This window comes from Bacillus timonensis, assembly GCF_000285535.1.
Classification (GTDB): Bacteria; Bacillota; Bacilli; order Bacillales; family Bacillaceae_L; genus Ferdinandcohnia; species Ferdinandcohnia timonensis.
Map to the genome: position 1 here is coordinate 1,108,677 of NZ_HE610985.1, position 57,671 is coordinate 1,166,347.

The following is a 57,671-nucleotide window of genomic DNA, read 5'->3' on the forward strand; positions in this document are numbered from 1 at the left end:
GTTCCTGGTGCTGGACCTATGATGGGCGGGTTTAACCCTCAAGTTCCTGGTGCTGGACCTATGATGGGTGGGTTTAACCCTCAAGGACCTGGTGCTGGACCTATGATGGGTGGGTTTAACCCTCAAGGATTTGGTGCTGGACCTATGATGGGTGGGTTTAACCCTCAAGGACCTGGTGCTGGACCTATGATGGGTGGCTTCAACCCTCAAGGACCTAGTAATCCTGGAATGATGGCACCTCCAATGATGGGCCCACATGGACCTGGTTGCACATGTGGACAATATCAAGGCCCAATGGGTGGATTTGGAAGATAAACTAAAATGAAGGTGTCTCCCTGGGGCACCTTTTTTGCTGATTACACTGATAACCACTTTTGAAATTTATCAAACTGCGTACTTGCATCCTTTAGCCCAAGTTCATATAGTTTGGTTAGTTTTACAGGATCCCGTTCAACTCTACCAACCTCAAGTGGTTCGGTTGGGCTAAACACAAAAATCCTTCCCTCTTTTTCTTCCTGTTCTATATAAGCAATTGTTTCATTATAACGCTTATATCTTGTTTCCATCGCTTTTACGAGATTAGGATATTGTTTATAAGAACGTCTGACAACCCATGTCATATTTGACTTCTTTTTAAATAACCTCTATTGCGAGTCAAAATCACAACATTTTTTGATTGCCATCCTGCTGTGCTTTTACTAATGGAATCGGATCAGTGATGCCTCCGTCCAATAACTTTTTCCTTTAAATTCAATGATTGGTGCAACAAATGGCAATGAACTTGATGCACGGATAATCTTAAGCATGTCATTTCCATAATCGTCTTTTTTAAAATATACCGGTTGTCCTGATTCACAATCAGTTGTTCCCACCACGAATTCCTCTTTTGATTGATAAAAAGATTCATAATCATATGGCACATGTTTATTCGGAATCTCATCAAAAATAAAATCCATCCCAAATAACTGCTTATTTCTCAAAAAATTCCGGAATGACAAATAGTTTGGGTGATTGACAAAGTCAATATTCACCGTTCGGTTTCTTCCCATCTGTCTTGATAGATATGACGCTGCCATACAAGCTCCAGCAGATACGCCAATGACATATGGAAAATATATATTTTGTTCCATAAAATATTCAAGAATGCCTGCAGTATAAACCCCACGCATTCCTCCACCTTCTAAAACTAAACCTACGTCTTTCATTTTTCTAACTCTCCTTTATCAAATGCGCCTTGGCGTATTACGCCCGATTTCATTAGAGTTATTCGTAAAATTTCGGTTGAAAATCGTGGCTTTCGCCGAAGGCATTACTTTAATTCAGCCGGGTATTTAACAACTGTAAAATCTACATACATTCATAATACTACTGATAGATGTGGGTCTACTGAATAAGAGTAATAAGCTTATTTATTAAATATAAAAAAATTTTAAGAGATTGTCACATTTTTTTCCATATTTTTAATAAAATATCTATGAAAACGCTTTACTTAATTACAAAAGTAAGGCAAAATATAAAAAAAAAGTTTTTTTTGTAAATCAAAGCACTTTATGAAGGGTATCGACGATTCATAGAATGCTAGGGAGGGTAACATTATGAAAATTGCAGAAATTGGCGACATTATTGAGTTCAAAGAAGGACTTAAAGGGATCGTGGAAAAAGTAAATGAAAACTCAGTTATAGTTGATTTAACATATATGGACAATTATAGAGATCTAGATTTAGAGAGTCGTACTGTCGTAAATCATAAAAATTATAAGATTGTCACAACAATCTAATGGAAAGGGAGCAGATCATCAAACGATCGCTCCCTTTCGCCTTTTACGCACCTAATGATTTATCTTTTGTGAATTTCGGTTGAATTGATGTTAAAAATTTTGATTTTGAGAAGGAGTAGATGAGCAAGGATGTCCAAATACATAAAAATGTAATGAAGTGAACCTTTGTGAAATGCTCATGATACAGAAATACTCCTAATAGTAGGCTTATTGTTGGTGCAATGTATTGTAAAATCCCAACTACTGATAATGGAATTCTGTTTGCTCCAGCAGCAAACCAAAGTAAAGGTAATGCTGTGGCAATTCCAGCCCCCATCAATAATAATTTCACATCAAAAGTTGCACCAGTAAAGGAATCGACTCCACCTTTATAAAGAAATGCCAAATAAATGAGTGCAATTGGTGTAACCACCATTGTTTCCATCGCTAGACCAATTAAGGAATCAAGCTTTGCAAGCTTCTTCGTTAATCCATAAAAACCAAAGCTTAATGCGAGTGTAAAAGCAACCCATGGGAAGCTTCCGTATTGAATGGTCAAAATAAGAACACCGATACCAGCTAACACAAATGAGATTCCTTGCCAAAACAAAAGTCGTTCCTTAAGAACGATGATTCCTAAAAGAACACTCACTAATGGGTTGATGTAGTACCCAAGACTCGTATCAATAATATGATTTGAATTGACCGCCCAAATAAACGTCACCCAGTTGATGGTAATGAGAATAGATGAAGCAATAATGCCGATTAGCTTGGTCTTGCTTTTAACGATTTCCTTAAGTGTCGTCGCTAGTTGTTTCCCTTTCCTAGAAATAAGAATAATACCTAGCACAAAAACGAGCGACCAAACAATCCGATGAGCTAGAATCTCCATTGCTGGGATAGTGTCAATCAATTTCCAATAAAGAGGCAATATTCCCCATGCAATATAAGCCATTACCGTAAACAGAACCCCAATTTTATATTCTTTCATGTCTTCTTGCCCCATAATGTTCCTTCTTTCCAAATTCAATTTACATGATTTGTTAGGTAGTCATTTGTTAATTATATTTCGGTTCCCGATATTTCTCAATGAAAATGAATTGGAATTTTGAGGTTTTATAGAAGTTTGAATGCCCCGCATTTTCGAGAATTTTGTATCATCCACTGAAAACACTGGATGGACAATACTATGTCCCTTTGCACAAGATTAAAAAAGCATCAAATTTTACCAAAACAGTCTTCAGAAAAAACTATACTGTTATCCCACGTTTATGACGTGGCTTTTGTAAATAACTAGAAACTGTATATAAATTATTATTATGGTATGACATTTGGATAACTGTGGAAAATGTATACCAATAAACTTCCTTTATACCAACATTATTGAAAAAAATTAGAAGGACCTCGCCATTAAACCGTGTTTACGCCTCCGCTTTTGTAAGAATATGGAAACCACTACCCTTTACTAGAAAAACCCACCTTTAAACCACTCATATGTCTGATTAATTATAGAAAATTCTAAAAACCAACACCACAAAAAAACGCCCACACCCAAAAACTGAGTGTGCGCGCCGCTTTCTCTTTATTCTTTTGTATCCTTCCCTGCTTCTTCAGCCAGTTGTTCAAAGGATTTTACTTTACCATGTGGGTTTTGTGATTGTTTTCTAACTGTCCATTGGCGTTCTTGTTGACGTTTTGATTGTGTCATGTAGAATCTCTCCTTACCTTATCAATTACGCCTCGACGTAATTATATCCAGATTTTGAATTACGCTTGCGCAATTTACTCCCTTCAAAATCTGTGATTTCCGCCGGAGGCTTTAACTTTATTCAGCCAAGGTGTGACCCAACGCAATTGAAATCTCAGTAGCATGTGTCCACCACTAAAAAAGTTAAGGGGCTTTTACTGAATAAAGTTAAATCATCATCATTAGGATAAATCACCGACGGTTATTTATTCTAAAAAAATTTCGTTCATGTTAAAATAACTACGACATATTTTAAGTAAAGAGGAACAACAACATGCATAAACCTTTTTATCTTTTATTGCTATTGGTACATATTTTATTAGCGACGAGTTTCCTTTCCAGCATTCCTTTTTGGGTTATTTTTTCAATATCCTTTTTCCTTTTATCTTTAGCCGCAATCCGTTTCGGTACCTTTGATTATAAAAAAATCTCAGTATCAAAACTGTTCATCGCTATCTTTTTCGGTATCTTAATGTATGGCCTCTTCTTTATTGGAAAACTGGGCTCCTCATTACTTTTTCCAAACATGCTAGATGAAGTGGCTGATTTATATATGAAAATTCAACCACAGCTAGTTTGGCATTTTGTTGCACTATTTCTCATCATCATTCCGGGTGAAGAACTATTTTGGAGAGGCTATATTCAGAAGAATATTGAGGCAAAATTCGAAAACAAGCTAGTCGTAATTGTCATATCCTCTCTTTTCTATACGTCTGCCAACTTTTATACCTTCAACCCGCTTTTCTTGCTTGCGACATTTGCAGGTGGAGTCGTTTGGGGAACATTATATATGTGGAAACGAAATATTTATTTAACAATCCTTTCCCATCTTGTCTTCAATTTATTTATGCTGGTGCTTTTCCCATTATTTTAAAAAAGGGTGCTTAGCACATAAAGAAACGTAAAAAAAGGAGAGCGATGGATGGTAAATATACCTTCTTCGACCTCCTAGCTGATATCTTATTCACTTTGCCTGAAATTATTATTTTTCCTTTCCATTTCGAGTTCTTATCTATTTCAGTAGAGGACTCTTCAGACACCTCTTTGATTTCCTGAATTAGCGTTTCATCGGTCTTGCCAATAGAACTAATAAAATCAAACTCATGTATCCAAACAATGGATATAAAAATGAAATCAATGAACCATAACCTAATTGACTAATTACATATGCGATTGAAAGAATTCCAATCACAATTATGATTGAAGGTAGTTTAATGATTGTTTTTAATTGACGTTCTATTCCAAATAAGTTTCCAATCACTGATGTAAAAATTTCTCCATAAATCACGAGGATATATAACCAATAAAAGGAAGCCATGAAATTTTTCATCACTTCAGCCATCGGGATTTCAAATACTTCTACATTTGGTAAAGCCGACAACGAAATATTACTAGTTACTAAGATGAGACATAGTGCACCGCCGCCGAGCAATCCACCCCACCTTAATGTTCTTTCATGATTTATTTCCTTTGCTAGTGGTACTAAAACTGGCATTGCCATTGTTAAATTAAATGCTGCATATAAAAACGGTGAAATCATCCATTTTAGACTTGGTGACTCGGATTGAGGCATACCAACAAGAATTGATGCATCTGTAAAAAGGACTTCTACTGCTAACACAACACTAAAGAAAATCATAATCGGTACAACAAACATATTTACACCAAACAAACCTTTGATTCCATATGTCAGTACAACAATCGAAAGTATACAAGTTAAGAAGATTCCAAGCTGATAGGATAATCCCAATTGTTCATGAAAAACGGCACCTGCACCTGAAAGCATAACGGATGTTACCCCAACCAACACAAGAAGCATTAGTGCATTCACAAAAAGTGCGATTTTTCTTCCAAATAAGTATTCGTTAAATTCTTTATATGAATTTGCTTGAATCCGGTTTGCAATAATCATGATTCTTGTACCCAACCATATAAAAAGAAAACCGCTGATCCCGATTCCGAACAAGCCAAATACTCCATATTGGGTAAAAAACTCAACTATTTCACGACCTGTTGCAAAGCCCGCTCCAACGATTGTTCCAACGTATACAGCACCAATTTGGAATGCTGCCCCCCAATTTTCTCGCACAAATAGCCACCTCATTATGTCTCTGTTACTTGATATATATGTACAAGTTTTAAAAATAAGACGAGCTATTCACTTGGAATCCCCGGAAAAAATTTCTAGGACTTTTCACTTGAAAGTCAAAGATAGTCAAAGTATAATGTAGACATAAGGTCAAAGATGGTCAAACATCACATCGACCTATTTTAATGATTCATTGGTCAAAGATAGTCAAAATTCAAGGAGGTAGTTGTTTTATGATTTGTCAAGCATGTAAGAAAAATGAAGCAACTGTTCAGTTGCACGTACAAGTGAACAATGATAAGCGACAAATTCAGCTTTGCAGTGAGTGTTATGCAAAGGAGAAGAACAACATGAAGATACCTTCAGGAATGTACGGTTTCCCTAATTTTACATTTGATGATTTATTTAAAGGTGGTGCCTTTGGTCAACAAATGGGAATAAATCAACAACAAACACAACCAAAACACGGTGGAAATGGCGGAGGTCTTCTTGATCATTTCGGTCGAAACCTTACTCAATTGGCAAAGGCTGGACTTATCGACCCAGTAGTCGGCCGTGACGAAGAAATCCAACGTGTCACTGAAATTCTAAACCGCCGTAATAAAAATAACCCTGTTCTAATTGGGGAGCCGGGTGTAGGTAAAACTGCAATTGCAGAAGGGTTAGCCCTACAAATTGCTGAAGGAAAAGCACCAAGTAAACTTGCAAATAAACAAGTTTATCTTCTTGATGTCGCTTCACTCGTTGCAAACACTGGTATTCGTGGTCAATTTGAAGAAAGAATGAAGCAATTGATTGCGGAGCTTCAAAAACATAAAAATATTATTCTTTTTATCGATGAAATTCACCTTATAGTTGGTGCTGGCTCAGCAGAAGGTTCAATGGATGCAGGTAATATATTAAAACCAGCTCTTGCTCGTGGTGAACTTCAAGTTGTCGGTGCAACCACACTTAAGGAATATCGTCAAATTGAAAAAGACGCTGCATTAGAGCGTCGTTTCCAACCTGTCATTGTGGATGAACCAACGGTTGATGAGGCCATTCAGATTCTTGAGGGAATTAAAGGAAAATATGAAGATTTCCATGGTGTAAAATATACAGATGAAGCGATTCAAGCTTGTGTAACATTATCACATCGTTATATTCAAGACCGATTTTTACCAGACAAAGCAATTGACTTGCTTGATGAAGCTGGTTCAAAAATGAACCTACTATCTGGTGGAAATAATCCAAAGGATATTGAAGAAGAGCTTGCAAAAATTGCCGCTGAAAAAGAAAAAGCTGCTGGAGAAGAAAACTACGAATTAGCAGCGAAATTAAGACATCAAGAAATTCTTCTTGAAAAGCAATTAAATAACCCAGAAACCAAAGAAGAACACGTTATTGATGTTGCGAATATCCAACAAATTATCGAAAAGAAAACAGGTATTCCTGTTGGTAAGCTACAAGAAAATGAACAACAAAAAATGAAGCATCTTGCTGAGAACCTTGCGAAAAAGGTAATTGGTCAAGAAGAAGCCGTTACGAAAGTTGCAAAAGCAGTTCGTCGTAGTCGTGCAGGTTTAAAAGCCAAAACTCGACCAATCGGTTCCTTCCTCTTTGTTGGGCCAACTGGTGTCGGAAAAACAGAATTAACGAAGACACTTGCTGAAGAATTATTCGGTTCGAAGGATGCCATGATTCGACTCGACATGAGTGAGTACATGGAGAAACACTCTGTCTCTAAAATTATCGGTTCACCTCCGGGATATGTTGGTCATGAGGAAGCTGGTCAACTTACTGAAAAAGTTCGTCGGAACCCTTATAGCATCATCCTTTTGGATGAAATTGAAAAGGCACATCCTGACGTTCAGCATATGTTCCTGCAAATTTTAGAGGATGGTCGTTTAACAGACAGCCAAGGTCGTACAGTAAGCTTCAAGGATACAGTGATTATCATGACAAGTAATGCCGGTGTCGGCGGACCTAAGAAAATCACAGTTGGTTTCGAAAAGGCAGAAACCGATGCCTACAAAGAATCATCTATCCTTGATTCACTAGGTTCCTTCTTCAAACCAGAATTCTTAAACAGATTTGATGCCATTATTGAATTTAAACAACTTGAAAAAGAACATCTACTACAAATTGTCGATCTAATGTTACATGATCTTGAAACAACTCTTAAAGAACAAGAAGTAACCATCAAAGTTGATGATGAAGCGAAACAAAAACTAGCTGAACTTGGCTACCACCCAGCATTTGGTGCACGTCCATTACGTCGTGTCATCCAAGAACAGCTTGAGGATCAGATTACAGATGTTCTTTTAGAAAGTGAAAATCAAACAAGCTTACATGTAACAGTTGTAGATAATAAAATTGTTGTAAAATAATTACAAAAATGCAGAGCCATTTTGCTCTGCATTTTTTCATATCGATTTTGTATCCAATTCCTTTACCTTGATTGGTGTCTTTCGATTTGAGAACATACTGTGCAGGATCATTCCTCCTGCTATCATCAAAAGTCCAATGATGGAATGCATCGATGGTAAAGGCGCACTTAACAGAAGGACCTCACCAATAATTACAAAGATAATCTCGGTTGCTTGGGTGGCTTCTACGGCTGCGAGCTTATTTTGATCATGCTTTACAAGCTCAGTCGCAAAAAAGAAAAGCACGGTTGCAACAATCCCAGAAGAAATCCCGACAAGAAAGGATTGAAATACCTGTTCCTTACTTGGCATCCCCGTAGTCACACCTCCGATTCCAGCAATAATCAACCAAAACGGTGTCGATGCAAGTGTCATTCCAAGAACACGCTGAAACGTATCAAAATTATTTTTGCAATGCTCCATCATTTTTCTATTCCCTAATGGATACGCAAAAGCGGCAACTATTACTGGAAGTATCCCGACAAGCAGCATCTCCATTCCAATGCCTCCATCCGCTTCCTGTAGCTGGATCAAGATAATTCCAATAAAAATAAAACTAGAAAAAAGGAGCCCTTTTACAGGGATTTTTTCACGTACCTTTTGTACACTATTTTCCGTTTCCACTGCTTTATAAAAAAAGGAACTACCAATAGACCAGCGATTATAACAAATTGCCATGTTCCGGCAACTAACCAGCCTGGGCCTGATGAGGCTGCAAAAGTAAGCGGCGCATAAAATAATCCAAACCCAATCGTACTCCACAGCATCCATTTTGTCGTATTTATTTTTAGCTCATGAAGAAGTTGCCTCATATTTCTTCTTATGAGAACAATCCCTATTAAAAATGGCAGCATAAAAAAATACCGCAATGAAGAACTCCAAAGCCAGCTACCACCAGAAAGCTCCATCGATCGGTTTAGAATAAACGTAACAGCAAAAAAAAGGGATGAGATAATTCCAATAAAAATTGCTTTCATTTACTTACTCCCTTCTAGACCTTGAAACAATAAACATCTTCATCGACAAATCCTTTAATAATTTCACCTGTTTTCGTAAATCCTGCTTTTGTATATACATGTATAGCAGCCTTGTTTGTTGGGATAACCGACAAGTAAATCTCATCACAATAGGGCAATGTCCGTACCATTTCAACAATAATTTCCTTCACAGCAGCGGTTCCATACCCTTTTCCTTGATATTTATAATCAATCATGATTCGACATAATTCAAAACGATTTCGCTCATTTTCAAGTCCGTACATCGTAAAACCAATTAACTGCATACCATCATAAATTGCCTTTGTTACCCAATCTGGTTGAACTTTAGCCTGGGCAAGCGAAAAAACATTTGAAGCAATCCATTTCTCGAACAAAGCAAACTCTTTATCCTCTGATTTCAAGCGAATGACATCATGTAAATTTTCCATCGTGACATCACGTAAAATGATTCTCTTCATTTACCCTCCCCCAGAATAAAGGTTAAAACGATTAATCGAAAAATTCTAATAACTCATTTCACCATAAAGACTTGCTTTGCTTTCACTTTAAATCCTTCTTTTTCTAGTAAATCCCGGACAATTTTATTCGACATTGACAAATTTGCTGCAGTTCTTACGACATGAAAATCCGTTGGGACATATACCATACGTAACAGATTCCTTACAATGTCTTCTTTCCTATTATTCGATGGCTCGGACTCGCATTGCAGTAGAATAATAGATTGAAGGTTACCTTCCTCATTGAACAGCCTTTTAAAGATTGCATATCCAACAATAGCTTTGTTATCATCCAATGCCAAGATTGATTCACCGTCACGAGCATTGTTCCATTGAGTTTGCCAGGGTACTAACGCTTTATAGAACGGGACCTTTGACGCGTCGATTGGTAGTCCTTTTTTAAAGGCATACTGACCGTTTTCTAATAAAAATGCATCCTTCGATAATCCGTCCATATTCTGTAAATGCACCAACTCATCTACCGTTTTATAGCCGAATTTTTCATATAAGGCAATCGCCCTCACATTTTCTTTAACAGCTTCAAGTGTTGCAACTTCTACATTTTCTTCTTCATAGATTGCTAGCACAGCTTCAATTAGCTTCTTACTAACACCTTTGCCGCGGTATTCAGGGTCAACCCCTGTACCTCCATTCCAAGAAATCTTTTTTCCGTTAATTAGACGAATACCGTTTAAAATAATCCCGATTGGTCGTTCCTTATCATAGGCAATGACTGAAAGACTTGGAGAAAGCCCTTCCAAAATCATTCTCCTTGTAAAAAGATCGACCGTCATCGTCATATCAAAATAGTAACCCTCAAATCCTTTATTCCATGCAACTACCGCATCTTCAAGATTACATTGGGACAACCGTTTTATTGTAATCATTTTCTCCTCTACTCCTCTTCCTAATGATGTAATATAGTTGATTTATTTAATCATATTTTTAGAATGCCCACAAGTAATTTTTGGAAAAATTTATATAGTTGATATCTTTCCAGAGCATTAACCAAGATTTTGCCTCATATACATTAATGAGGTGGAAAACATGTCCGTTATTCCAAGGATTTTCTTACTTATGTCCTTTTTCTTATTCATTTTGAACGCTTCATCTGCAGGGTTTATTTTGTTCAACGTGAGGTTTGGTCCTTTATTTGGGTATGGTTTCTTTATTTTTGTTAGTTTGGTGGGAGCAGTTTTTGCTTCAATTGCAGAGGAGCCTAGTTCGACGAAGAAGTTTTATTGTAGATACTGTTTATACGGAAATTTACTTGTCGTATTTTTTCCACTCTATTTTCATTGGGTTGCCAATTCCTTTATTCCAACATTACTTGAAACATTTCTTTAACAAAAAAAGTGCCACATTAGTCTATGTGACACTTTTTTGTTATTACGCGTCTTGATCAGTTAAAATAAGTGGTCCATCTTGTGTGATGGCTAATGTATGCTCATATTGTGCAGACAGGCTGCCATCAATTGTACGTGCTGTCCAACCATTTTTGTCCATGGTTGACTGCCATTTTCCGACATTAACCATTGGTTCAATTGTGAAAACCATACCTTCTTTTAAACGCAATCCCTTATTTGGGAGACCGTAGTGTAAAACCTGTGGTTCTTCGTGCATTGTTGGTCCAATCCCATGTCCGATAAAATCACGCACAACTGAAAAACCTTCTCCTTCTGTGTAGGACTGGATTGCGTGACCAATGTCTCCCAGACGATTCCCGATTACAGCTTGCTCAATCCCCTTATACATTGCTGTTTTTGTAACATCAAGAAGCTTCGCCGCTTTTGGAGAGATTTCCCCCACACCATATGACCATGCAGAGTCAGCAAGTGCGCCACCGAGGTTTACAACCATATCAATCGTTACGATATCACCATTTTTTAATGGTTCTTTTCTAGGGAAGCCGTGGCAGATTTCATCGTTAATTGATGCACATGTTGCATATTTATAGCCCTTGTAACCTTTTTGTTCAGGCGTAGCACCATTCTTCTTAATAAAATCTTCCGCAAAGTTGTCAATTTCTAGGCTTGTAATTCCTGGCTGAATCATTTTGCGAATTTCCTTATGGCAGGCTGCCAAAATTTGTCCCGCTTCGCGCATTAATTCAATTTCTCTTTTTGTCTTTAAATGAATCATGAAAACACCCTCAATTTCAATTTGATGTTTTTATTATATCCTTTATCAACGTTTTTTGCATAAACTAACATTTAATTTGAAAATTTAAAAAAGACTGTGGTTTCCCACAGCCTTTTTTTACAGTTGCTTGTCGTCGATACTATTAAGCCATGCCTCAATTTCACCAACTACAGACTCGACTGTTCCTTCTTCAAATGGAGAAAGTAGGTTTGCGACCTTCACAAGCTCGATGAATGGCTTGCTTCCACCTTGTTTACAAAGATGAACATAGTCTGCCCAAGCTTGGTCATGGTTTTCTCTTGATTTTTTCCAGAATTGGAACGCACAAATTTGAGCAAGTGTATAGTCAATATAATAGAAAGCAGTTGTGTAAATATGGCTTTGACGCTGCCAGAATCCACCTTGCTCTAAAAATTCATTGCCATCATAATCACGAAGTGGCATATATTTTTTCTCGATTTCTCTCCATGCTTTGTTGCGCTCAGCAGGAGTACATTGTGGATTTTCATAGACAAAATGTTGGAATTCATCGACTGCAACACCATATGGCAAGAATAATAGTGCTTCACTTAAATGAGAAAACTTATATTTGTCTGTATCTTCTTTGAAGAATAATTCCATCCAAGGCCATGTAAAGAATTCCATACTCATTGAATGAATTTCAGCAGCTTCATACGTTGGCCAGTTGTATTCAGGAACCTCATAATGTCTACTTGAATACACTTGGAATGCGTGCCCTGCCTCATGTGTTAACACATCTATATCCCCAGAAGTTCCATTGAAATTCGAGAAAATAAATGGTGCTTGGTAATCACTAATATACGTACAATAACCACCACCAGCTTTCCCTTTTTTTGCAACAAGGTCCATTAAATTCGTATCAATCATATATTGGAAGAATTCTTTTGTTTCTTCAGACAGCTCTTCATACATCTTCTTTCCATTTTCGATGATCCACTCTGGCCCACCCTTTGGTACTGGATTTCCAGATTTAAAGCTGAATGACTCATCATAATATTTTAAGCTATCTAGTCCTATACGTTCTGCTTGGCGCTCACGAAGCTTCACTGCTAGTGGAACAATATGTTCCTTAACTTGCTTTCTAAAGTTTGCAACCATTTCTGCATTATAATCCGTTCTTGATAATCTTACATAGGCAAGCTCAACGAAGTTTTTATAGCCTAACTTATGGGCTATACGTGTCCGTACTTTTACAAGTTGATCATAAATTTCATCAAATTTTTCTTGATGCTCCTTGAAAAATGCGAAACGAACTTCATTTGCCTTTTTCCGCATTTCACGATCCTTTGATTCAGTAAATGGTTGTATCTGCGCTAAAGTCCGTTCTTCCCCTTCAAACATAATCTTGGCTGAGGCAACAAGCTTCGTATATTCTGATGAAAGTTTGTTTTCCAATTGTAGGTCCTCAACAACCTCAGGCGTAAACGTTTTAATTTGTGTTTCTGCAAAATCAAACAGTTGTTTTCCCCATTTATTTTCTAATTCAGTGCGAAATTTAGAAGCAACAAGTGCTTCATAGTACTTTGTAATTAAGCCTTGTACAAGTGGCTGTATTTCATCAAGATAATCCTGTTCCTGTTTGTAGAATTCATCATTCGTATCCACTGTATGTCTGATATAGCAAATGTTAAAAGCTGTTTCAACGGTTCGTTGTATTGAAATGATTTCTTTCATTGCTTCATCTTGTTCAACGGGATTTGTTGCGTTTTTAAATTTTTCAAGCGCTACATCAAATGTTTTCTCTACCTGGTCCATGTTAGGACGTTCATACTGGAAATCGTTAAAATTCATAGAAGTTCCCCCTTTTCCATCTTAGGATAGAATATGTATACCTTTTCATTGTAAACTACTACTACATAATTTTTCCACTACAAAATATTAATTAGAAATTAATAAGTTTCCCTTAAAAACTTGTCCACTTTTGTCGATATAAAGCATAGTAGAAAGATAAATTTTATCAAACCCTGAACACTACTCTCGTAACAACGTATGAAAGCATAGGTGATACAAATTGGATAAATCGTCATTAATAGGAGTCATTCTAGGTTTAATCGCGGTATTTGTAGGTATGTTATTAAAAGGAGTTCCATTTACAGCATTATTAAACCCTGCTGCCTTTTTAATTATTATTATTGGAACAATTGCGGCCGTTACTATTGCATTTCCATCAAGTGAATTAAAAAGGGTACCACAGCTTTTTGGGGTGCTTTTTAAGGAAAAAAAGATGTTAAGTGTTGAAGAACTAATTCCTATGTTCTCAAACTGGGCAACCATTGCCCGTAAGGAAGGGCTTTTAGCACTTGAGGTCAAAGTTGCTGAAGTGGATGATCCATTCTTAAAAAACGGTTTAAGCATGGCGGTCGATGGACAAAGTGCTGAATTTATCCGCGATGTAATGACGGAAGAAATAGAAGCCATGGAAGAACGTCATTTATCGGGTGCTTCGATTTTCTCTCAAGCTGGTACATATGCACCAACATTGGGTGTATTGGGTGCTGTTGTGGGTCTGATTGCTGCCCTCGGTCACATGGACGATACAGATGCACTTGGTGAAGCGATAGCAGCCGCATTCGTTGCGACAATGCTCGGGATTTTCTCAGGATATGTGCTATGGCACCCATTTGCAAATAAGTTAAAACAAAAATCAAAACAAGAAATTAAAATGAAGGAAGTTATGATTGAAGGCGTGTTATCTGTACTTGAAGGTCAATCTCCACGAGCAATCGAGCAAAAACTTTCAATGTATCTATCAAATAAAGATCGCGGGAAGGTTATGATTGAGGGTGAAATGATAGATGGCTAGGAGAAAACGTAAATCAAAGCACGATGAGCATATGGATGAATCATGGTTGGTACCATATGCGGACATTCTAACCTTACTACTCGCACTGTTCATCGTTCTATTTGCTGCGAGTAATGTGGATGCTCAGAAATTCCAAAAACTCGCAAGCTCCTTTAATAATGTCTTTAAGGGTGGAACTTCCTTTTTAGATTATGAAAGTCCAGAACCTGTAGAAATTGATAATGCGGCAATCGAAAAAGATAAAGAAAAAGAAAGAGAAAAACAAGAGCAAGAAGAATTAAAGGAATTACAGAAAAAAATCAATGGATATATCACAGAGAATGGTTTAGATTTAAGTCTTAAAACCCGTTTAGCAGATGAAGGGTTACTCGTTACGATTCAGGATGGGGCTTTCTTTAATCCAGGGAAAGCAGACGTTAGACCAGAGGACGTTAAACTAGCTCGTGAAATTTCGGAACTTTTGGTAATGAACCCACCACGCAATATTATCGTTAGTGGACATACCGATACTGTTCCGATGAATAATCGTGAATTTAAAAGCAACTGGCATTTAAGTGTCATGCGTGCAGTTAATTTTATGAGTATTTTATTAGAAAATGAAAAGCTTGACCCAAGACGCTTTAGTGCTCGTGGCCTTGGTGAATATGAGCCAGTTGCGACAAATGATACACCTGAAGGGCGAAAACTTAACAGACGTGTTGAAGTTCTAATCCAACCGAATATCGAACAGCCTAAATAATAAGAAGCCTATGGATCACTCCATGGGCTTCTTATTTATTACCAAATAACTTTCCAATTATTATTAACAGTAGCTTCAATTGTACCTCTTTCAAGGATATAATTTGCAATTAACTCTGACATATCAAGAGGGATATCCTTAATAATCGGCTTATCCTTAAACATGACATATTCCCCGCCACCACCTGCACGGTAGTTATTCATAACTACATCATACTCGCCGTCTGGTCGAACTGGGTTTCCCTTAAAGGATAATCGGACGACACGCTCACCTATTGGTTTAGTCAAATCGAAAATATAGTCAATACCTTCCCACATATCATAATTGTAATGCTGTGGCTTTGGCGTTGTGAAGGATGGATTTACCGTTACCTCCCCATTTTCAAGGATAAAATAGCTTGCACTTCTTTCTAGTGCTTCCTTCAAGTCTTTTCCACTTATTCGGATAACAGTTAACGTGTTTGGATAAATATAATTTGAGACAACGTCTCTCATTGTAATGTTTGATGGAAATCCTTTTGTAACATTATTAAAAAGAGCTGTATTTGAAATAGACACTTTGGCCACTTCCATTTGCACCTTATTAATAAATTCAACAAGGGCATTATCCTTTAGGCGTGCTTTTAATGGATCATCAATTGTCATATTTCCGATAACTTGACCAATTGGTTTGTCCAACCATTCCTGTGTCTCATACTCATATTCTTTTACTAACTGAAGTGAGGCTTCATCCGCTTCGATTTCGTTAACGAAAATGAGTTCAGGTTTTGATTCAGTAATCGTCCACATGTCTTCATTTCTCATAAGTGTGATTGTAGCTTTTCCAATAGCTTGACCATTAAAACTTGGCTGCACAATTGGAACACCATTTACTTTTCCTGATAGGGACCGGTGTTGATGACCAGTTAATAAAAGGTCAATCCCCTCAATTTCTGTACAAATTCGGTATCCTTGGTTTTCCCCTGTAAGTTTTTCAGTGGGTTCACCCGTTTCTAAATCCGCTTCAAATCCACCATGGTAGGAAACAATCATGATGTCTGGATTTTCTTCAGTCCGGATTTTCTCTACCCATTTTTTCGTTGACTCCAACGCATCATCAAAGGTTAGCCCTTTAATATGTTCAGGATTCTCCCAATTCGGAATATAGTGTGTGGTGACACCAAGTATCGCAGCCTTAACCCCATCCTCGAGTTCAATCAATAAATAAGGTTTTCCAATAAATGGTTCCCCTTTTTCATTTAATATATTTGCAGACAGCCACGGGAAATTTGATTCGTTTATGGCCTTTTGTAATACGTCCATTCCATAATTAAACTCATGATTTCCAACAACAGCTGCATCATAATGTAAATCATTTAATAGTGCAATCATTGGATTTGGTTTATGACTATTTGATCGAACATAATGATAGGTTAAAGGTGTCCCTTGTATTAAGTCTCCATTATCTATAACGATTGTGTTCCTATTCCGCCTTCTTTCTTGTTTGATGACAGTTGCAATTTTACCAAGTCCGAGCTCTGCCTTATCATTACTTCCATAATTAATCGGAAAAATATTGCCGTGAATATCACTAGTTTCAAGAATTGTAATTGTAATAGATTTCATCTTAGTTACCTCTTTTATCTAGGGTCAATTTTAAGTATACACAAATTTACCAATTTGGAGTGTGAGAATTTCTATTCTTTTACAAAAATAGCACTTCCATATCGGAAGTGCTCTGTTTTTAAACAAGTTTGCTACGAATCTTTCCGCTTATAAAATCAAGGATTGTAACGACCACAATAATGATGATTAGCATCATTCCAACTTGTTCCCAGTTCCGTTGCATAGAAGCAATAATTAATGGCGCACCAATACCGCCCGCTCCGACGATTCCTAGGATGGTTGAAGCTCTAACATCGACTTCAAAGCGATACAATGCATAATTTGAAAATTGGGGAATGATTTGTGGAATAACACCAAACCATATCACTTGAATACGGTTTGCACCATTTGCCTTTAACGCTTCTAATACCTTCATATCAATCGATTCAACAACTTCTGAATATAACTTTCCAAGCATACCGATTGAGTGGATTCCAACAGCTAAAACACCAGCATATGGCCCAATACCTACTGCTGCTACAAAAATAATAGCTAACATAATTTCTGGAAAGGCTCTGATTCCATTTAAAATCCATTTACCTATTGTTGATATTTTCGAAATATTTCGTGCTGCTAAAAAACCAAACGGTATCGCAAGAATTGCTGCAATTAATGTACCTGCGTATGCAATCAGTATAGATTCCAGCATATAATAGGCGTACTCTGGTATTTTCGAATGGATTTCCGGCATAAAAAGTGAATCCCAAAAGAGTCTTTTAAAAATTGTTACAGGACTTAAGAGTGACCCTCGATAGGTTAAATCGGTCATCGTAAAAGCAATATAGTATAAATAAAGTAAGACAAGAGAGATTACAACAATCTTCCATTTTCCCTTTTTTGGTGGTGGTTTTAATAAATCTGTTGTTTTGCTCATTACATCAATCGCTCCCTTATTCGGTTACTAATAAAGTCAATAATCGTAACCGCTATAAACGTCATGATGACAATTGTTGATACGTTGCCATAATTAAACATCGCTAATTGTTTTTTAAGGATTAAACCAATACCACCAGCACCAACAAATCCTAATACAACAGAAGCACGAACATTAATTTCTAAAACATATAATGAATATGACGTAAAATGTGGCAAAATTTGTGGCAAAACACCATACCATATGACTTGCACAATATTACCACCAGTAGCACGGATTGCCTCTAATGGATTCGGGTCAATTGCCTCAATTGTTTCACTTATTAATTTTGCAAGTATTCCTACAGAAAAGATAAATAATGCCAACACACCTGCTAATGCGCCTATTCCTACTAACGCAACAAGTATAACAGCTAAAATTAATTCTGGAATCGTACGCAGAATGTTTAATATGAAACGGACTATATTATAAAATCCTTTGTTCTTATTAATATTTGATGCCGCAAAAAAGCTGATTGGTAGCGCAATAATTGCTGATAAAGTTGTACTTAGCAGTGCCATATTCCATGTTTCAATCAAGCTTTCTAGTACTGTATCGGCATATCCGAGATTAGGCGGAAATAGATCCTTAACAATAAAATCCAATACAATGGGCATACCGGTCGCAATTTTATTAGGATAAGCTTCAGTGAAAGTTGCTGAAATTACATAAAATGCAATTACCACTGTAAAAATACTACCAATGGTAGCCTTTGTCTTAGTTGGTACTACTGGTATTTTCTTAACAGCTTGTTTACTCATTCTTCAACACTCCCGCGCATATCTCCATCCTTGATTGGACGACCATATATTTGCTCGAATGTTTTTTCGTTCACAGTAGATGCAGGACCATCGAACACAATTTCTCCTGCTCTCATACCGATAATACGATCAGCATACTCCATAGCCATATCAATAAAGTGTAAATTAACAATGGTTGTAATCCCAAGGTCTTGATTAATTCTCTTTAAATCTCTCATGACGATGTGTGAGGTAGGTGGGTCAAGACTCGCTACAGGCTCGTCAGCTAAGATAACAGTGGGCTTTTGAGTTAGCGCCCTCGCAATACTTACACGTTGTTGTTGTCCACCACTTAGTTGGTCTGCACGTGTATATGCTTTTTCTTCAATTCCTACACGCTTCAAATTAGTTAATGCCAGTTCTTTATCTTCTTGAGAAAAAAGACCTAATAGACTTTTCACTGTTCCAATATGGCCAAGTCTTCCAGTTAATACATTACGAAGAACTGACATACGATTGACAAGGTTATAGTTTTGGAAAATCATACCGATTTTTGTTCGTAATTTCTTTAAATCTCTTTCCTTAAATTTCAATGTGTCTTTGCCATCTATGATTAACTCTCCATCAGTAGGTTTAACCAATTGATTAATACTTCTGATAAAGGTGGATTTTCCAGCGCCAGATAAACCAACCACAACAATGAATTCACCAGGATTAATAGTGACATTAATATTTTTCAACCCCTGATGTCCATTTGGATAAGTTAAAGAAACATTTTTAAATTCAATCATAACCGTGCTCCTTTACATTCATTAAAAATAAAACGATAATACTTTGTAATTCCAACAAGCTTAGTGCGGGTTCATTTATCTATTTTAAATTCTTGTTTTTCAGTTACGAATTTTCTGATAAAAAAGGAGAGAAGATGTCTCCTCTCCCTTTATACTTTTTATTGGCTAATTAATTTTAATCTTAATTATTCGCCTAATTGATCTTTAAACTTTTCGTAAACTTCCCGAACGACATCAAATTCTTCGTCGGTTGCTTCCGCAATCCCGTCCCAAGTGTATACCTCATTCATTACTTTTAATACCTCAGGCTTGTCGTTGATTGCTAAGAAAGCTTCCTTAATTTTAGCTTTCATATCTTCTGGTAAGTCCTTACGAACAGATACTCCGTCATTTGGAATTTCTTCTGTGTAACCAATTACTTTTAGTTTGTCTTTTACATCCGGAATATCTTTTTCTAAGTTATCACGAACATCTGTGAAAGTTGTCGCGAAGTCAGCTGAACCATCTAATACAGCAAGTGCAGCATTGTCATGGCTTTGCACAGCTGTTTGGTTGAAGAAAGTATCAAGATTTTCAATACCCATTTCCATTAATTGTGATGCCGGAAATAGGAAACCTGAAGTTGATAGAGGGTCCCCGTATGCCCAAGTTAAGCCTTCTTTAGCAACGATGTCATCAATAGAGTTTAAATCAGAATCCGCAGCTGCAATGTATTGAGCTTTGTATGTATCTGATCCATGGCGAATCGCTTTTACTAACACGTCTACATCAGCACGTTCTTTAGCTTGAACATAACCAAATGGGTTTGTAAAACCAATATCTACTTGACCTGTTCTCATACCTTCTACAAGACCAACGAAGTCAATCATAACTTCTGCTTTAACAGGTACACCAAGCTGTTCAGTTAAGTACTCTTCTAGTGGTTTAACATTGTCTGCAATAGTGTCAGCTTCTTGAGAAGGAATGAATCCCATTGTTAATTCAGTAACTTCTTCAGTCTTTCCTTCGTCGCCGCCTTTTGCATTATCATCGCCAGCATTGTCTTTGTCATCAGAGCCACACGCTGCGATTACAAAAAGCATACCAATTGCCATTAGCAAAGCTAAAAACTTTTTCATTTTCTTTCCCCCTAAATGTGATGTAAAAGTAAAACCCTATTTATTATATATTAAAATATTTCGAATTTCGACTTAAATTTTGTTTTTTTTACAATTTATTTACATTCACATTACGTCAATAATGCTTTCTACCTATTTTTCGTGATAATTGTCTCCTGAATTTCAGATAAAACTTTATTATTTGAGAATATTGTTGTTTCCGGTGAAAACACGGAGAACGGCTGATTTTCTAATGTCTTCATGACACCCCCGACTTCCCCTAAGATAACCATCCCCCCTGCAATATCCCATGGGGACAATCGAAAATCAAAATAAGTTTCTAATCGTCCACAAGCCACATAAACAATTTCAAGTGCAGCTGAGCCCAGATATCTTGTTCCTCTCGCCTTTTGAACCATTTCAATAAATATTGAATGATCCACTTTGTCATTTGGAACTAACCAAAGTTGGCATATACTAATATTGGCCTCTTCTAATTTTTTGTCTGCGAGTTTTGGCAACAACTGCTCATTTAGATAAGCGCCCTCTCCTGTTAATGCATGGAACATCTCGTCAGCAATTGGGTCGTATACAATTCCAATCCGGGGCTTTCCTTTTTCATAAATTCCAACTGAAATAGCAAAGTTTCTTTTTTGATGCACGAAATTTGTTGTTCCATCTATCGGGTCAACAATCCACACAATTTCCTTTTCGGCATTGTATTCCTGATCACTTGCAAGACCCTCTTCACCTAAAAAGAAATGAGCTGGATATTTTGTCTTAATGTGATCAATAAAGAATTGCTCAATTTCTTTATCCTTATTTGTCACTAAATCTGCAACAGACGTTTTATACTCTACATTTACACTTTCCTTCGTAGCTTTTCGAAGGATTTCTCCCGCTTCTAGTGTCCATTGCTTTGCTGTTTGATACACTTCATCCCAATTCACAATCGTTTTCCCTCCTTAACTTCGTACTAACCGTATACAAAAAGTGACAATTGGTCAATATATTTTGCCTAAAATTTAATAGGCTTGTCTTTCTCATTTTGATATAATATTTTACAAGAAAATGGTAAGGAGAATGTGTTTGAAAATAGAATCTCAGGTTCTAAAGAATATACTTGTATATTTATTTATTGTCATTTTGCCTACCACGGTAGGAAGTATTTTATTTACGAATTATCATTATCAATCTTTCATTAAAAAACAGACTACCGAGACAGAAGAAATGGTACAATTTCATTCTAGTTATATTGATCGATTTATTGGGGAAACAATTGCCGGAACTGAGACTCTTGGGATTGTCCTAGAAAATAAGAATAGTAATGAAGAGATCAAAAACATACTAGTTTCGATACATAAAAAAGATGAACGATTCTCTGGGCTTTACTGGGCTAACCCAGAGGGGGATATACTTGTGTCATCCCTCGGTTTAGATAAAAAAGTAAATATTGGCTATCGGGAATATTTTAAACAGGCGATCCAAACAAAACGGACTGTTATTTCACCAGCACATAAAGGTGTTGTAACAGGAAGATTTATTGTTACAATTGCGACTCCCGTTTTAAGTTCAAATGAGGTTGAGGGTGTTCTACTCTTTAGCCTTCGCTTGGATTATTTAGAAAATGTGATTAAGGTTTTATCACCTGATGAAATTTTGAGAGTGGTAGACTATACAGGACAGGAATTGATTAACACGAATCAAGATTTTCACTCCCTAGATACAGATATCATTCGTACAGAGCTTGATAACGTGAATTGGATGATTGAAGCTCGACCTCGAAAGACGTTGACACATAAAAAGGAGTTTATTTTAAACTCAATTATCTTTAGTGGTATCGTGTTGATTCTTACTCATATTCTATTTCTTTTCGGAAAATATCTTCTCTTAAAACGCCAAGCCAGCCGCGAACGGGAGGAAAATGAGCTTCAGAAATTGGAATTAGTAGGAACACTAGCTGCGAGTACGGCTCATGAGATAAAAAATCCATTAACAGGGGTTAAGGGGCTCATACAACTTTTAAGTGAAAAACACAAAGACCCGACTGATCAATTTTATTTTTCAGTCATTCAGCAAGAGATTACAAGAATCAATGACATTGTCAATGAATTTTTAATTCTTGGCAAACCTACTGCTGATAAACGAAAAAGCTATGATATTAACGAAATTGTGAAAGAAGTCCAACCAATTATTAAATCCGAAACAAACCTTTATAATATAGAATTTGATTTACAACTTACTTCATTACCACTATATATCATGTGCTCAAATGACAATATCAAACAAGTTGTTTTAAATGTAGCAAAAAATGCAATTGAGTCGATGCAAAAGGATGGAGGCCATTTAACGATTTCGATTCAAAAAGAAGAGAATTCTTGTTTGCTGACGATAAAAGACACTGGTGTCGGAATTCCAAAAAAGATTCTTGCAAAGGTGTATCATCCATTTTTTACGAATAAAGATACCGGTACTGGGCTCGGGCTTGTGATCTGTAAACGAATTGTCAATATGTACAATGGGACCATTGAAATTGATAGTATTGAAGGAAAAGGTACAACAGTTCAAATCCGTTTTCCTCTACACGATGAGTAAAACAAGCTCACTTTTTCGAAAGTGAGCTTGTTTTTTATCGAACACTATACTGTTAGGATTGCTTCAATTCTCTTAATCTCATCAAATCCAAGTACTAAGTCAGTCGCCTTGGCATTCGCTTCAATTTGTTCCGGATTTGTGGCTCCAACGAGTGTGCTCGCAATATTGTGTTGTCTCAGGATCCAGGATAGTGCCAATTCTGGCAGTGTAACCCCTAATTCGTTTGCAAATTCTTCAAGTCTATCAATCTTTGTTGAAACAATTCCGTTAATAATGTTTTTAACCCATGAATTCACTTGAGAATTTGCTCCCCTGCTTCCGGTAGGGATTGTGCCTCCCCTATATTTCCCTGTTAACACACCTTGGGCGAGCGGAGAATACACAACTTGGGAAATACCATTCTTTTCACAAACAGGGATAATTTCATCCTCGATGTCACGGTGCAGCATGTTGTATTGAGGTTGATTAACAATAATTCGATCTAATAAATATTTATCTGCAACAGCAATAGCTTCTTGAATTTGAGCAGCAGTCCACTCACTCACACCGGCATACAGAATTTTCCCCTGCCTAATCAAATCATCTATTGCACGTAGTGTCTCATCCACAGGAGTATCTATATCATAGCGATGACAATAAAACACATCGACATAATCTAAATCCATTCGTTTTAAGCTTGCATGAACTTGCTCCATAATATGTTTTCTTGATAATCCCTTATCATTAGGACCATCTCCCATTGCCCCAAAAGCCTTTGTTGCTAGACAATATGATTCGCGTGGGTACTCCTTTAACGCGCCCGCTAATATTCGCTCTGCTTCCCCTCTCTCATACACATTTGCCGTATCAAAAAAATTTATACCAAGTTCATATGCTTTATGAACGGTTTTCATAGCCATTTGTTCATCTACTGTTTTACCAAAAGTTAGCCAACTTCCTAAACTGATTTCACTCACCTTAAGGCCCGAACGTCCCAATCTTCTGTATTTCATGCCATGCCTCCTCCTCCTTATCTGAATACTATCTTACCATTAAATTTATCAGAAATTTCAAACAAGGTAAAGCGAATGTCTAAAAATTTGCATTGTCGGTTTCTGTCTTGATTTCCCTATAATTATTTCGAATTTTCACTTTACAAAATTGGGAAAAAGGTTTTTCATAGAGTAAAGGATTTAAATTACATCTTACGTAAAGAAATAAAGGGGAAATAACAAAATGCTCGCAGTAAAAACACAAGCCACAAGCTCAGAAGTTGATGCAAAGAAAACGATTTATGGAATTTTATTTATCATTGGGTTATGTCACATGTTAAATGATTCAATCCAAGCTATTATCCCAGCAATGTTTCCTATTTTAGAACGTTCGATGGGATTGTCGTTTACACAACTAGGATTAATATCGTTCGCATTACAAATTGTATCTTCAGTTGCCCAACCTGTTGTAGGATGGTATACAGATAAAAAACCGATGCCATTTGCTTTACCAATTGGGTTAACCTTTACTTTTTTTGGTGTCATTGGATTAGCATTCGCACCAAACTTTTTAACTATTATTCTTTCCGTTTTACTAATTGGAGTGGGTTCTGCCGTTTTTCATCCTGAAGGGTCCCGTGTCGCCTATATGGCAGCAGGAAACCGACGCGGATTGGCACAATCCATTTATCAAGTTGGTGGAAATTCAGGGCAAGCACTAGCACCAGTAATTACCGCATTAATTCTAGTCCCCCTAGGACAATTTGGGGCAATTTGGTTTTCGTTAGTTGCTGCACTGGCCGTTGGCTTACTTGTATATATTGCTAGATGGTATTCTAAAACCCTTAAAACGGTTGAACTTCAAAAGAAAGTAAAAAAGACTGTTTCAACCGTTAGACAAAACTCAAAGTCTATAAAATTCGCCTTAGTTGTTCTCATCTTGTTTGTTTTTGCACGTACTTGGTATATGTCAAGCATCACAAATTTTTATTCATTTTATGTAATTGAAAAGTATGGATATAGTATTTCTCAAGCACAGATTTACATCTTCTTGTTCCTTGCAACAGGTGCATTAGGAACCTTTTTTGGCGGACCGTTAGCAGATAAGTTTGGAAAAAGGAATGTTATCATTGTTTCATTATTGGGTTCTGCACCGTTAGCACTAATTCTGCCATTTGTTGGACCTCATGTTGCGATTGTGCTCGTAACGGTAATCGGTTTTATCCTGTTATCCAGTTTCTCCGTTACGGTTGTCTATGGTCAAGAATTGATGCCAGGAAAAATCGGAATGATGTCAGGTCTAATTGTCGGTCTTGCTTTCGGTATGGGGGCAATTGGAGGAGTTGCAATTGGTTCTATCATCGATGCAATTGGATTAACACCAACCATCATCATGATGGGCTTCCTCCCATTGCTTGGAATCTTGGCCTTCTTATTGCCGTCAGATCAAAAATTGAATGAATGGAATAATGCATGATAGATTGTGAGAACATCAGTACTAACTTTGTCTACACTCAGAGAGCGCTTTTGGCGCTCTTTTTTGTTTGTTACATTTTAATAAATCAGCATATTCTGGTGTGCTTGATACTCTACTTCACCGTTTCGAATTTGTTAACCTTAAGGGCACACTTATTTATCTCGTTTAACCCGGTTGCGGTATATCATTTATCGTTTTTCGGCTCGGTGATAGCTCGTTTAACCCGGTTGCAGTATATCATTTATCGTTTTTCGACTCGGTGATAGCTCGTTTAACCCGGTTGCGGTATATCATTTATCGTTTTTCATCTCAGTGATATCTTGTTTCACCCGCTTGCAAGTATTCCACACATTTTCCCTATCACAGCTGATATACCAGCCCAGGATCCTTCATTTAGAGTTGCGAAACCCAAACTTCAATCCGAAAAAAAAATAAACAACCCACTGTTGTGAATTGTTTGGTTTATCCAATATATTTATGATTTGTAGCTGACTTTTTGAAGTGCAAAAAATAACATGACTCTCTTTAAAAACTGACGAAAAAGTGAATGGTTTCGTTCTGCTGCATCTGCTCGTTGATAGATATTTATAAGTTCATCAAGTTCTTGGCTACATTCGATTGTTTCATTACTTGTAAACCCCGTACTATTAGCAATAGTGATCATTTCTTCTCTTTTTCTATTAATTTCTTCTAATAGTATCTGTTTGTAATCAACACGTCTGGTTTCCAAAACTTCCACTCCTTTATTCCAACGTTAGAAAATTCTAACGCCGCATACAACTATCGTATGCCAACCAATACCACCTTTGGTACATGCCTCAGTTGCTACTCTTTGAATTATTACAAAATCTACTATTTATGTAAATAGATTCGCAAAAATAGACATTATTTTCTTTAAGAAATTTACAAATTTATGTACGAAATCGCTTCCAAGACGAAATTCATCTTTTTTCGACAACCGAAATAGTACAGGAATCGACAGTTAATTCACACAAAAAAACCTATAGGTACTACACCTATAGGTCTAACATTCGCTTATTTGATTCGATCAATATGAGTGACACGAAATTCTTTTGCTTCCAGTTTTCTTTTTACTTCTTGTATCTTTTCCTCACTAAGTGAACCAGGTAGGTTTAGAATAATTCGACGAAGGTATTTTTCACCATTATCTAACGTCAGCATACCGTCAATATTAATATCGCGAATTAAGGAAACTAGTTCTTTAATTGCCCCTTTATGTTCAATCGTAGCAATGGTTAACGTATACCCACCTGTTTTCATCCCAAAAGAATCTTCTAGGACATCCATAACATTTGAATGAGTGATAATACCTTGAAATTCTTTTCCAGCATTCAGTACGGCAATAAACGGCAAGCGGCGAATCGTTAAAAAAGTCTTGAAGAAGGAGTCTTCCTCGAAAACGAATGCATCTTTACTTTCTACAAGGGCAGACACACTTGTATTGGCATCCCCATTTTTTTCGTATAAAAACTCTAGAATATCAACCTTATAAATCAAACCTTCAAATGTTGTACCATTATTCGATAATACTGGTACTGAACGGAAACCAGTTTCGTTTAAAAATTGCAGGGCTTGTTGAATCGTAAAATTGTCATCACAATATTTCACATCTGACTTTTGAACAAAATTGTAGCGAATTTTCATGTTCTCCACTCCTCACTATTTTGGAAGAATTTCCAACTACCTATATTATATACAACAAAAAGTTTCTATTCTAATGAACAAAAATGTAACATATTCCCCTTTATAAGTAAAGAATATTCTTACTATTCAGTCTCAAAAAAAGAGCTTTATGAACAATTATCATAAAGCCCTTTTGTTCTTACTTAGTTGCTGCGAATTCTGGGTCCTGGATTGGGTGTGCGACCCACCCAGCTGGATCAATAAATAAACGAACTGCGACAACTTCACGATCATCCATTAGAGTGAAAAAATGTGGAGTATCTACAGGTACAGAAATTACATCCCCTGCTTCTAATTCCACATCAAAGTATCCTGTCTCCCCGCTTCCTTTAATAACAAAAATTCCATGACCAGCTACAATCGCTCGTACTTCATCTTCTGTATGAACATGGACTTGTTCGAATTTCTTTAGAAGTTCTTCAAGGTTTGGCGTTTCATCTGATAATGCAATAACATCCCATTTTTGATATCCATTGCGCTCACCAAGGGATTTGATTTCCTCTTCATAAATGGATAAGATTTGCTCTTTTTGTTCATCATTGATTTTACAGTTTCCTATTAATTCCGCTGGTAGTTTACTAGTATTCCAATGCTCATAAAGGACACCCTGATTTTGTAAGAATGCCGCAACTTCTTCTTGACCTTCTACTCTTTTACCAGTGTTACGTAAATGAATATTTGCCATTTTCTCCACCTCATTAATTTTTTTATTAAACCCTTAAGGGGTTTAAGGCTACTAATTTTAAATAATAACTAAATAGAAATTCATATGCCTCTAAATGTTTTTTTGCATCAAATGCATTTTTTGCCCAAACGGTAATTCCATGATTACGAATTAAGACTGCCCCAAAATCACCCGTAACATGTTCACTAAAATTTCGAGCAAGAGTCGGTATGTCCGCATCATTTTTAATAATTGGAATTCGTATTTCTGCATCCTCTTCCCATAAACCGAGTGCTTTGATAATTTCCTGTCCTTTAAAAGCAACTTCTCCCTTATCACCATAAAGCTCGGAAATGACATTGTTATCAACGGTATGGATATGGAGACTGCAGCCAGCATTTGTTTTATTATAAATTTCAACATGTAAAAGGGTTTCTGCTGATGGCTTTAAATGAGTAGGAGCAACCGGGTATCCCGCTCCATCCACGAGTAAAAAGTCCTCATCCGTTCTTTTTCTCTTATCCTTGCCACTTGCTGTAACTAAAAATGTAATCGGATTATCTGAAACCTTAATTGCAAGATTTCCACTTGTTCCCATAAACCAATCCCGGCTTGCGAGTTCATCTTTGATTTCCGCAAGCTCAGTCCATTGTTTGATTTTAAGCACTAGGCACAACCTCCTTTTTAAGAATATCAATGACATCAAAAAAGGAATGGAACGGTGAATGCTCAATATCTAATTGATTACATTTTTCAACAAGAAAATCTCTAGCAATCACTTTATCAGCAAGCTTTGCTGCCTCTAAATCGGTAATTGAATCACCAATGACTATTTTAAACTGATCTTGATTTGCTAGTTTTCGAATCAACGTTGGCTTGCAGCAGCCACACTCATTATTACACTCTTCATCACAAGTATGTGGCCATAAAATAGTGATTCTCTCATTCGAAAAATCAGATTTGTTGCAGTAAATTTGTTCTTTTGGAACAAGCCCTTCAAGCAAGGGTTCTACAAAAAAGTCAATTCCGCCACTAACAATGTAGAGTGGTATTTCTTGTTCTTTTGTAAATGCAACAAATTCTTTAAAACCATTCCGAATTTCAGCGTGATTTAAAATATATTCTGTAATTTCTTCCCTCATCGCAGAAGGCAAAAGGGAAAACATCTTACTCACACCTTCTTGTATCGGGATTGCTTGGGAAAGAACTTGATCTTTGATTTCCTCCCAACCTAGCGGAGCAAATTTTCTCATAATGGCAATAATGTTATCGGTGTTTGTGATTGTTCCATCAAAATCACAGAATATAATTGGTTTGTTCATCTCTATACCTCTTTGTATCCCCATAATTCAATTGCCTTTTTAAGCTCAGGGCTATTTTTTGCAAATTCAACAAGTGTCTTTCCTGATAGGACTGCATCAACTGCAGACTGAAAAGCTTTTCCACCACCAATTGCTCCGTCTGGATGTCCATGAACACCGCCACCTGCATTTATCACACTGTCTTGACCAAAGTCATTTATAAGCAACGGGACTAAGCCAGGATGGATACCCGCTGATGGAACGGGAAATGACGGTTTAAATTGCTCATCCGTTTTTGTTAATTCTGTTGCAATTGCCAACGTTTGTTCTCTTTCTAGGGCAACACTTCCATATGGTGACGGGAACAAGACAAGGTCTGCCCCGGCATATCTAAGCAATTTTCCTAGTAATAGTTTATTTGAAAATCCGTAAAACTCAGATGGCGTAAGAGTTCCACTAACTGCTGGGTGAGCCATAATCGGAATCGAAACTTGTGGATCCTCCGCTAAACTTTGAAGCACATCGATTCCGTAAGCAAATACGTTGAACAATAAAAGATCAGCACCGAGTTTAACTGCCTTTCTTGCTTTTTCCTTTAGGTCAAAGGTTCTTCCCGTTAGATTCACTGCATAAAGCGCTCGATGTCCGCATTCCCTGTATACTTCGTCTAGTACTTTTCTGCCCTCAGTAATTCTTGTTTCAAAGGGTGTTAACTGGTTTTCAAAGAGGATTTCATCATCCTTGATGATATTCACACCGCCAAGAACCTGCTCACGAAGCTGTTCCTTGAGGTACTCAATATCCCTTCCAATCACCCCTTTAAAAATGCTCATAACGAGAGGGCGATCAAACACTCCTAGTTTTTCTCTGATGCCATTTATTCCGAATTTTGGTCCTGGAAATGCGGATTTTACTTCACTAGAAAACTCTAAGTCTAGTAGCTTTACTTCCCCGTCTAAAGAGAGTTTGCCAAAGGTGGTCGTTAAAACGGCAGGTAGATCTGCACTAAAATTTACGCTAGGATAGGCAATTTTGATTATTCCCTTTTTGACTTGTTTTCCTAGATAATGACTTGCTCTATTGTCGGTGCCTACTTGATCAACACTTACGACTCTTCCCTTATGCTTTTTTAACTGATCTTGCTCTAGCTTTGGTAAATTCGTCCAGGATCCAACTGTTAAGCCAAGTGCAATGCCTTCTGCTTTTTTCTCTAAGTTGCCACTGCTGTTATGCACCAAATATGTAGCAATCACTTCACTCATGATTTAACCCTCATTTCAACAAATATTCCAAAAAAGAAAAAACCTCTTCATAAGAAGAGGTTAGCAAACTAACATCTTCTTATCTCTCAGCTAAACGCTGCAAGAATTAGCACCGTGCTCACATTTTGTAAGTCGGTTGCCGGGCTTCATTGGGCTAGTCCCTCCACCTGCTCTTAATAAGAAAATAGATTTATTTAGATTGTTGAGCTTTGCTTACAGCTGCTCAACCTTATTTACTTTTTTCGAAACGAAATTTAATTAGGATTATGACAGGAAATATTTTTCTTGTCAAACATTTTTTAATTTTAAAATAGATTTAATTTCTTAATCCGATTTGCTGCTTCAACTAGTCTTTCTTCATCGGTTAATAGTCCAACACGAACAAACCGGTCACCATATTCGCCAAACCCGATTCCAGGTGCAACCGCAACATGTGCTTTTTCTAGTAATAAATCTGCAAAGCTAACGGATGTATACCCTTCAGGTACTGGGAGCCACGCAAAAAATGAGCCTTCAGGCGCTTTTGCATTCCAACCTAATTCTTGAAGTGCGCCTATGAAAGCATTACGTCTGGATTCGTATTTATCCACTAGTTCTTGTACACAATCCTGTGATTCTGTTAGTGCGACTGCGGCCGCCACTTGTATCGGACTGAACAAACTTACATACATATGGTCTTGAATGAGATTTATGGCTTCAATTACGCTCTTATTGCCAACCGCAAAACCAACTCTCCACCCCGCCATATTATACGTTTTAGAAAGTGTGTAAATTTCAATTCCAATATCTTTTGCGCCATCCATTTCTAAAAAGCTTATTGGCTTTTTCCCTTCAAATCCAATCGCACCATATGCAAAGTCATGGACCACACAAATATCATGCTCCTTCGCAAAAGAGATTGTCTTTTCGAAAAATTCTTTTGTTGCAACAGCCCCTGTTGGGTTATTGGGATAGTTCAAAAACATTACTTTTGCTTTTTCAAGTTTCTCGTGATTGATCTCTGAATAATCCGGTAAAAAATTATTTTCCTCTTTTAAAGGCATATATTCCATTTCTGCTCTGGCAAGTTCAACACCTGACCAGTAATCAGGATAACCAGGATCTGGAACCAATGCGACATCACCCGGATTTAATAGACATTGTGGAATCTCGACCAATCCAGCCTTTCCTCCGAATAAAACTGCAACTTCAGTTTCTGGATCAAGTTCAACTCCATATTCACGTTGGTAAAAGTCTGCCGCTGCTTTCCTTAAAAAAGCATGGCCATGAAACGGAGAATATTTGTGAAACTTTGGCTCATCCGTTGCCTTTTTCAATGCTTCAACTATATGTTGAGGGGTTGGTTGGTCTGGATTCCCTTGCCCTAGATTTATTACATCATGCCCCTCGGCAACGACTTTGTTTACTTTTGCCACAAGTGAAGCAAAAAACTGTTTTGGTAAATTCTGTAGGATTTCAGATTGTTGGAAATTTTTCATATCTACACCTTCTTCAAAATACTTGAAATTCTAGTCTAAAATCATATATTGTTAAAGTTAACTTGTAAAGAGGATGTTCAAAAAGTCCAGTGATTTTTTGAACTCACTTGAAAAGTATCATTTTCGTTAGGAGGCCCCAAATGAATCTAAAAATTGCATGTATTCAGTATGATATTCAATTCGGGAAACCGCAAGTAAATTTTGAACGCGTATCTAAAGAAATCGAACAAACAATGAAACAGGACAACCCAGATATTATCATTCTACCGGAGCTGTGGACGACTGGATATGATTTAACTAGATTAGACGAGATTGCCGACGATAACGGGGAAGAAACGAAAGCATTTATAAAAAACTTGGCAAAAAAATATTCTGTTAATATCATAGCCGGCTCAATCGCTAAAAAGACAGAATCTGGCGTAACCAACACTATGTTTGTTTTTAACCGGGACGGGGAAATCGCTAGTGAATATAGCAAACTTCATCTATTTAAGCTTATGGATGAGCATTTATATTTACAGGCAGGCGAGAAAAAAGGGAATTTCATAATAGAAAATGTGCCTGCTGCAGGAGTCATCTGCTATGATATTCGTTTCCCAGAATGGATTCGCGCACATACAACGAGCGGAGCAGAAATTTTATTCGTTGTTGCAGAATGGCCTCTCCCACGCCTTGAGCATTGGCGCACATTACTCCTAAGTCGAGCTATTGAAAATCAATGCTATGTCGTTGCTTGTAACAGTGTTGGAAGTAATCCAGATAACGTATTTGGCGGTCATTCGATGATTATTGATCCTTGGGGAACAATTATTGCTGAAGCAGGTAGTAAAAGCTCAACCTTAGTCGGAGAAATCGACCTTACGAAAGTTCAAGAGGTGAGAAAGCAAATTCCTATCTTCCAGGATCGTCGCCCTACTTTTTATCAATAGAAAAATAGAAAATATATTGACAATTATGTGTTTTCGCTGATATGATTCTTTTCAGTATTAACAAATAATTAATTAAATATCGTTAAAGTTGATCTCTTATCAAGAGCAGGCAGAGGGACTTGGCCCGATGAAGCCCAGCAACCGACCGTAATTCCATCGCAAGGTGGGGCGCTATTTATAGCGCCGGGAATCCCCCCATAAGGCACGGTGCTAATTCCAACAGGAAGTATACTACTTCCTGGCAGATAAGAGGTGAGAAGACGTGTCTTCAAGCCTCTTTCTAATGAAAAGAGGCTTTTTTGTTAGTAGAAAAGCCTCCAAATGACAGACTACACTTTTTGGAGGAAGATAAAATGGCAATTTCACATCAAGCAATTTATGAACCACTAACAGAAAGCACCGCCGTGGCTTTGGCTACTCGCTTAGGTTTATTTACAGAAAGATCAGTATTAAGATGCAAGGAAATTGGTGATGGGAATTTAAATCTAGTTTTCCACATTACAGATGAAGATGCCGACAAAGGAATCATCATTAAGCAAGCTTTACCATATGCAAAAGTGGTTGGAGAAAGTTGGCCGTTATCACTAAAGCGTGCAACGATTGAAGCAAATGCACTATTGGCAGCAGCCGATTATGTGCCAACACTTGTACCTAAGGTTTTTTATTCAGATGAGCAACTAGCCATTACTGTGATGGAAGATCTCTCCCATTTACAAATCGCAAGAGCTGGATTGATTGAAGGTAAAAACTTCCCTCTTTTATCAGAGCACATCGGAACATATTTAGCGAAAACATTGTTTTATACTTCAGACTTTGGAATAGATCCAACAAAGAAAAAACTAGCGGTGCAAAAATTTATTAACCCTGATCTTTGTAAAATAACCGAGGATCTTGTTTTCACTGATCCATTTTTCAATATCGATACAAATAGCTTTGAAGACGAACTTCAACATGATGTTGAACAAATTTGGAACGACCAATTGTTAAAGCTTGAGGTTGCAAAGTTAAAGCAAAAGTTCTTAACCCAAGCTGACGCTTTACTACACGGCGATTTACATACAGGGAGTATATTCGCTAGCGAAACTGAAACAAAGGTAATTGATCCTGAATTTGCCTACTTTGGCCCGTTAGGTTTTGATCTTGGTCAATTTATTGCAAATTTATTATTAAATGCCATTTCAAGGGATACCAATAACCGGGAACCCCTTTATAAACATATCGAAAATACATGGGATGTGTTTTCAGCAACCTTTTCGCAAGCTTGGAAAAATGACGCTGTAGACTTGTACCGCGATACAGAAGGTTATTTAAAATATGTCCTCGAACAGACATTTGAAGACTCAATTGGTTTTGCTGGATGTGAAGTCATTCGAAGAACAATCGGGCTTGCACATGTTGCTGATTTAGATACCATTGAAAACTTTGACCGAAAAATCGCAACGAAACAGCATGCTCTTCGTCTAGGAAAAGAGTTAATTCGTGACCGTAAGTCCATTAACGAACTTCCAACTCTACGAAACTATGTAGATAAAACAGCAAAGGAGTGACATCATGACATACACAAAAAAAGTTCCACAATCCGTTCAATGGCATGAAACACATCTTACACTTTTAGACCAGACAAAGCTTCCATTAGAGACTGTGTTTATCGACCTTTTTACAATTGAGGACGTGTGGGAAAGCATTACCTCTTTAAAAGTACGAGGAGCCCCTGCGATTGGGATTACAGCTGCCTATGGATTAGCTCTGTCTGCTAAGGATTATGAGGAAACCTCACTTCAGGATTTTAAAATAAAACTTCATTCTGATAAAGAATATTTGGCAAGTTCACGTCCGACTGCTGTCAATTTAATTTGGGCGTTAAATCGTCTGGTTGGGAGTATAGAAGATTCAACGTCTGTCAATGAAGCAAAAACAAACCTTATCCATGAAGCAATTCGTATTCAGGCAGAGGATGAAGAAGTCTGCCGCCAAATTGGTGAAAATGCACTTACTTTATTCAAAGATGGATTTAAAGTATTAACCATTTGTAATGCAGGCTCAATAGCAACAGCACGTTATGGAACAGCCCTTGCCCCATTTCATCTTTCAGCACAACATGGTATAAATCTTGAAGTCTATGCTTCAGAAACAAGACCTGTACTACAAGGGGCCAGGCTTACAACATGGGAGCTTTTACAGTCTGGTATAGATGTGACTCTTATTACAGACAATATGGCCGCTCACACGATTGCAGAAAAAGGAATAGATGCTATCATCGTAGGTGCTGACAGAATTACCGCAAACGGCGATACTGCTAATAAGATTGGGACTTTTAATTTGGCAATCTTAGCGAATACTTTCGGAATTCCTTTTTATGTTGCTGCACCTCTATCTACGTTTGATGTGTCCCTAGAAAGTGGGAAGGACATCCCGATTGAGGAACGAAATCCTGAGGAAGTTACACATGTAAATGGAGTTCGTATCGCTCCAGAAGGTGTTCAAGTGTACAATCCAGCATTTGATGTCACACCAAATAAACTAATTACAGCCATTATTACAGAAAAAGGAATTCTACAAGGAGATCTACAGTCAGAGATTAAGAGTTTGTTTGAAAAATAGGTGGTTGTTGAGGAAATCCAGTGTGAGGCACACTGGATTTTTTCTGATTATGCATGTCTATCGATTTTATGTTTGTTCAAACGATTTAATTGGATCCTCTCGATTTTATTTCAGTTCTATCGATTCTAGCAAAAATCAATACAGTCTACCTGATCAAAATACGCCTTCCAATTCCAATAGTTTTTCTTTTAGGTCAGTTCTTGTGCCAGAATATCCTGTTAATGATTTGTCCTTTCCGATAACACGGTGACACGGAACAACAATTGGAATCGGATTTTTACGATTAGCTTGTCCGACTGCACGAACGGCTTTTGGATTATCAATCGCATTTGCAATATCTGCATAACAACGAGTTTCCCCGTATGGAATATTCAATAGTTCATTCCAAACCTTCTCTTGAAACGAAGTCCCGCTAAACTTGATTGGAAAGCTAAAGGTTTTTCGTTCGCCATTAAAATATTGTTCTAGTTGTTTTTTTATTTCAACAAGGACCTTATCATCTGGTGCATATGTTGGATCATACTTTTCTCTAACCCCTGCCCAGTCATCCTCAGATAATGAGATATCAAGTAATTCTGTTTCGCCCGCAAGAATATAGATTGTCCCGAAAATATTGGTTTGCATTTCACTATATTTATACATCGTACAACGCTCCCTTCTCTCTCTTATATATTTTACAAGACCTTATTACATTTTGGTATGCCTATAGTGTAAAAAGGAAAACCAGCACCCATCTTAGAGTACTGGCCAACCTTCTTATAGTTTGAATTTACTAATCATTGTGTTTAACCTGCTTGCTAAATCTGAAAGTAGTTCTGAGTGATCTGAAATTGTTTCCATTGAACTGTTTGTTTGTTGGACCGATGCAGAAGTTTGTTCGATACCCGCTGCTGACTGTTCCGAAACTGCTGCAATATTATCTATTGAAATATTCATCTCAACAGTATTGCTTGCGATTGTACTTAAGTTTTCGGAAATCATTTGGATGCGTTCAACCATAACTGTTACTGCATCATAAATATCCTCAAACGTTTGACCTGTTACTTTAATTTGCTTAGCTCCTTCATCCACTTGGCTATAACCATTTAATAAACCTTGAGCAACAGAATTGGATTCTTTTGAATGCTGTTAACAATTTCAGTTATGTCTTTGACTGAATGAGAAACTTGTTCTGCGAGCTTACGGACTTCATCTGCTACAACAGCGAATCCTCTCCCATGCTCCCCAGCACGTGCAGCTTCAATTGCTGCGTTGAGTGCTAAAAGATTTGTTTGATCGGCAATATCACGGATTACCTTAACAAGGGTTGAGATTTGCTTTGTTTGTTCATCAAGTCCTTTGACCTTTTCCACTGAAAACTCCATGATGCTGTTAATTTTATTCATTTGTTCTGTTGAAGCGTTCATTAATTCATGGCCTTTTTTCGTCATCTCTAAAACATTTTGGGAAGACTCATTAACTTGACTTCCATTTTGATTGGCTGTTTGGATTTTTCCAGCATATTCTTCCATCATTTTTGCTAATTGAGTAGAAGAATGCGCTTGCTCTTCGGCACCTGTAGAAAGCTCTTGAACAGTCGAAGCAATTTGTTGGCTCGCTGCCTTCACTTCGCTAGATGAAATCATTAATTCTGAGCTTTTTGATGTCACCTGATTAGACACATTTGAAATTTCACGAATCATCGAACGAAGATTTTCATTCATCACATTTAATGAGTTGCTCAACAACCCAACCTCATCCTGCCCTTTTACTTCAATAGCTTCAACATCAAGGTTTCCTTCGGCAATCCGATTTGAAACTTTCACTACATTTTTAAGCTGTTTTCCAATGCTTCGACCTATTATAACAAGACTCAAGATGGCAATAATGGTTGATACCACAATTGAAACAAGTAAAACAACAATCGTTCCAGACACATTCGAATTTGCAGCTGATACAGAAGCGTCCGTTTTAATCTTCATGTTGGATCTTAGCTGCTCTAATTGTCTAACCGTATCCTTAATGATTTGATCGGCCTCCTGGCTTGCCTCAATTGAACTTAATTTATCCGATGATAAAACAGCAGGAAAAACTTTTTCATCAAATAAAGTAGTAAGCTGGTGCTTATTTTCACCCACTTTGTTATAAAGCTGAAGCTCTAATGTGCTAAGACCAGGTTTAAGTCCCTCTGATATTTCGTCATATTGCTTACTTAAATCTTGGAATGCTGTTACATGTTTTCCATTTCTATCTTGTATGTAAATGCTTATTTCACTACCAAGCTGGTTAAAAACATTTGAAATCTCGGAGATGAGAATCGACTTCTCACCGTTCTTTTTCATTTCTTTCATTTCGTTACTAACATTGAAGAGTTGAATGAAAATAATAAGTGCTGAAATACAAAATAGTACGATAGTAAGTGTAAAACCTACTCCAAATTTATATCCAATCTTTAAGTTGAACCACCATGCAGATAGTTTTAGTCGTGACTTTTTGCGCACCGTGTTTTCCCCTTTTTTTCTCTTTGACCCCTTCAATCTATTTCCCCCTTTACCGAACTGCTTCTCTATTTTTGACTCTTTCTATTAAACCGCTTTCAATACACCTTATTATAGTGTAAATTGTCGGATTTTGAAATAAATTCTGCAAATTTAAATAGTAAATTTGGTGCGACTATCTTCCTGTGGTAAAATATATTAGTTAATCGAAAGAATAAGGAGCAAGAGAATGAATATTGTAGTTAGTACATTAAATGCAAAGTATATCCATACAAGTCTATCTATTCGGTATTTAAAAGCATATGCCGCACCTGAATTTGATGTAATGCTTGCTGAATACACGATTAAAGATCCAGCAATGAACATCGTGACGGATTTGTATCAAAAAAAGCCGGATATAATCGGCTTCAGTTGTTATATTTGGAACATTGAAGAAACCATTAAAGTGATTAAAATGCTAAAAAAAATAAACCCCGAATTAATCATCATTCTAGGTGGCCCCGAAGTTACCTATGATGTATATGAATGGTTGGAGCGTATTCCTGAGGTCGATTTTATCGTCGTTGGTGAGGGTGAAGAAACCTTTAAGGATTTACTTACTGCGATTCGCGATGGTAAGAGTACGGATGAAGTCAGTGGTGTAGCTTTCCAAAAAGACGGCAAATTGAAGATGAATCCACAACGAAATAAACTAAATTTAAAGGAATTACCATCACCATTTCGATTTGAAGAAGATATACCACACCTATCAAAGCGTGTGACGTATATTGAGACTAGTCGTGGCTGTCCATTTAACTGTCAGTTTTGCCTCTCCTCTATTGAAGTAGGTGTTCGCTATTTTGACCGCGAGAAAATTAAAGACGATATTCGGTTTTTAATGGATCAGGGGGCCAAAACGATTAAATTTGTAGACCGTACATTTAATATTAGTAGAAGTTATGCAATGGAAATGTTTCAATTTTTAATTGACGAACATCGTCCAGGCACAGTCTTTCAATTTGAAATAACGGCAGATATTATGCGACCTGAAGTCATTGATTTTTTAAACAAAAATGCACCTGCTGGGCTGTTCCGCTTTGAAATTGGAGTTCAATCAACAAATGATTTGACAAACGAATTGGTGAAAAGAAAGCAAAATTTCTCGAAATTACAACGAACTGTCATGATGGTAAAAGAAGGAGGAAAAATTGATCAGCATTTGGACTTAATTGCTGGTCTTCCAGAAGAAGATTATCAATCCTTCCGACAAACGTTTAATGATGTTTTTGAGATGCGTCCTGAAGAATTACAGCTAGGTTTTTTAAAAATGCTTCGTGGTACTGGTGTACGTATTCGTGCGGCTGAACATGATTACATTTATATGGATCATTCACCATATGAAATTCTCGGGAACAATGTATTAAGCTTTGATGATATTACGAGGATAAAGCAGGTCGAAGACGTCCTTGAAAAATACTGGAATGATCATCGTATGAATGAGACTGTGGAGTTTTTGGTAACCCATAGTTTTGATACGCCATTTGATTTCTTCCAAGACTTTGGAACGTTTTGGGATGAACGTGGTTGGTCACGAATTGGCCACCAACTGGAGGATTTGTTCAAACGCCTTTATGAATTTCTTCAGGCAACCAACCAACAGCAACTTCCAACGATTAAGGCCATTATGAAATATGATTACTTACGAAATCAAAAGTACAAACCCCGTAAACCATGGTGGGAAGACCTTGTTAGCAAGGAAGATCGAACGAACTTTTATAAGGAGATTGAGGAGAACCCAGATGCCTTAGGCGAGGAGTTCAGTAAGTTACAACTTCAAGAAAAAGATTTGTACAAACATTCTGTCGTTGAAAAAATACCATTTGACCTTGAAGCCTATAAACGAACTGGTGAAATTCATCAACAAGATACGTATTTACTTGTTTATTTTGACCCAATTGCGCGCCAGGCAAAAGTTTTTTCACGTAAGGTATCATAAAAAAGAGTCAGCATCTGCTGACTCTTTTTCTATTTTCTAGCTGGATTGTCTTATTCACCAGTACTATTTCCTTTTTTTGAATTGCGATTCGCACCCTTCATCGGGTTTTCATAATCTGCCTCTGCTGAAAATTCGGTATCGGGCATACTCTCAGTAGGTGTAAAATTACTCTTTTTCGCTGCATCAAATTTCACTTTACGTTTCATGTTCTTACCCCCTTTTCTCTATAGTTTCTCCAGGACTGTTCTGTACATAAATGGTAAAATCCTCCTCTTAATTCCCTCTCCACATATAATTTTCTTTTTGTTGCAAACACTAACGTAAAGATTGATATGTGAGGTGTGTCAAAATGACAAAGAAGAAAAAGAAATCTGATAAAATTGAATCACCGATAATAGATGAAACAATGCCCCACCAAATTTCAGCACCGTCCTTCAAAGGTACAGGAATTAAAATGCAAGAGCCTTTTATCAATGAACATGGAGTGGTTATTGGAGATAGCTTCTATGATTCACCTAATTCACCCCTTAATAATTGGAGTGATGAAGTGGATCCGGAGATTATGGCTGGAGACGAATGGGTTCATCCAACAAACGATATCGGTTGGAACACAACCGAAAACCGAGAACTGCTTGAGAGTAAAAGACAGCCTAAAGGTGCCCCTTTCATGCACCCATCAAAAGATACAAGCTATGGTAAAGACTAATAAAAAGAGCACCCAAAGGGTGCTCTCAGACTGTTGACAAACGCTCGCATACTGCGTTGCTTGCCTGACAAGCGCCTTCAAGACAGTCTAGGACTTGAATTAAAATTTAGATATCCTTAAAAATTCGTGTAGACAAAGTCAGCACTGACTTTGTCTACACTCTGAGAGCACCCAAAGGGGCTCTTAACCATATCAAGATCTAGTTCTTATCGAGACCTGATGATGCGCTCTTCATTATCCGATAATAAGTCTTTCTTTCGGGTAGTGGTAGTTTACATCTTTTCCTTTTTTTCCGATGATGAAGATGAAATTCAAGATTCCTACCCTTCCGATAAACATGAGTAACATAATGAGAAGTTTACCAAAAGTACTTAAATCAGGCGTGATCCCCATTGATAACCCACATGTTCCAAATGCCGAAGCGACTTCAAAGAAAATTTGTGTAAACGTAAAATTTTCTGTAATTGACAAAATAAAAACAGAAGCAAAACAAGTGAAAAATGCAAATATCGTGACAATCAATGATTTTCGAATATCTTCTTCGTGAATTTCACGTTTAAAAATTTTAATCGATTTATTTCCTCTTGCGAAATTGAATAAAAACAATATATTAATTGCAAACGTCGTTGTACGGATTCCCCCTCCAACAGAACTTGGAGATGCCCCGATAAACATCATTGCACCTAGAAATAGGAGAGTGGGCTCTGTAAATTGATTTACATCCATCGTTGCTAAGCCAGCACTTCTTGTTGTAACCGACTGGAACAAAGAATAGAAGAAAGTTTCATGCCAGGTCATCCCTTTAAAGAAATGATTAAATTCCAATAATAAAATGAGGAACGTACCAAAAACAACCAACGATAAAAAGGTAACCGTTGTTAACTTCGTAAATAATGAAAAACGATATCGTCCTTTTTTATTTAGGAGAAAATCTTTTAATTCAACTAACACAGGAAACCCTATCGCACCTAAAATGATTAAAATAACCGTAATAAATTGGACAAAATAATCATTTGCATACGGCATTAATGATTGGCCAGTTATGTCAAACCCTGCATTTGTCGTTGCACTTACAGCTGCAAAAACACCATGAATAAATGCTTCCTGCCACGTATTAAAGTACGGCATAAAGTATAGGCCTAAAATCAAACTACCAAAGAACTCAATGCCAACCATTATGATGATGATCTGCTTAAGTAGGTTCACTAAGCCTGAGAGCTGTGACTGATTCTGGTCAACCATGATTAATCGTCTTTCTCGCAACCCAATTTTTCGACGAAATAATAACCAGAAGAAAGTCCCCATCGTCATAATACCGATACCGCCAACCTGTAGAACAAAAATCAAAATAAAAATTCCTCCTACAGTGTATGTATCTTTAATTGATATCACACTTAGCCCTGTTACACTAACAGCACTTGCTGCTGTAAATAACGTATCAATAAAGGATACATGTACCCCTTCTTTTATGGCAAATGGAAGGCTTAGTAAAATCACAGAAATCGTAACAGCCAAAAGATAGAACGCAAAAATTAATTGAGCTGGTGTAAGCTCATTGATATACAAATTTATTCTCTTCCACATTTCCTTCATTCCTTACATGTATCTGAAATCTTTCCCTCTATCATAAAGAATTATTTACCACATTAAAAGTCTTTTTGTTTAAAAATTTGCCTGTAAACGTTTCATTAGTATGCATTTCCAGTATTGAAATTAATTATCTTCTCATACTAAATATACAACGAATTATACGTTGTGCTATATTTTAAAAGGAGTGAGATAGATGGCTAGAAGTAGCAATAAATTGCTTGTTCCAGGAATTGAGCAAGCTTTAGATCAAATTAAATTTGAAATTGCCCAAGAATTCGGTGTCAAGCTTGGTTCAGATACAGCGTCACGGTCAAATGGTTCTGTAGGCGGAGAAATTACAAAACGCCTAGTTTCCCAAGCGCAGCATCAATTAAAAGGCGAGTAAAAAAACTTAATAATATGGATAAAAGCCGAGGATTGTTCCTCGGCTTTTAATTATGATTATCTTTGTGGTTATTACCATTATTGTGATTCCGGTTATGATCACTGTTACCACGATTTTGTTTTTCTTTAATTTGTCTCTTCTCTTCTTTTTTCCGTTCTTTTTCTTCTTGCTTTTGTTGTTTCTTTTCCCAATTTTCTTCGATTTTCTCGAATTTTTTATCTTTTATATGGTCTGGCATATGGGAGTTTTCGATATTTGTTTTGACTTTTTCTTTTATCTGTTCTTTTTTCTCTTTTAACTCTTCCTTAACTTCTTCGGCCCTCTGTTTGTTATTATTTTTAAACTCATTAATCTCTTTTTGCTCGTTAGCTTGCTGATTCTCTTTACTTTTTTCAACAGGTTGGGGTTTCTTTTTCTCTAATCGTTTTGGAACCTTGTTTTGTTCAATTAGAAGTTTCCCAGTTGAGATGCCCTTTTCCTTAGCAGCCTTTCTTGTTTCAACCGTACTTGTTACAGTGGTAACCGCAATCTGTTCTTTTTCATACTCTTCCTTGATTTCTTTGATACCATGCTCAAGTTCACGATCCACGTCTGTATCATGTGTGTCTGTTACAACGGTTGTGATCAACACTTGCTTCCCATCTTCAAGATAGCCTTTGTTTTTACTATGCTGAATGATTTTTTCTGTAATTGAATCTAGTGTGCTATTTTTCCAATCAGGCATGGATTCCAATAGTTTTTTCGCCTCGTCGTTTAAAGCTTCTAAACTAACGACACGAAGGTTTTCATCTAACCCAACCTCAAAGCTTGGATTGATGTCAATGGACATGTAGGCATACACTTCATTACGCGGTGAAAAAGGTATAAATAATGATAATAACAAAATTGCAACTAACGAACTTGCAAGTGCGTAACGCCATTTCTTCACCTGAAAGAAACGCTGCTTCGAAGTATTGCTTACTCGTTCATTGATTGGAAAAAAGGTTATTTCTTCGCCAATTTCGTAGCTTTCTTTCATATGGTTGGCTTTTACGAACTCACCTTCAGGGGTTAGCATCGTAACATATTCATCGTTCACATCCATAACGATCCCCTTTTTCAACTTTCGAGCACCCCTTTTAGATAATCTTTTAAATAGAGATAGTCACCTGACAAAATGATTGCCATTGCAATAATGTACTTTCGATTTCTCTCAATCGTTTTACGGCTGACTGACACTTTCGATTCGAGCTGTTTAATCGGAAGTTGTTTCTTTTCAAACAACGTAAACTTAAGCTCATCATTTTCAACAACGGCTTTAGATACCAACATCGCATTTAGTCTGGCATCTGCATGTTTTGGTGATATTTCTAGCAACTCTTGAAATGATAATCCAAATTCCTGCAATACATTGTGAAAATGCTTAATTTCCTCTTTTCTTTGCTCTTGCTCCACTTTTCTTTGATAATCATCGACAGAAAGGTGAGCCTCAATTTTCGATTGTGCACTTTCCTCATCTGTTTCACCATTCGAGATAAAATTAATATTGCGTACACGTGCTTCTTTACGAATAAAGTCAATGACTCTTCGTTTAATGAGAAGTTCACTAAAAGATAAGAAAGAACTTCCCTTTTCCTTGGAGTATTTTTCTAACGCCTCATTGAACGCAATTAGTCCGATACTAAATTCATCATCCGACTCATTAATATATCGTTTACAAACTGCAGACACATTTTTTGCAATAAAAGGTTTATAGTCGTCAATTAGTTTATTTTGTAGGGTTTGATTTCCATTTTGAATCTCGATAACGGTTTCTTCCAGAGTGCTTTTTCGTTTTCCAATTTTAAACAATAGGCTAAGCACTGGTTTCACCTCAATTCTCTTTACTATCTGTTAATAGTAGCAAGATTTGAAAGCGAGATTCAATAACAATTTTTCACATCAGAGGGCTCCTGCGAAAAATATTACAAAGGCACTAATACGAAAGACCACTCTTTTATTGAAAAGGTGACAGGCTCTGTAACATATATTTCTTTTCAGTTACATTTACTTTTTCGTTTGTAATGTTTGACTCATTTACAGTTTACGTTATCATATTTCTTTTTGAGGGGGTAAATAAAATATTTATCTTTGTGTTTTTTGGAAGGTTTATATTACCATCATTTAGGCTCTAGGTTTAAGGAAATAATAGTACAAAAAAGGAGTGTTGGAAATCATATGCATACAATGTGGAAAGGCTCAATAAGCTTTGGACTCGTTAATATACCAATAAAGCTTTTTTCTGCAACTGAGGACAAAGATGTCAAGCTACGCAATCTTCATAAGGAATGTAATACTCCCATTCAATATGAAAAAATCTGTCCGAATTGTGAAAAAGACATTGGCAATGATGATATTGTAAAAGGGTATGAATATGTGAAAGGCAAATTTGTAATTTTAAGTGATGAGGAACTGAAAGAGCTTAAGGACGAGCATGAAGATAAAAGTGTTGAAATCATTGATTTTGTGAAACTCGAAGAAATTGACCCCATCTATTTTAGCCGTTCATATTTTATGGGGCCAGGTGAAAATGGAAATAAGGCATATGCCCTACTTCGTGAAGCTTTGCAAAAGTCAGGAAAAATCGGTATCGCCGAAATTACAATACGTTCAAAGCAACAAATGGCAATTATACGCGTCTATAAAAATAGCCTTGTGATGGAAACGATTCATTACCCTGATGAGGTTCGCAATGTTGGAGATGTACCAGGTGTTCCCGAAAATGTGGATATTAATGAAAAAGAACTTGATACCGCAATCATGTTGATTGACCAATTAACAACAGAGTTCAATCCAGAAAAATACAAAGATGAATACCGCACTGCCCTGATGGAACTAATCGAATCCAAAGTTAACAATAACGAAGGAACCACCTCAAAAGAAGCCCCAAGGACAAATGTTGTTGACTTAATGAGTGCCTTACAAGCGAGTATTGAACGAACTAAATCGAAGGAAACAGGAGCCCAAAAGAAAGCATCAGTACCTAAAGGAAATGCAAAACCAAAACCAAAAGCTAAAGCTGAAGCTGAAGCACCAACAGGTACTGATCAGACTTCTTCTGTTAAACCAAAAACCAGAACGACTCGCAAAAAAGTTGGATCATGATAGAAAGGCTTCTTTTTAAGGAGCCTTTCTCAAAGGAGTGGAAATGATGCTGAAACCAATGCTTCCGACTCTTATTTTCGAAGCTCCCACAGGACCAAATTGGGTTTATGAAATTAAATATGATGGTTTTCGGGCATTGTTGCATTGGGAAAAAGATCGTATCCAGTTAATCAGCAGGAACGGGAACCTCCTTAATGAACAGTTCCCAGAAATTATTAACCACTGTGAGGAACTTTCGGATGTAATGAAACCGTTCTTACCGTTGGTTTTTGATGGGGAGCTATGCATTTTAGATTCACCTTATAAAGCAAGCTTTGAAAAGATACAGCTGCGTGGTCGATTAAAAAGTGAAGCTAAAATTGCTCAGGCATCTGTTGATACGTCCGCACATTATTTGGTTTTTGATTTGCTTACACTAGGTGGGCAAAATCGGATGACAGCTAAATTCCTAAATCGCAAAAAAGATTTGTACAAGCTTTTTGAACAGACAAAGCTCTCGAGGATTATTGAGCCAAAGAGTGAACAACTTATCCAATTGGTCACATATGACCAGGAGTTTGAGGCAATCTGGAAAAATGCTACAGAATATAACGCAGAAGGAATCATTGCGAAAAAGATTGATAGCACATGGGATCAAGGCAAGCGTACAACAAACTGGTATAAAATAAAAAATTGGCAAATTGGTGCCTTTTTTATTTTGGGCTATGACAAAAAAAACGCTTTTTTTCACGTCGGCGTCGTGAGAAATAACCAAATTTATGAAATTGGCTTGTTTTCACACGGCCTTTCTCCTGATGAAAGACAAGCACTCCTTGGAGTTATTCAATCCAATGCAATGGATGAAACATCCGGTTTTATTAAAGTAGAACCTGGGATTTGTGTTGAGCTTTTTTATTTGGAATTGTATAAAGATCAATTGCGCCAACCAAGCTTTTCAAAATTCCGTTTCGATGTTGATTGGCATGACTGTACATGGGAAAAGCTCGTTCGGAATGCACCACTTTTGCCTGAAGATATTGAAATTACTCATCCCGACAAACCACTTTGGAAGGAAAAATCAATCACAAAGTTGGATTACATCCATTATTTAGTTGAGATTTCTCCCTATATGCTTCCGTTTTTAAAGGATCGTCTATTAACAGTCATTCGTTACCCACATGGCATGTATGGAGAAAGGTTTTACCAAAAAAATTGCCCTGAGTATGCACCTGACTATATCAAAACCTCCATGTCCGAGGGAATTGATTATATTGTTTGCAATGACTTAAAGACGCTTACATGGCTAGGAAATCAATTAAGTTTTGAGTTCCATATCCCTTTTCAAACGATATATTCAAAAGGACCATCTGAGATAGTTTTTGATTTGGATCCCCCGTCCCGTGAAGCTTTTCCATTAGCAAAAAAAGCAGCAACGATTTTAAAGGAAGTTTTTGACGGCCTTAAATTGAATTCATTTGTAAAGACATCCGGTAATAAAGGATTACAAATTTATATTCCCCTTCCCGAAAACCGATTTACATATGATGATACGCGCCAATTTACGGAGTTTATCGCAAACTATTTAACAACAATGGAACCCGATCTTTTTACAACAGAGAGACTGAAAAAGAACCGCGGCAATCGACTTTATGTTGATTACGTGCAACATGCCGAAGGAAAAACCATTGTAGCTCCGTATTCAGTTCGTGGAAATGATGGCGCTTTTGTTGCAACCCCGCTATATTGGGAGGAGATAACGGATGATTTGTCCATCGAGGATTTTCCACTCGAGACAATTATTGAAAGAATTAATGAAAAAGGCTGTCCCTTTGCACATTATTTTGATGCCAAAGATAAACAGCCATTTGAGCCTGTATTAGAGTTTTTGAGACAAAGCTAAGGTTGGGTGCATCGGTAGGAATCAGAGTAGTTTTCGTATGTTGTGATGAGGAGCATTTGGACCGTGATTGTGGTTTGGACGGAAATGTCCTTCATTCGGTTTATGTGAACTTTTTGGGCCAGGTCTCCCTCTTGGTATGTCCTTCATCTGGCTGAAGTTAAATCTTAGGTCCAGGTCTCTGTCCTTCATCTGGCTGATGAAGGACTTATTGCGCCTGTGTTCTCTTTGAAATTTCTATTATTGTCCACTTATAGCATGACTATTTCCTAGTAATATCCAAATATTCATTCATATCCTGCGCTTATGCCATATCCTTTTCCAACAATATCCAATCAAACACTCATATCCGGAACTTATACCTTACCCTTTTCCATCAATATCCAAACCAGCGCTCATATCCTGCGCCTATGCCATATCTTTTTACAATAATATCCAAACAAACGCTCATCCCGACAACAATTCTTGTGGCCACCTCTAAAACCAAACCACAAGGTCAATTCGTTTATTTCCCTCTTGCTCTCCTCCTCGTCTCTTTATCAAACAAACTATATACAATCGGGGTAATAAATAGCGTTAATAGTGTGCTGCTGACTAACCCACCAATCACCGTAATCCCCATCGGTTGATTGATTTCAGACCCTTCTCCAATACCGAAAGCGAGGGGTAATAATCCAAGAATTGTTGTAGAAGCAGTCATCATAACAGGTCTCGTTCGATCTTTTACAGCCGTTACAATTGCTTCGTATGAACTCATTCCCTCCCCCTTCTTCAGATTGATATAATCCACAAGCACTATCGCATTGTTTACTACGATACCTGCTAACACGATAATCCCGATGATAGCGGTGATTCCAATTGGCGTTTTAGTGAAATACAGACCAATTGCTACCCCAATAACCATTAATGGGACCGTGAACATGATAACAAACGGATACTTTAATGATTCAAATTGGGCTGCCATCACGATATAAATCAATGTTAGCGCAAGTACAAATGCAAGAAGCATTTGATCTAAGGAGGATTCTAACAACTCTTTATCACCACTGTATACAAGGTCCGTTTCATCGGATAAGTCAAGTCCTGCAACAGCCTCATCCACTTTTTTTGAAATCGCGCCAAGATTAGTTGTCGTTACATATTTCACCGTAAATTGCACCGCATGCTGTTGGTCAATTCTACGAACAGTTAACGGACCCTTACCAACCTTAATATCAGCCACGTCGTCTAAAGACACGTATGTGTTTGATTGTGTTTTTAAAAGAAGATTCCTTAAGCCCTCGATATTATTTGTAAAATCTTTGTCATAGCTCACATTAACAGGATAAATTTGATTTTTTTCATCTGTTAGCAGAAACGCCCTTGTTCCCCTAGTAACATCGTTAACTGTTGAAGCAATTTGTACAGGAGCAAGTCCCTCTTCGAACGCTTTTTCTTTATCGATTGTAATTTGTAATTCATCAATTGTTTCCGAAACATCTGTTGATACCTCAGTTACATCCTTCAAATCAACCAGTGAATCCAAAATCTTCGCAACCGCTTTATCAAGACGTTCCTTATCTGTATCCTTTACATGAAATTGCAATGTGTTTGGTGTAGATCCTGATGATGACTGAAGATTAAATTTAACGACTGCATGTGGGTGAAGTTCTCTAACCGACGACTCAATTTCCTTCTTTTTCTTGTCTACAAACTCAAAAGTCGAGTTCTTTCGGTCCTCAACTCCCTCCATTTTGACGTATATTTCTGCTTCACTTGAACTTCCCCCGCCCCGAAAACTTTTCTCTTGGGTGGAGCCTATTAAGCTTACATATACATCTACGTCTTTCTCATCTTCTAGTTGCTTTTCAATTGCGGCAACTGTTTCTTGGGTCTCTTCAAGCGGGACACCGTTTTCTAATTTAAGTTTTATTGTAAAAAATCCTTCATCACTTTTTGGAATAAATTCGGTTCCTACCGAAAATAGACCCAGTATACTTACCCCAAGCATCACAACGGTAAATACTAGTACGAAAATGCGATGCCGTAATGACCATCTTGTTGCTTTTTCCAAAAAAACCATGCCTCTTGAGGCTTGTCGTTTTGTTTCAAGATTCTCATTGGGCTTCTTTAAAAATCGACTAGCAAGCATTGGAACAACCGTTAATGCCACAACGAGGGATGCAACTAAACTAAATGCAATCGTAACTGCAAATTCGGTAAATAGCTCCCCTATTAATCCAGTTATAAAAACAACTGGTATAAAGACAGCAACAGTTGTCAATGTAGAAGCAATAATCGCTGCACCGATTTCTTTTGTTCCATCTGCAGCAGCTTGTTTTGGCTCTTTCCCCATTGATAAATGGCGGTATATGTTTTCGATTACAACGATTGAATTGTCAACGAGCATTCCAATTCCAAGCGCAAGTCCACCTAGAGTGAGAATATTTAATGAGAAATCTGAAAAATACATCAGCACAAAGGTCACTATGACGGAATATGGAATCGCAATCCCGATAATGAGTGGACTTTTTATACTTCTAAGGAAGAAAAAGAGTACAATCATTGCAAAAAGACCACCAAGTAGCAATGTACTTATGATGTTTCCAATTGCTATTTTGACATAGTCCCCTTGGTCAAATAGAATATCGGCTTTGACATTTTTATATTTCTCCTGTGAAAGCTTTTTTTCTAATTCTTTCTGAAATTCTTCAGAAACTTGAGCTGTATTCGCATCCGATTCCTGAAGGACACTTAAAAGCATGGCTGGCTCCATATTAGCTCGTGTGATCGTTCTCTGTGTTTCTGGCACTAAGTGAATCTTCGCTAGATCACCTAAGATTACTTTTTCTCCTAAAATCGGATCAACAGTAACCGAAAGCTCCTCTATGTCCTGGGTAGAATTCAAGGTACTTATCACCCTTGTAGTAAGCTCCCTCCCTTTTGATTCAATCGTATTACCAGGAAGTGAAACTGAATTAGCTCGCAAGATGTTGACTATATCTGCCTGTGTTAAGGAATATTCCTCCAACCGTTCTTGATCTAGTGCAACCTTTATTTCCTCAGATATGACACCTGAAAGATTGACATTTGCAACACCTTCGACTTTAGTAAGCTCGGTAGTCAACCCTTCTGCAAGTTCTTGAAGTCCTTTTCCATCCCCTTTCATACTTAGGGACAACTGAATAATTGGAAACTGTGATGGATCAAATTTTAAAAAACGTGGTGCCTCTGCATCATCCGTAATTTGAGTTTGATTGATTCGGCTTAAGATATCATTTTCAATATCATCAATCGAAGTAGTCCACGTAAACTGTAATAAAATTAAGGATGCTCCCTCCTGAGAAGTAGATGACATTGTTTTTAAGCCAGGCAATGTTGACAAACTTTGTTCAAGTGGTTTTGTCACCTTTTCCGATACCTCATTTGGACTTGCCCCGTAATAATTGGCGACAACTACACCTACAGGTGGATTGATGTCTGGGATTAACTTTAATGGAATATTCATCAAGGAAACAAAACCTAATATGATCACTAAGAACATGGTGACTAAAGTAAAAATTGGTCGTTTTATCGAAAATTTGCTTATATTCATTACCAATCCCCCATTTCAAAAAGTCCAACATAATTGCCATTATACCCATTTTACGTAAAAAAACTGTACACCCATCTATAGAGTGTACAGTTTCATTCAATAAAAATATTCTTTAGTTATGACAAATCTCTGAAAGGTTATTCTTTTAAATCTTCGATTGAGTCAATATCCATGTAAGTTGGTACAACTAAGCCAATTTTTGTACCTTCAAGGTTTGAACCTAGATCTTCAAACTGACCATCATATTTTTCTACATAATCAGCATGAGTTACAGGTAACCATCCAGCAACGTGTGCATCAACGGATCCATCAGCTACACCAGTCCACATTGGGCCGGCTTCTACTTGGCTCATTTTCACTTTATAGCCTAAATCTGTTAAAACTTTAGCAACTATATTGGTACTTGCAATTTCACTATCCCATGCAACATATGCTAATTTTACTTCTTCGCCATTTCCTTCTTCTACACCTTCAGTCCACTCTGCAACTTTATCTGGATTTTCTTCGATCCATTTTGCAGCAGCTTCTTCAGGTTTTGTTCCTTCATTAATATCTACCATTACATTTCCCATATCATCTGCCGTCCAATTGAATTGGTCTAATAACGTGTAAACACCTGGTAGATCATCTTTTAAACCATTTCGTGCAATCGTATGGATGTTTTCTTCCCCACCATATACTCCCTTAGGGTCTTCAAGATATTTAAGATCGAAAGCTGAGAATTTCCAGTGTGGCGTCCAACCAGTGATGATAATTGGTTCTTTTTTGTCATATGCCTTCTTAAGTGCTGCTGTCATGGCTGCACCGGAACCTTCAACTACAGTCCAATCGTCTAGACCATATTCTTCAATTGCTGAAGCAGTTGCTTTCATGATTCCTGCACCTGGATCGATTCCAACAATCTCATAATCTACTCTCTCTCCTACAGATGCTGAAGAAGTAGATGTAGTTCCTGCCTCATCAGAATTGCCACCACATGCAGCAAGTCCTAGAGTAAATCCAATTGCTAATGATGCTTTAACTACTTTTTTAAACATTAAGCAGTTCCCCCTTGTTTAGTTTTTCCTATATTTTGAGTAATCCGGTCTAAGATGATTGCAACAATAACAATCGCCAGACCAGCTTCAAAACCAGTTCCAGTTTGCAGCTGTGTAACAGCTCGGTATACATCTGCTCCTAACCCTGGTGCACCTACCATTGAGGCAATTACTACCATAGATAAAGCGAGCATGATGCTTTGGTTAATACCAGCCATAATTGTAGGCATAGCCAGTGGAATTTGGACTTTTACTAGTCTTTGTTTTGTTGTAGAGCCAAAGGCTTCAGTTGCCTCGATTAACTCCTGTGGCACTTGGGTGATTCCAAGTATCGTAAGTCTAATCGTCGGTGGCATTGCAAATATAACTGACGCAACAACACCAGGTACAACTCCGATATTGAAGAAAAAGATCGCCGGTAATAAGTAAACAAAAGCTGGCATTGTTTGCATGAAGTCTAGTATTGGAATGACAATACTGCCCACCGTTCTACTTTGTGAAGCCCATATTCCTAGAGGGATACCAAGAATAACCGATATTCCCACAGAGGTTAGCACAAGTGCAATTGTTTCTAGCATATTGCCCCAGTAACCTAGGTTATCGATTAAAAATAAACCAATTAATGTAAAAAGTGCAATTTTCCAATTACAAATTTTCCAGGCTACAACTCCCAAGATAAGAGCTAGTAGAATAGAAGGAATAAATCCTAATCCTGCAACAATTCCTTCTACAAATCCTTCAAGTCCTACCGCAATCCCTTCAAATAAAAATTCGAAGTTTGAGACTAACCAGTCTACAAATGTATCAATCCAATCCGCTATTGGCAGCTTTGGTAATAAACCTTCCATTATAAAGCCTCCCTTTCATCACTTAGAGGGAGTTGTTCAGTCCCAAAGTCATTAATATATGTGTTATTCCCTGCAAGTGCACCAATTACAGCACCACGAATGATGATTCCTATGAGTCGATTTTGTTCATCAACAACAGCAACTGGAATCGTCGCCTGTGAGACATCATCGAATAAATCAACAAGTAGTGTACTAGTCTCAACGGTTTTAAGATCTGTAACCATGACATCTGATAATGACAGATTTTGCTCAACCGCTTTTGAAGCTTCTACAGCACTAACTGCACCAACGAGTCTTTTCTGCTTGTCAACAGCATAAACAGTCGATAAACCATGATCCTTCATAATTTTAAGAGCTAGTCTAGCTCCTTTATCAACCTGAACGGTTTCCGCTCGTTTGACAATATGTCCAGCAGTAAGTACCTTCGATAAATCAACATCCTCAACAAATCTTTCTACATATTCATTAGATGGATTCATAAGTATTTCTTCTGGAGTTCCGATCTGTACGATGTTTCCGTCCTTCATTAAGGCAATACGGTCACCGATTCGTAGGGCTTCGTCAAGGTCATGGGTAATAAAGACAATTGTTTTTTCCATTGAACCCTGTAGTTCAATCAATTCATCCTGCATGTCCTTACGAATTAATGGATCCAAAGCACTGAATGCTTCGTCCATTAATAAAATATCCGGGTCATTTGCGAGCGCTCTTGCAAGTCCAACACGCTGCTGCATCCCACCACTAAGTTGGTCAGGATATTGATTTTCATAGCCTTCCAGACCTACTAATTTAAGCGCTTCGAACGCTTTTCGTGAGCGTTCTTCTTTAGGTACACCTTGAATTTCCAAGCCATATTCGGTATTTTGAAGAACCGTTTTATGTGGGAATAGTGCGAAGCGTTGAAACACCATGCTCATTTTTTTCCTACGAACTTCTCGAATTTCTTCTTTTTTCATGGATACGACGTCTTTTCCATCAATTAAAACTTGACCAGAAGTTGGTTCTATTAATCTATTTAATAGGCGTACTAAAGTAGATTTCCCGCTCCCAGATAACCCCATGATGACAAAAATTTCACCTGGATAAATCTCAAAGCTTGCTTGATTCACACCCACTGTAGATCCAGTACTTTTTAATATTTCTTGCTTTGATTTTCCTTCCTTTAATAGTTGAATCGCTTTCTTAGAGGAGCGTCCAAATATTTTCGTTACATTGGAAACCTTAATCTTGATTTGTTTTTCACTATCCATTCTTTCACCTCAATATTCTTGATGATTTAACCCGACCATTATTTGATATTCTTAAAAACCCACAAAATACCGATGCAGAAAGCAATTAGTAACTATGACCTATTAATTGTATTAATAATTTTTATAAATCACAAAAGGGATATGACTGGATATACAGCCGTAAAGTTTGTAAAGTAAAAACTGTACGTACTTTACATTCCGAATGCATAGAATTCCTCCATTATCCTCCATTATCCTTTCAACACCTCCTCTTTACATTCAATGCACAAATGAGTAGGCTATATATATTAATTCTTTTGTTGTAGGATGTGAATTTACTTGCAAGGCACAGACAAGCTTGAAAAAGCAAGAGAACGAGTCATTGATGCAATCGCTCAGAACATGAATTTATATGGAGTAACACCTTCAGTTGGAAGGCTTTGGGGGCTTATGTATTTTCATGATGAGCCAATGACACTTGATGATATGAAACAAGAGCTAGGCATGAGTAAAACAAGTATGAGTACTTCTGTTCGTCATTTAGTGGACCTAAAAATGGTCGATAAGGTGTGGAAAAAAGGGATTCGAAAAGATTTGTATGAGGTTGAAGAAGATTGGTATCAAACCTTTATTGACTTTTTTACGATAAAATGGCGGAGTGGCATTTCCATGAATGTAAGTGCCATTCAGAAATCTTTAACTGATCTTAAGGAGCTCATAGAGGACGAACAAATTAGTGAAGAAGTTAAAGTAGAAGCAGAAAACGATATTGCGAAGTTAAACAATGCGTTAGAATATTATTTTTGGCTTAACCGGTTAGTAGATAGCTTTGAATCAAATGAAATCTTTACATTTATTCCAAAAAAGTAACGTTTATGAACGTTGCTTTTTTAAATTTAAAACTAAACAACAAACATGCCTTTTTTCTCATCTATTTTTCCCCATTCTCATACCCTACAATATGGGGGTGAGAAGATGCCATTATGGGGCTGGATAATCGTCTTTTTTGGAGGGTTGCTCCTTTTAGGTTTTATCGTAGACGGCACATCCAAAAAGAAACATTCTACTAACTCCCGCAGTATTCAAAAACAAGTTGATGAAGTAAAAAATAACCAAACCGATTATCATCACTTTTTATAAACAATTAAGAAGAAAGCAGCCCTGATTTTATCGGGCTGCTTTCTACATTATACCTGCACTTCTTGTGAATCAGGGTAGTCATTGTCCACCCATGCTACACCTTCATTTAGTTGGTAACCCGCAATTGTCACAAGTCCAAGCATGAGAATTAGCAATAGTTTTTTCATATTTCACACCTCCTTTTTGAATCAATCATTTATTGATTTAAATGACTATGTTTTTTCAAAGACGAAATCGCCTTTGAAAAATAATAGCTTGCTAACTTATATTTATGATTTTCTTGATAGATTTTCCCTAATTCCTCAGCGTAATAGGCGACATGGAGATGATGTTCAATGCCTTCAAAATAAGGCAAGGCATCTTTTTCAATAAATCTTGATAGATTTTCAGACTTATTCAGCAAATAATCATAATAGATGAAATGAATCGTAAAGTCTTGTAAATTTTGATGAGTTTCAACTAAGGCAAACCCTTCTTTTAGCCATTTTTGACACCGTTCATGATCACCAATTTTATAATATTCTTCGATTAAACCATGAATTGAACGAAGTTTGCCTATTACCATATGTTCTTCTTTATGGGTAATACTATTTAAAAATTGTTCAATAGCTTCATTTGATTTACCTACTTTTGAATAAAGGACACCTTGGTTATGGTAAATTAAGCCTAATAAAGACGAATCGTTTATACCTTCAGCTACCTTTGCTGCTAACAAATAATTTTTTTCGGCCATTTCAAATTCATTGATTTTTTCATAGCATATGCCCAATAAAATTTGACATTCAGCACTTCTTTTCAAGTCGTATAGAGATTGATAGATTGCCAATGCTTTCTGTATATATACAATACTTAAGGCTAATTTCCCCATTCGGTTATTATTTAGCCCTTTATAGTAATACAAATCAGCCGTTTCCCAGCTCTCAAAGTGGACACTACTTGTTAAAATCTCCTCTGCTACTTTAAAATGCTCCATCGCAGCGGAAAAATGATTCTTTAAATAATAAAATTGGCCTACAAATTTTTCGTAAAAATAACTCATTCGAATATCCAGTATATCTCGATATAATTCCATTCTCTTAATCTGTGCTTCCGCTTTATCTAATTGGTTTGTAAAGATAAAATATCTTAGCTCAAAAAGAACAAAGAAAATCGCAACTCTAGAATCATTTGAATTTTTGCACTCATAGGATTCGTAAAAGGAAACAGCAGGCTCCCTTTTACGAGCAACCATCAGATGGTACCAATCATGAAGTTCTTTTAGTTGAGCATATTCTTCACTTTCAATTAGCTTGATTCCTAACCGTTCACATAATAATTCAAGTACCTCTATACTTGCTGAGGTTTGGTTATTTTCAATTTTTGAAAGATAAGAAATTGAGATAATCTCCTGTGCAAGTTCTTCTTGAGTCATATTATTTTGAATTCGAAAGAAACGTATTCTGCTTCCTATCTCCATATTTCATACCCTCTCATTGACTGGTTATATATTCTTTCTAGAAAAATAGGAAAAACCCTTTTTTTATCAGTGGGTATATAGGCCTATTTTTACAAATTTATACAACCAATCCTTATTAATCCTATGCTTTGCCTTTCATACATATGTAAATTCAGGTCTAAATAATCAATAAGTACTATACGAAAAAACGGTCCCAAATCGGGACCGTCTTCTTATTTTTTCTTTACTTTTGCAAGTTCAGTTGCACCTGCTGTCGCCTGACCAGTTCCAATTTTTTCAAACGATTCAACAGCATCAAAATTTGTGATGACAATTGGAGTAATGGTGCTTGCAGCCTTCTCTTTAACCAAATCTAAATCAAAAGTTACAAGCTCAGTCCCTACCTCTACTTTATCCCCTTCCTTTACATGAGTGGTGAATCCTTCACCTTTCATGTTTACAGTTTCAAGGCCGATATGTATGAGTAGCTCTAAACCAATTTCAGTTTTAATTCCAATGGCATGTTTAGTTGGAAAAACTTGAATAATTTCTCCTTTAACAGGTGAAACAATTTTTCCTTCAGACGGCTCAATCGCAAGTCCATCTCCCATCATTTTTTGGGAAAACACTGGGTCTGGAACCTCTTCAAGTGCAAGGATATTACCAGTTGCTGGAGCAACTAATACCTCCTCAACTTTTTTATCCTTACTACCAAATAATTTTTTAAACATAATAATCCTCCAAAATTAAAGATATGTTTAGTTGTATCATACCCAGAACAAGAAAAAAAGAATTATGATTTGGGTAAATTGCATATTACATTTTTTCAAAATATGCTCAAAGTTGCAAGTGGAACATTGAAGGATTATTTGAGAATATGTCGAATTTTTATAAAGAAAGTTGTCAAAA

52 protein-coding genes, 3 pseudogenes and 2 riboswitches are annotated in these 57,671 nt (G+C 37.0%); of the genes and pseudogenes, 19 read left to right on the top strand and 36 right to left on the bottom strand.

What is annotated here, in order from left to right:
- A pseudogene (locus BTHG_RS27620) lies at nt 1–315 on the top strand (hypothetical protein); the annotation flags it as partial.
- A gap of 41 nt (nt 316–356) precedes the next feature.
- On the opposite strand, the pseudogene BTHG_RS24315 reads toward BTHG_RS27620, so the two are convergent.
- Nucleotides 357–1,205 (bottom strand): annotated as a pseudogene (locus BTHG_RS24315) (patatin-like phospholipase family protein).
- A 390-nt stretch (nt 1,206–1,595) separates the two neighbouring features.
- On the opposite strand from BTHG_RS24315, the gene BTHG_RS05790 reads away from it, so the two are divergent.
- Nucleotides 1,596–1,778, top strand: a complete 183-nt coding sequence (locus BTHG_RS05790; RefSeq protein WP_010283236.1) for a YkvS family protein — start codon at nt 1,596–1,598, stop codon at nt 1,776–1,778.
- A 43-nt stretch (nt 1,779–1,821) separates the two neighbouring features.
- Here the strand turns inward: BTHG_RS05790 and rarD are convergent, their stop codons facing one another.
- Both rarD and BTHG_RS27285 read right to left on the bottom strand, forming a co-directional pair.
- Nucleotides 1,822–2,763, bottom strand: coding sequence for an EamA family transporter RarD (rarD, locus tag BTHG_RS05795; protein ID WP_010283237.1), 942 nt, complete (start codon nt 2,761–2,763; stop codon nt 1,822–1,824).
- Between the two features lie 576 nt (nt 2,764–3,339).
- Nucleotides 3,340–3,465 carry a DUF6254 family protein gene (locus BTHG_RS27285; protein WP_010283238.1) on the bottom strand — a complete coding sequence of 42 codons (126 nt, stop codon included), beginning with the start codon at nt 3,463–3,465 and terminating at the stop codon, nt 3,340–3,342.
- A 313-nt stretch (nt 3,466–3,778) separates the two neighbouring features.
- Here BTHG_RS27285 and BTHG_RS05805 point away from each other — a divergent pair, with 313 nt between their 5' ends.
- Nucleotides 3,779–4,378: a CPBP family intramembrane glutamic endopeptidase gene (locus tag BTHG_RS05805; protein WP_010283239.1), complete on the top strand. Its 600-nt coding sequence runs from the start codon at nt 3,779–3,781 to the stop codon at nt 4,376–4,378.
- Nucleotides 4,379–4,561: 183 nt separating this feature from the next.
- Here BTHG_RS05805 and BTHG_RS05810 read toward each other — a convergent pair whose 3' ends face one another.
- Nucleotides 4,562–5,593, bottom strand: coding sequence for a YkvI family membrane protein (locus tag BTHG_RS05810; RefSeq protein ID WP_010283240.1), 1,032 nt, complete (start codon nt 5,591–5,593; stop codon nt 4,562–4,564).
- A 233-nt stretch (nt 5,594–5,826) separates the two neighbouring features.
- On the opposite strand from BTHG_RS05810, the gene BTHG_RS05815 reads away from it, so the two are divergent.
- On the top strand, nt 5,827–7,962 hold the full coding sequence (locus BTHG_RS05815; protein ID WP_010283241.1) for an ATP-dependent Clp protease ATP-binding subunit: 2,136 nt from the start codon (nt 5,827–5,829) through the stop codon (nt 7,960–7,962).
- A gap of 36 nt (nt 7,963–7,998) precedes the next feature.
- Here the strand turns inward: BTHG_RS05815 and BTHG_RS24320 are convergent.
- The 3 genes and pseudogenes from BTHG_RS24320 to BTHG_RS05830 form a co-directional block, all read right to left on the bottom strand.
- A pseudogene (locus BTHG_RS24320) lies at nt 7,999–8,978 on the bottom strand (DMT family transporter).
- Nucleotides 8,979–8,992: 14 nt separating this feature from the next.
- Nucleotides 8,993–9,457: a GNAT family N-acetyltransferase gene (locus BTHG_RS05825; protein WP_010283244.1), complete on the bottom strand. Its 465-nt coding sequence runs from the start codon at nt 9,455–9,457 to the stop codon at nt 8,993–8,995.
- Between the two features lie 53 nt (nt 9,458–9,510).
- Entirely contained in the window at nt 9,511–10,383 is an 873-nt protein-coding gene (locus BTHG_RS05830) for a GNAT family N-acetyltransferase (RefSeq protein WP_010283245.1), read from the bottom strand.
- A gap of 160 nt (nt 10,384–10,543) precedes the next feature.
- Here BTHG_RS05830 and BTHG_RS05835 point away from each other — a divergent pair, with 160 nt between their 5' ends.
- The gene (locus BTHG_RS05835) at nt 10,544–10,843 is read left to right on the top strand and encodes a hypothetical protein (RefSeq protein WP_010283246.1); all 300 of its coding nucleotides are present in this window, start codon (nt 10,544–10,546) and stop codon (nt 10,841–10,843) included.
- Between the two features lie 42 nt (nt 10,844–10,885).
- Here the strand turns inward: BTHG_RS05835 and map are convergent, their stop codons facing one another.
- Complete coding sequence (gene map / locus BTHG_RS05840) at nt 10,886–11,638, bottom strand: type I methionyl aminopeptidase (protein ID WP_010283247.1); 753 nt, start codon at nt 11,636–11,638, stop codon at nt 10,886–10,888.
- A 117-nt stretch (nt 11,639–11,755) separates the two neighbouring features.
- Nucleotides 11,756–13,450 carry a M3 family oligoendopeptidase gene (locus tag BTHG_RS05845; RefSeq protein ID WP_010283248.1) on the bottom strand — a complete coding sequence of 565 codons (1,695 nt, stop codon included), beginning with the start codon at nt 13,448–13,450 and terminating at the stop codon, nt 11,756–11,758.
- Nucleotides 13,451–13,670: 220 nt separating this feature from the next.
- Here BTHG_RS05845 and motA point away from each other — a divergent pair, with 220 nt between their 5' ends.
- Both motA and motB read left to right on the top strand, forming a co-directional pair.
- Nucleotides 13,671–14,462, top strand: coding sequence for a flagellar motor stator protein MotA (gene motA, locus BTHG_RS05850; RefSeq protein WP_010283249.1), 792 nt, complete (start codon nt 13,671–13,673; stop codon nt 14,460–14,462).
- On the top strand, nt 14,455–15,201 hold the full coding sequence (gene motB, locus BTHG_RS05855; RefSeq protein WP_010283250.1) for a flagellar motor protein MotB: 747 nt from the start codon (nt 14,455–14,457) through the stop codon (nt 15,199–15,201). Before motA ends, motB begins: the two co-directional genes overlap by 8 nt.
- A gap of 38 nt (nt 15,202–15,239) precedes the next feature.
- Here motB and BTHG_RS05860 read toward each other — a convergent pair whose 3' ends face one another.
- From BTHG_RS05860 to BTHG_RS24325, 6 genes are all read right to left on the bottom strand, one after another.
- Nucleotides 15,240–16,805 carry a bifunctional metallophosphatase/5'-nucleotidase gene (locus tag BTHG_RS05860; protein ID WP_010283251.1) on the bottom strand — a complete coding sequence of 522 codons (1,566 nt, stop codon included), beginning with the start codon at nt 16,803–16,805 and terminating at the stop codon, nt 15,240–15,242.
- Between the two features lie 118 nt (nt 16,806–16,923).
- Entirely contained in the window at nt 16,924–17,718 is a 795-nt protein-coding gene (phnE, locus tag BTHG_RS05865; protein WP_010283252.1) for a phosphonate ABC transporter, permease protein PhnE, read from the bottom strand.
- Nucleotides 17,718–18,518 (bottom strand): phosphonate ABC transporter, permease protein PhnE, encoded by an 801-nt coding sequence (gene phnE, locus BTHG_RS05870; protein WP_010283253.1) that lies wholly within the window; start codon nt 18,516–18,518, stop codon nt 17,718–17,720. The genes phnE (BTHG_RS05865) and phnE (BTHG_RS05870) overlap by 1 nt, the downstream gene beginning before the upstream one ends.
- Nucleotides 18,515–19,288: a phosphonate ABC transporter ATP-binding protein gene (gene phnC / locus BTHG_RS05875; protein ID WP_010283254.1), complete on the bottom strand. Its 774-nt coding sequence runs from the start codon at nt 19,286–19,288 to the stop codon at nt 18,515–18,517. Before phnC ends, phnE (BTHG_RS05870) begins: the two co-directional genes overlap by 4 nt.
- 185 nt (nt 19,289–19,473) lie before the next feature.
- Nucleotides 19,474–20,406: a phosphate/phosphite/phosphonate ABC transporter substrate-binding protein gene (phnD, locus tag BTHG_RS05880; protein ID WP_010283255.1), complete on the bottom strand. Its 933-nt coding sequence runs from the start codon at nt 20,404–20,406 to the stop codon at nt 19,474–19,476.
- A gap of 128 nt (nt 20,407–20,534) precedes the next feature.
- Entirely contained in the window at nt 20,535–21,335 is an 801-nt protein-coding gene (locus tag BTHG_RS24325) for an inositol monophosphatase family protein (RefSeq protein WP_010283256.1), read from the bottom strand.
- Between the two features lie 139 nt (nt 21,336–21,474).
- Here BTHG_RS24325 and BTHG_RS05890 point away from each other — a divergent pair, with 139 nt between their 5' ends.
- Nucleotides 21,475–22,980 (top strand): ATP-binding protein, encoded by a 1,506-nt coding sequence (locus BTHG_RS05890; protein WP_010283257.1) that lies wholly within the window; start codon nt 21,475–21,477, stop codon nt 22,978–22,980.
- 44 nt (nt 22,981–23,024) lie between these two features.
- On the opposite strand, the gene BTHG_RS05895 is transcribed toward BTHG_RS05890, so the two are convergent.
- Nucleotides 23,025–23,972, bottom strand: a complete 948-nt coding sequence (locus BTHG_RS05895) for an aldo/keto reductase family protein (protein ID WP_010283258.1) — start codon at nt 23,970–23,972, stop codon at nt 23,025–23,027.
- 223 nt (nt 23,973–24,195) lie between these two features.
- Here BTHG_RS05895 and BTHG_RS05900 point away from each other — a divergent pair, with 223 nt between their 5' ends.
- Complete coding sequence (locus BTHG_RS05900) at nt 24,196–25,428, top strand: MFS transporter (protein ID WP_010283259.1); 1,233 nt, start codon at nt 24,196–24,198, stop codon at nt 25,426–25,428.
- A 475-nt stretch (nt 25,429–25,903) separates the two neighbouring features.
- Here the strand turns inward: BTHG_RS05900 and BTHG_RS05905 are convergent, their stop codons facing one another.
- From BTHG_RS05905 to BTHG_RS05935, 7 genes are all read right to left on the bottom strand, one after another.
- Nucleotides 25,904–26,158 carry an aspartyl-phosphate phosphatase Spo0E family protein gene (locus BTHG_RS05905; protein ID WP_010283260.1) on the bottom strand — a complete coding sequence of 85 codons (255 nt, stop codon included), beginning with the start codon at nt 26,156–26,158 and terminating at the stop codon, nt 25,904–25,906.
- A gap of 305 nt (nt 26,159–26,463) precedes the next feature.
- Nucleotides 26,464–27,093 (bottom strand): cyclic di-AMP binding protein CbpA, encoded by a 630-nt coding sequence (cbpA, locus tag BTHG_RS05910; protein WP_010283261.1) that lies wholly within the window; start codon nt 27,091–27,093, stop codon nt 26,464–26,466.
- A 178-nt stretch (nt 27,094–27,271) separates the two neighbouring features.
- Nucleotides 27,272–27,817: a 1,2-dihydroxy-3-keto-5-methylthiopentene dioxygenase gene (locus tag BTHG_RS05915; RefSeq protein ID WP_010283262.1), complete on the bottom strand. Its 546-nt coding sequence runs from the start codon at nt 27,815–27,817 to the stop codon at nt 27,272–27,274.
- A 25-nt stretch (nt 27,818–27,842) separates the two neighbouring features.
- A complete protein-coding gene (locus BTHG_RS05920; RefSeq protein WP_010283263.1) occupies nt 27,843–28,463 on the bottom strand; it encodes a methylthioribulose 1-phosphate dehydratase in 621 nt (206 codons plus the stop codon).
- Nucleotides 28,456–29,118, bottom strand: a complete 663-nt coding sequence (locus BTHG_RS05925; protein WP_010283264.1) for a 2-hydroxy-3-keto-5-methylthiopentenyl-1-phosphate phosphatase — start codon at nt 29,116–29,118, stop codon at nt 28,456–28,458. Before BTHG_RS05925 ends, BTHG_RS05920 begins: the two co-directional genes overlap by 8 nt.
- A gap of 2 nt (nt 29,119–29,120) precedes the next feature.
- Nucleotides 29,121–30,359 carry a 2,3-diketo-5-methylthiopentyl-1-phosphate enolase gene (mtnW, locus tag BTHG_RS05930; RefSeq protein ID WP_010283265.1) on the bottom strand — a complete coding sequence of 413 codons (1,239 nt, stop codon included), beginning with the start codon at nt 30,357–30,359 and terminating at the stop codon, nt 29,121–29,123.
- 76 nt (nt 30,360–30,435) lie between these two features.
- A riboswitch (SAM riboswitch) is annotated at nt 30,436–30,542 on the bottom strand.
- A 122-nt stretch (nt 30,543–30,664) separates the two neighbouring features.
- On the bottom strand, nt 30,665–31,837 hold the full coding sequence (locus tag BTHG_RS05935) for a pyridoxal phosphate-dependent aminotransferase (protein ID WP_010283266.1): 1,173 nt from the start codon (nt 31,835–31,837) through the stop codon (nt 30,665–30,667).
- Nucleotides 31,838–31,977: 140 nt separating this feature from the next.
- On the opposite strand from BTHG_RS05935, the gene BTHG_RS05940 reads away from it, so the two are divergent.
- The 3 genes from BTHG_RS05940 (at nt 31,978) to mtnA (ending at nt 35,367) form a co-directional block, all read left to right on the top strand.
- The gene (locus BTHG_RS05940; protein WP_010283267.1) at nt 31,978–32,766 is read left to right on the top strand and encodes a carbon-nitrogen family hydrolase; all 789 of its coding nucleotides are present in this window, start codon (nt 31,978–31,980) and stop codon (nt 32,764–32,766) included.
- A gap of 93 nt (nt 32,767–32,859) precedes the next feature.
- Nucleotides 32,860–33,018, top strand: a riboswitch (SAM riboswitch).
- Between the two features lie 101 nt (nt 33,019–33,119).
- The gene (gene mtnK, locus BTHG_RS05945; RefSeq protein ID WP_010283268.1) at nt 33,120–34,313 is read left to right on the top strand and encodes an S-methyl-5-thioribose kinase; all 1,194 of its coding nucleotides are present in this window, start codon (nt 33,120–33,122) and stop codon (nt 34,311–34,313) included.
- Between the two features lie 4 nt (nt 34,314–34,317).
- Nucleotides 34,318–35,367 carry an S-methyl-5-thioribose-1-phosphate isomerase gene (gene mtnA, locus BTHG_RS05950; RefSeq protein WP_010283269.1) on the top strand — a complete coding sequence of 350 codons (1,050 nt, stop codon included), beginning with the start codon at nt 34,318–34,320 and terminating at the stop codon, nt 35,365–35,367.
- Nucleotides 35,368–35,520: 153 nt separating this feature from the next.
- On the opposite strand, the gene BTHG_RS05955 is transcribed toward mtnA, so the two are convergent.
- From BTHG_RS05955 to BTHG_RS24330, 3 genes are all read right to left on the bottom strand, one after another.
- The gene (locus tag BTHG_RS05955; RefSeq protein WP_010283270.1) at nt 35,521–36,009 is read right to left on the bottom strand and encodes a methylated-DNA--[protein]-cysteine S-methyltransferase; all 489 of its coding nucleotides are present in this window, start codon (nt 36,007–36,009) and stop codon (nt 35,521–35,523) included.
- A 114-nt stretch (nt 36,010–36,123) separates the two neighbouring features.
- Nucleotides 36,124–36,438, bottom strand: a complete 315-nt coding sequence (locus BTHG_RS27290) for a methyl-accepting chemotaxis protein (RefSeq protein WP_010283271.1) — start codon at nt 36,436–36,438, stop codon at nt 36,124–36,126.
- Between the two features lie 14 nt (nt 36,439–36,452).
- The gene (locus BTHG_RS24330) at nt 36,453–37,883 is read right to left on the bottom strand and encodes a methyl-accepting chemotaxis protein (protein WP_010283272.1); all 1,431 of its coding nucleotides are present in this window, start codon (nt 37,881–37,883) and stop codon (nt 36,453–36,455) included.
- A gap of 190 nt (nt 37,884–38,073) precedes the next feature.
- On the opposite strand from BTHG_RS24330, the gene BTHG_RS05965 reads away from it, so the two are divergent.
- Nucleotides 38,074–39,819, top strand: a complete 1,746-nt coding sequence (locus BTHG_RS05965) for a B12-binding domain-containing radical SAM protein (RefSeq protein ID WP_010283273.1) — start codon at nt 38,074–38,076, stop codon at nt 39,817–39,819.
- Nucleotides 39,820–39,869: 50 nt separating this feature from the next.
- Here BTHG_RS05965 and BTHG_RS27015 read toward each other — a convergent pair whose 3' ends face one another.
- The gene (locus tag BTHG_RS27015) at nt 39,870–40,025 is read right to left on the bottom strand and encodes a hypothetical protein (RefSeq protein WP_010283274.1); all 156 of its coding nucleotides are present in this window, start codon (nt 40,023–40,025) and stop codon (nt 39,870–39,872) included.
- A gap of 143 nt (nt 40,026–40,168) precedes the next feature.
- Between BTHG_RS27015 and BTHG_RS05975 the strand changes: the two genes are divergently transcribed.
- Entirely contained in the window at nt 40,169–40,525 is a 357-nt protein-coding gene (locus BTHG_RS05975; protein ID WP_010283275.1) for a DUF3905 domain-containing protein, read from the top strand.
- A 234-nt stretch (nt 40,526–40,759) separates the two neighbouring features.
- Here BTHG_RS05975 and BTHG_RS05980 read toward each other — a convergent pair whose 3' ends face one another.
- Entirely contained in the window at nt 40,760–42,109 is a 1,350-nt protein-coding gene (locus BTHG_RS05980; RefSeq protein WP_026021711.1) for a TrkH family potassium uptake protein, read from the bottom strand.
- A gap of 199 nt (nt 42,110–42,308) precedes the next feature.
- Here BTHG_RS05980 and BTHG_RS05985 point away from each other — a divergent pair, with 199 nt between their 5' ends.
- The gene (locus BTHG_RS05985) at nt 42,309–42,500 is read left to right on the top strand and encodes an alpha/beta-type small acid-soluble spore protein (protein WP_010283277.1); all 192 of its coding nucleotides are present in this window, start codon (nt 42,309–42,311) and stop codon (nt 42,498–42,500) included.
- Nucleotides 42,501–42,546: 46 nt separating this feature from the next.
- On the opposite strand, the gene BTHG_RS05990 is transcribed toward BTHG_RS05985, so the two are convergent.
- Entirely contained in the window at nt 42,547–43,602 is a 1,056-nt protein-coding gene (locus tag BTHG_RS05990) for an anti-sigma factor domain-containing protein (protein WP_010283278.1), read from the bottom strand.
- Complete coding sequence (sigI, locus tag BTHG_RS05995; RefSeq protein WP_010283279.1) at nt 43,599–44,351, bottom strand: RNA polymerase sigma factor SigI; 753 nt, start codon at nt 44,349–44,351, stop codon at nt 43,599–43,601. The genes BTHG_RS05990 and sigI overlap by 4 nt, the downstream gene beginning before the upstream one ends.
- A 345-nt stretch (nt 44,352–44,696) precedes the next feature.
- Here sigI and ku point away from each other — a divergent pair, with 345 nt between their 5' ends.
- Nucleotides 44,697–45,623 (top strand): non-homologous end joining protein Ku, encoded by a 927-nt coding sequence (gene ku / locus BTHG_RS06000; protein WP_010283280.1) that lies wholly within the window; start codon nt 44,697–44,699, stop codon nt 45,621–45,623.
- A 46-nt stretch (nt 45,624–45,669) separates the two neighbouring features.
- A complete protein-coding gene (locus tag BTHG_RS06005) occupies nt 45,670–47,502 on the top strand; it encodes a DNA ligase D (RefSeq protein WP_010283281.1) in 1,833 nt (610 codons plus the stop codon).
- Nucleotides 47,503–48,004: 502 nt separating this feature from the next.
- Here BTHG_RS06005 and BTHG_RS06010 read toward each other — a convergent pair.
- From BTHG_RS06010 to proV, 4 genes are all read right to left on the bottom strand, one after another.
- Entirely contained in the window at nt 48,005–51,073 is a 3,069-nt protein-coding gene (locus tag BTHG_RS06010; protein ID WP_010283282.1) for an efflux RND transporter permease subunit, read from the bottom strand.
- 137 nt (nt 51,074–51,210) lie between these two features.
- Nucleotides 51,211–52,110, bottom strand: a complete 900-nt coding sequence (locus tag BTHG_RS06015; protein ID WP_010283283.1) for a glycine betaine ABC transporter substrate-binding protein — start codon at nt 52,108–52,110, stop codon at nt 51,211–51,213.
- Nucleotides 52,110–52,958, bottom strand: a complete 849-nt coding sequence (locus tag BTHG_RS06020) for an ABC transporter permease (protein WP_010283284.1) — start codon at nt 52,956–52,958, stop codon at nt 52,110–52,112. Before BTHG_RS06020 ends, BTHG_RS06015 begins: the two co-directional genes overlap by 1 nt.
- Nucleotides 52,958–54,208: a glycine betaine/L-proline ABC transporter ATP-binding protein ProV gene (gene proV, locus BTHG_RS06025; protein WP_010283285.1), complete on the bottom strand. Its 1,251-nt coding sequence runs from the start codon at nt 54,206–54,208 to the stop codon at nt 52,958–52,960. The genes BTHG_RS06020 and proV overlap by 1 nt, the downstream gene beginning before the upstream one ends.
- Before the next feature lie 318 nt (nt 54,209–54,526).
- Between proV and cudC the strand changes: the two genes are divergently transcribed.
- Together cudC and BTHG_RS26675 are read left to right on the top strand one after the other, a co-directional pair.
- Nucleotides 54,527–55,057: a choline uptake/conversion transcriptional regulator CudC gene (cudC, locus tag BTHG_RS06030; protein WP_010283286.1), complete on the top strand. Its 531-nt coding sequence runs from the start codon at nt 54,527–54,529 to the stop codon at nt 55,055–55,057.
- Between the two features lie 105 nt (nt 55,058–55,162).
- Nucleotides 55,163–55,327 carry a hypothetical protein gene (locus BTHG_RS26675; RefSeq protein ID WP_157256129.1) on the top strand — a complete coding sequence of 55 codons (165 nt, stop codon included), beginning with the start codon at nt 55,163–55,165 and terminating at the stop codon, nt 55,325–55,327.
- A 196-nt stretch (nt 55,328–55,523) separates the two neighbouring features.
- On the opposite strand, the gene BTHG_RS24335 is transcribed toward BTHG_RS26675, so the two are convergent.
- Both BTHG_RS24335 and BTHG_RS06055 read right to left on the bottom strand, forming a co-directional pair.
- Complete coding sequence (locus BTHG_RS24335) at nt 55,524–56,783, bottom strand: helix-turn-helix transcriptional regulator (protein ID WP_010283287.1); 1,260 nt, start codon at nt 56,781–56,783, stop codon at nt 55,524–55,526.
- 212 nt (nt 56,784–56,995) lie between these two features.
- A complete protein-coding gene (locus BTHG_RS06055; RefSeq protein WP_010283288.1) occupies nt 56,996–57,493 on the bottom strand; it encodes a PTS sugar transporter subunit IIA in 498 nt (165 codons plus the stop codon).
- Nucleotides 57,494–57,671 lie beyond the last annotated feature (178 nt).

What these genes read in the sequence shown, in the direction of transcription:
- BTHG_RS05790 (WP_010283236.1), top strand. Translation starts at nt 1,596, where the DNA reads ATGAAAATTGCAGAAATTGGCGACATTATTGAGTTCAAAGAAGGACTT.
- rarD (WP_010283237.1), bottom strand. Translation starts at nt 2,763, where the DNA reads ATGGGGCAAGAAGACATGAAAGAATATAAAATTGGGGTTCTGTTTACG.
- BTHG_RS27285 (WP_010283238.1), bottom strand. Translation starts at nt 3,465, where the DNA reads ATGACACAATCAAAACGTCAACAAGAACGCCAATGGACAGTTAGAAAA.
- BTHG_RS05805 (WP_010283239.1), top strand. Translation starts at nt 3,779, where the DNA reads ATGCATAAACCTTTTTATCTTTTATTGCTATTGGTACATATTTTATTA.
- BTHG_RS05815 (WP_010283241.1), top strand. Translation starts at nt 5,827, where the DNA reads ATGATTTGTCAAGCATGTAAGAAAAATGAAGCAACTGTTCAGTTGCAC.
- BTHG_RS05825 (WP_010283244.1), bottom strand. Translation starts at nt 9,457, where the DNA reads ATGAAGAGAATCATTTTACGTGATGTCACGATGGAAAATTTACATGAT.
- BTHG_RS05830 (WP_010283245.1), bottom strand. Translation starts at nt 10,383, where the DNA reads ATGATTACAATAAAACGGTTGTCCCAATGTAATCTTGAAGATGCGGTA.
- BTHG_RS05835 (WP_010283246.1), top strand. Translation starts at nt 10,544, where the DNA reads ATGTCCGTTATTCCAAGGATTTTCTTACTTATGTCCTTTTTCTTATTC.
- map (WP_010283247.1), bottom strand. Translation starts at nt 11,638, where the DNA reads ATGATTCATTTAAAGACAAAAAGAGAAATTGAATTAATGCGCGAAGCG.
- BTHG_RS05845 (WP_010283248.1), bottom strand. Translation starts at nt 13,450, where the DNA reads ATGAATTTTAACGATTTCCAGTATGAACGTCCTAACATGGACCAGGTA.
- motB (WP_010283250.1), top strand. Translation starts at nt 14,455, where the DNA reads ATGGCTAGGAGAAAACGTAAATCAAAGCACGATGAGCATATGGATGAA.
- BTHG_RS05860 (WP_010283251.1), bottom strand. Translation starts at nt 16,805, where the DNA reads ATGAAATCTATTACAATTACAATTCTTGAAACTAGTGATATTCACGGC.
- phnE (WP_010283252.1), bottom strand. Translation starts at nt 17,718, where the DNA reads ATGAGCAAAACAACAGATTTATTAAAACCACCACCAAAAAAGGGAAAA.
- phnE (WP_010283253.1), bottom strand. Translation starts at nt 18,518, where the DNA reads ATGAGTAAACAAGCTGTTAAGAAAATACCAGTAGTACCAACTAAGACA.
- phnC (WP_010283254.1), bottom strand. Translation starts at nt 19,288, where the DNA reads ATGATTGAATTTAAAAATGTTTCTTTAACTTATCCAAATGGACATCAG.
- phnD (WP_010283255.1), bottom strand. Translation starts at nt 20,406, where the DNA reads ATGAAAAAGTTTTTAGCTTTGCTAATGGCAATTGGTATGCTTTTTGTA.
- BTHG_RS05895 (WP_010283258.1), bottom strand. Translation starts at nt 23,972, where the DNA reads ATGAAATACAGAAGATTGGGACGTTCGGGCCTTAAGGTGAGTGAAATC.
- BTHG_RS05900 (WP_010283259.1), top strand. Translation starts at nt 24,196, where the DNA reads ATGCTCGCAGTAAAAACACAAGCCACAAGCTCAGAAGTTGATGCAAAG.
- cbpA (WP_010283261.1), bottom strand. Translation starts at nt 27,093, where the DNA reads ATGAAAATTCGCTACAATTTTGTTCAAAAGTCAGATGTGAAATATTGT.
- BTHG_RS05915 (WP_010283262.1), bottom strand. Translation starts at nt 27,817, where the DNA reads ATGGCAAATATTCATTTACGTAACACTGGTAAAAGAGTAGAAGGTCAA.
- BTHG_RS05925 (WP_010283264.1), bottom strand. Translation starts at nt 29,118, where the DNA reads ATGAACAAACCAATTATATTCTGTGATTTTGATGGAACAATCACAAAC.
- mtnW (WP_010283265.1), bottom strand. Translation starts at nt 30,359, where the DNA reads ATGAGTGAAGTGATTGCTACATATTTGGTGCATAACAGCAGTGGCAAC.
- BTHG_RS05935 (WP_010283266.1), bottom strand. Translation starts at nt 31,837, where the DNA reads ATGAAAAATTTCCAACAATCTGAAATCCTACAGAATTTACCAAAACAG.
- BTHG_RS05940 (WP_010283267.1), top strand. Translation starts at nt 31,978, where the DNA reads ATGAATCTAAAAATTGCATGTATTCAGTATGATATTCAATTCGGGAAA.
- mtnK (WP_010283268.1), top strand. Translation starts at nt 33,120, where the DNA reads ATGGCAATTTCACATCAAGCAATTTATGAACCACTAACAGAAAGCACC.
- mtnA (WP_010283269.1), top strand. Translation starts at nt 34,318, where the DNA reads ATGACATACACAAAAAAAGTTCCACAATCCGTTCAATGGCATGAAACA.
- BTHG_RS05955 (WP_010283270.1), bottom strand. Translation starts at nt 36,009, where the DNA reads ATGTATAAATATAGTGAAATGCAAACCAATATTTTCGGGACAATCTAT.
- BTHG_RS05965 (WP_010283273.1), top strand. Translation starts at nt 38,074, where the DNA reads ATGAATATTGTAGTTAGTACATTAAATGCAAAGTATATCCATACAAGT.
- BTHG_RS27015 (WP_010283274.1), bottom strand. Translation starts at nt 40,025, where the DNA reads ATGAAACGTAAAGTGAAATTTGATGCAGCGAAAAAGAGTAATTTTACA.
- BTHG_RS05975 (WP_010283275.1), top strand. Translation starts at nt 40,169, where the DNA reads ATGACAAAGAAGAAAAAGAAATCTGATAAAATTGAATCACCGATAATA.
- BTHG_RS05980 (WP_026021711.1), bottom strand. Translation starts at nt 42,109, where the DNA reads ATGTGGAAGAGAATAAATTTGTATATCAATGAGCTTACACCAGCTCAA.
- BTHG_RS05985 (WP_010283277.1), top strand. Translation starts at nt 42,309, where the DNA reads ATGGCTAGAAGTAGCAATAAATTGCTTGTTCCAGGAATTGAGCAAGCT.
- ku (WP_010283280.1), top strand. Translation starts at nt 44,697, where the DNA reads ATGCATACAATGTGGAAAGGCTCAATAAGCTTTGGACTCGTTAATATA.
- BTHG_RS06005 (WP_010283281.1), top strand. Translation starts at nt 45,670, where the DNA reads ATGCTGAAACCAATGCTTCCGACTCTTATTTTCGAAGCTCCCACAGGA.
- BTHG_RS06010 (WP_010283282.1), bottom strand. Translation starts at nt 51,073, where the DNA reads ATGAATATAAGCAAATTTTCGATAAAACGACCAATTTTTACTTTAGTC.
- BTHG_RS06015 (WP_010283283.1), bottom strand. Translation starts at nt 52,110, where the DNA reads ATGTTTAAAAAAGTAGTTAAAGCATCATTAGCAATTGGATTTACTCTA.
- BTHG_RS06020 (WP_010283284.1), bottom strand. Translation starts at nt 52,958, where the DNA reads ATGGAAGGTTTATTACCAAAGCTGCCAATAGCGGATTGGATTGATACA.
- proV (WP_010283285.1), bottom strand. Translation starts at nt 54,208, where the DNA reads ATGGATAGTGAAAAACAAATCAAGATTAAGGTTTCCAATGTAACGAAA.
- BTHG_RS26675 (WP_157256129.1), top strand. Translation starts at nt 55,163, where the DNA reads ATGCCATTATGGGGCTGGATAATCGTCTTTTTTGGAGGGTTGCTCCTT.
- BTHG_RS24335 (WP_010283287.1), bottom strand. Translation starts at nt 56,783, where the DNA reads ATGGAGATAGGAAGCAGAATACGTTTCTTTCGAATTCAAAATAATATG.
- BTHG_RS06055 (WP_010283288.1), bottom strand. Translation starts at nt 57,493, where the DNA reads ATGTTTAAAAAATTATTTGGTAGTAAGGATAAAAAAGTTGAGGAGGTA.